Source organism: Tistrella mobilis, assembly GCF_039634785.1.
In the GTDB taxonomy this organism is placed as follows: domain Bacteria; phylum Pseudomonadota; class Alphaproteobacteria; order Tistrellales; family Tistrellaceae; genus Tistrella; species Tistrella mobilis.
Genome location: NZ_JBBIAB010000009.1, coordinates 1 through 56,018, shown reverse-complemented (window position 1 = coordinate 56,018; position 56,018 = coordinate 1). Strand labels below are relative to the sequence as shown.

Below are 56,018 nucleotides of genomic sequence, written 5' to 3'. Positions count from 1 at the left end.
CCATCACATCCGGGCGGGCCTTGTGGATGCGGGAATGGATGGCGAAGGCGGCGGCATTGCAGATCGCATCGCCGTCGACCACCTGCCCCTCTTCATCGACCCGGATCAGGTTGGAGACCTTGATCTGGCTGAAATGCACGCCGAAGGGGTTGGTCCAGAAAGTGGTCGGATGTTCGGGATCGCGCACGGTGATATGTCCGGCGACGCCTTCATCCAGGCCGAAGCGCGAGAAGATGCGGAAACCCGCGGCAAGGCGCTGCTTGGCGTGGAGCCGGGCCTCTTCCACCCGCTCGAAGCGGGGCGGGCGGGGCAGGTTGCCGTAGCGGGCCGCGGCGGCGCTCATCGGCCCCGGATCGGTCGCGGGGCGCCTGGCGGCGGGATCGGCGGCCGGGGTGGGATGCTGGGCGGTCATGGCGTCAGTCCTCCATCGCCTTCTTGTAGACCGACTGCTTCGGGGCGGCGAACACCCGTCGCAGCATCGGCTCGAAGGCCTCGAGCGGCATGCATGCGGCATCGGCATCGAAGGCCGGCGCATCGTATTTCTCGCAGAAGGCCGCCGTGCGGTCGAAATTCGGATGCCCCCGGAACTGTTCCCGGATGTCGCGGTCCAGCCCGATATGGTGGAAGAAATAATAGCCCTGGAACAGGCCGTGCTTCTCCACCATCCAGTGATGCTCCGGCTCGACGAAGGGCTTCACGATCGCGGCCGCGATATCCGGATGATTATAGCTGCCGAGCGTGTCGCCGATGTCGTGGAGCAGGGCGCAGACCACGTATTCCTCGCTCTCGCCGGCCTGGTGGGCCAGCGTCGCGGTCAGCAGCGAATGATGCAGCCGGTCGATCGGGAATCCGCCGAAATCACCGTCGAGCAGTTTCAGGTGATCCAGAATCCGGTCGGGCAGCGCCCGGGCATAGCCGCGGAAACTGCCGGCGATCTTCGCCCAATCCTCGGCGGTGCCCTCCTGCATGCGGCGAAAGCCGGCGCGGGCTTCGGCATCGGGCGGCGTGATGGCGTTCATGTGACGGCTCGTCCTCCCTTGGATCCTTCGACGGAGCGGTTGTCGCCCCTTGCCCGGACGGTGGTTCCGGGACAAACATGCTAGGATCATGTATTGCCTGTCGTCTGTCGGCCCTGCGACAGTCCACGCAACCATCCCGCCGCGTCTTTGCGCCCCCTCATCCCCGAGACCCCGCGCCGCCCGATGACCATCCCCTTCGCCGACCAGAGCGGCTTTCTTTCCTCGTCCCTGCCCGAGGACACGGTGCGGCGCCTGACCGAGGCAGGCAGCCGGCGCCGGGTGCCGGATGGCGGGCTGATCCATGCCAAGGGCGACGAGGCCGATGCCCTGTTCGGCGTGATTTCGGGCGCGGTCCGTATCGCCTCGGCCGGCGATGACGGTCGTGAACTGGTGCTGGCCGTGCTGGAGCCCGGCGCCTGGTTCGGCGAAATCGCCCTCATCGACGGCGGCCGGCGCACCCATGACGCCGTGGCGCTGGGCGAGAGCGAGCTGATCGTGGTGCCCAAGGCCGCCTTCGTGCGCCTGCTGACAGAGCATCCGCCGCTGTCGGCTCATCTTCTGGTCCTGCTCTGCCGCCGGCTGCGCATGACCTTCTCGGCCCTTGAAGACGAAGCCTTCCTGCCGCTCGATCGCCGGCTCGCCAAGCGCCTGCTGGCGCTGGCCGATGCCTATGGAGAGGTCGAAGGCACCGCCACACGGATCGCCCTGCATCTGCCGCAGGAGGAACTGGGTCACATGCTCGGCACGTCGCGCCAGACCGTCAATCGCCTGCTCGGCGCCTGGGCCCGCGACGGGCTGATCGCCCGCGCCTATGGCCGGGTGACGATCACCGACCGCGCCGCCCTCGACCGGATCGCCCGCGGATGACGGCGGGCGGCGAGGAGCGTCTGCCCCTGCGGATCTGCGTCATCGGCGACAGCTTCGTCGCGGGCGCGGGCGACAGCACCTGCCTGGGCTGGGCAGGCCGGGTGGCGGCAAAGGCCATCGCCCGCGGTGCCGATCTCACCCTCTACAATCTGGGCATCCGCCGCGACACCAGCCGCGACATCGCCGAACGCTGGCTGAGCGAAAGCCGCGCCCGGCTGCCGGAGGGCGTCGACGGCCGGCTGATCTTCGCCTTTGGGGTCAATGACCGCATGGAGGCGCCCACACCCTTCGGCACCAGGCTGCCGATGGCCGAAAGCCTCGCCAATGCCGAGGGCATTCTGCGGGTTGCCGGCGCCCGTCGGCCGGTGCTGATGATCGGCCCGCCGCCGATCGCGGAAGACGAGGCCAATCTGCGCATTCAGGCATTGAGCGACGCCCTCGGCCCGATCTGCCGGCGCCTGGGCGTGCCCTGGCTGCCGGTTTTCGATGCCCTGGCCGCAGATCCGGTGTGGATGGCAGAGGTCCGGGCGGGGGATGGCGCCCATCCGGATGCTGCGGGCTATGAACGCTTCGCCGCACTGATCGAAGGCTGGCCGGCCTGGCAGGGCTGGACCGGCAGCGCCTGATGGAGCGTTGACCGGTTCAACGCGGCATCTTCGCAATTTCCGCCATCAGCCAGTCGCGAAAAGCCGCCACCGCCGGCCGGCGCAGCCCCACCTCGGTCGCAACCAGGTAATAGCCCCAGCCGTCATCGGCACGGATGTCGGGGAAAAGCTGCACCAGCCTGCCGGCTGCGATCGCATCGGCGGTCAGCGACGGCCGGCCGATGGCGATGCCCTGGCCGGCCTCCGCCGCCTCGATCACCGCGGTCGATTCGCTGAAGACCGGTCCACCCGGCCCGGCGGCGATCACCTCCGGCATCGCCACCCCCGCCACCCGGAACCAGCAGCCCCAATCATCGAGTTCGGCGAAGTGCAGCCGCACCTGATCCAGCAGGCAGGCGGGCGCAAAATCGGTGCGGGTGCGCAGCGCAGCGGCCAAAGCAGGCGCCGCCACCGGGGTGAGGGGTTCGGGACCGAGCGGCAGCACCACCAGACCGCGCCAGTCCCCACGCCCCCAGCGCAGGGCGATATCGGCCTCGCCGCGGGCGAGGTCGACATGATGACGCTGGCTGTCGAGGCGCACGGCCAGATCGGGCTGCGCCTTCAGGAACCCGCCGATGCGGGGGGCCAGCCAGAGGCTTGCAAAACTCGGTGCCACGCCGACGGTCAGGATGCCGGGCGCCGTGCGGGCCAGCGCCCGTTCATAGGCATGGGCCATCCCGTCCAGCGCCTGATGGGCGGCATCGGCAAGGTCGGCACCGACGGCGGTCAGGCGGACCCCGCGGGCTTCGCGTTCGAACAGCTTCAGCCCCAGCCGGTCTTCCAGCGTCTTCACCTGCTGGCTGACCGCCCCGGGGGTGAGGCCAAGCTCTCCTGCCGCCGCCGCCATGCCACCCAGCCGCGCCGCGGCGGTAAAGGCCCGGATCGCGTTCAGCGGCAGGCGCGCAATGGTGCGCGCCCGCGCGATCTCGGGCCGAAGCGCCGGATCGGCATGGGCGCCCCCCGGTTCGGGATTGGGATCGCGGAGCGGAGCATCAGCCATGCCCCGATCATGCCGTGGCGGCAAGCACCGGTCCAGCAGCGGCGAACCGGGCTGCGGGTGCTGCACCGGCGGGCAGGCTGCGCAGACGCAACCGGCCAACCCCCAGCAGGGGGCCAAGCTCGGCCTCACGGAATGGCGGCCGCCGGTCGGCGGGCAGATCCAGCTCGACGGTGGCATCCGCCGTGATCTCGCGCCCGCCCGCCACATCGCGCACCAGGGCCCGCAGCCGGTCCAGGCGCCGGTTGGCGAGGATGGTTCCCGGCGTCGCCCAGAGCGGATCCACCGACGGCCACAGACGTTCATGAACACTGCCGGCACCGGCACCCCAGCGCGCCAGCCAGGCCTCTTCGGCCATGAAGGGCAGAAGCGGCGCGATCCAGGCGACCAGATGGTTGAAGCTGCGCGCCGCGACCGCCGCAACCGCCCGCCGCCCGGGGGCATCTGCATCCCCCGCCAGCAGACCGGCCCGCAGACCGGCCCAGCCGGCGGTCAGCTCGTCGGCGCAGAATCGGGCCAGCCGGGCCAGCATCGCCGGCAGATCGGCCGCCTCCAGATCGTCGCGCAACTCGGCATCGATTTCGACCAGCCGGGCGAGCAGCAGGATCTCGGGCATGTCGAGCCGGTCGGCCGGCGGCAGCAGCCCGGCCGGTGCCACCGCCAGATGATCGAGCAAGCGCCCCAGGGCCGCGCGGATGCCGCAGACCGCCCCGGACGCATCGACAGTGTCACCGGCTGCAAATCGTGCACGGAGCAGATCCGCGCCGTCCTGGTCCGCACGCGCGGCCCAGCGCCGCCAGTCGGCACCGGCATCACCCGCCGCGGCATCGGCATCCGCCAGCAGGCCAAGGCGCCGTCCGGCCGCATGCGCCGCCCCGGCCGGCGGCGGGGTGTCGAAGCCGGCCATGCGCCGGGCCCGCGCCAGCATGTCCCGGCAGAGCGCCGCCTCGACCACGCCAGCCCCCGCCGGCAGAAGCTCGGACATCTCGGGAAGGGCCGCACGCGGGCGCCCGGCGCAGGCGCTGCGGGCCCGGCGGTCCAGACGCATCTCCGCCCAGGCATCGACGAGCCGGGCTTCGCGTGCGGGATCAGCTTCGGGAGAAAAAATCGGATCGCCGGCCGTGAGGTCGGCAGAGAAGGGCGCGGCGGTGGCCTGAAGAAGCAGCTCGGTCATGATCGGGTCCCGTCGGTCGTACCGCCCCGCCGGGCGGTCCCTCCGGTTTGAAACCGGGACCTCGTCTCCGAACGGTCAGGCGGTGCCTGTATCGTCGCTCCGGCGCCCTATGACGACGCCGGTCCCGGCCTCCGCAGAGACCGGGCGGGAAATTCGCGCAATCGATACCGATACCAGGCAGCGGCCACGGGCGGCCGGGGAGCGGCGGGCATGCGTGCAGATGCCGACGATCATGACTGCCCTCCTCTCCTGCGCGTGATGAACCGATGCGGGGAAGCCTGCGCGATGGCGCACCTTCCCGTCAAGAACGATCTGCCGGGGGTTGCCGATCAGCCGGCGCGGATCCGCGCCAGGATCTCGCGCACCACCTGGTCGAGCCGGGTGATGGTGGCCGTCAGCTCCTCGGTGCCGGCCAGCACCGCATCGGCGGCCTCTCCGGTCCGGTCCGAGGCCTGCCCCACCTCGGCCGCGCGCACCGACACCCGATCGGTGGCGGTGGCCGCTTCCTGAACATTGCGGGCGATTTCCGCAGTGGCGGCCCCCTGCTCGTCGATCGCCGAGGCGATCGTCAGCGCGATCTCGTGCATCTCGCGGATGCTGACCGTCACCCGGTCGATCGCGGTGCCCATATCGGCGGCAGCGCCCTGGATCTCTCCCAGGCGACCCGAGATGTCGGCGGTCGCCCGCGCGGTCTGGTCGGCCAGCGCCTTCACCTCGGCCGCCACCACCGCGAAGCCCTTGCCGGCCTCGCCGGCCCGCGCCGCCTCGATGGTGGCGTTCAGGGCCAGAAGATTGGTCTGGCCGGCGATGTCGCCGATCAGCGACACCACCTGGCCGATCACCCGCCCGGTTTCGGCCAGCCGCTTCGCCTGGCTGTCGGCGCTGCCCGCCTCTTCGACCGCCCGATCCGCGGCACCGCGGGCACGGCCGACCTGAGAGCCGATCTCGCCGATCGAGGCCGACAATTCTTCCGCCGCGGCAGAGACGGTCTGGACATTGGCGGCGGCGGCCCGGGATTCGGTATCCACCGCCCGCGCGCCATCGATCGAGGTCGCCGACATCTGGCCCATCTCGGCCGAGGTGTCGCGCATCCGTGCCGCCGCCGCGATCAGCTCCTGCAGCATCCGCCCGGCCTCCTGCTCGAAGGCATCGGCGATGCGCCGTCGCTCGGCTGCAAGCTCCGCCTCATGGGCCTCGCGCCGGCGTTCGGCTTCGTGGGCCAGTTGGTCGGCCCGGGCCAGACCGTCGCGGAACACGACCACGGTGCGGGCCATAGCGCCGATCTCGTCGGCCCGGGCGGTTGCCGGTACCTCGACCGCACGATCGCCCTCGGCCAGCTGATGCATGGTGCCGGTCAGCCGGCGGATCGGTGCGGCGATGGCATGGCCCATCCAGAACAGGGCCATGCCGGCGCCGAGGGCGATCACCACCAGCCCGATCGACAGCCGCCGCTCGACGGCGCGGGCTTCGGCGAACACGGCCGCTTCGGGCACCGTGACCAGCACCGTCCATTTCGCGGCGCCATGGCCCAGATCCACCGGCAGCGCCCGAACCAGGACCGGCCCGGCGGGGCCGGCCACATCCGCACCGTCGGCCGCCTGCTCCACGGGGCCGCGGGCCGCGGCCTTCAGGATGCCGGCGATCGCCGGGGCCGTCGCCGGCCTGCCGCGCCGCGCGTCATCGGGATGCACCACCCAGAGCCCGTCGGCGGACAACACCGCCACCTGGCCGCTGCCGAAGGGGCGGGCCGATCCGATCCGGTGCTGGAGGTCGTCGAGGCCCAGATCGACGGTGGCGACACCCACCGGCTTGCCCGCCCGCAGGATCGGGGCGGCAGCCGTGGTCATCAGCACGTCCCGGCCGGCGACGGGGTAGAGATAGGGTTCGGTCACCAGGCTGCGGCCGGCGCGCATCGGCGCCCCATACCAGGCATCGGCCGCCGCATCCATGATCAGCGGCTCGGTCACCACGCCGCCATCGGCGGTGCGCGACATGTAGGGCACGAACCGGCCGTCGGCATCGCCGAGCCCGGTGTTGCGGAAATCGGCATCCCGGCCGTCGGGCAGGCCGGGCTGCCAGCCCAGGCCGCCGCCGACCACCCCCGCTTCGGCCGCGATCACCCCGTGCAGTGCCGCCGCCAGGACCGCACGATCGGTGGTGCCGGCCGCGAGCATACCGGTCTGCCCGGCCGCCATGGTCTCGGCCAGCGCAACCGCGCGTCCGATCTCTTCGGCCACCACCGCCGCCTGGCCGGCTGCGGTTTCCGCCAGAATCCGGTCGGCCGCAAGCCTGGCCGCCTCTTCCTGGGTGTGCAGCACATAGGCGGTCGCCAGCCCGAAGCCGACGATCAGGATACCGCCGCCCAGCACCAGGATGCGCAGGCGCAGGGATCTGAAGATGCCGCGTCCGGCCATGTCGCCCTCCGTCGATGTCGTGTGCCCGATCTATCACACCAACCATGACGCGCGGATGACGGTCCGGCTGTGGTTCAGCGGCACTGCCCCTCACCCCCAGAAATCCTGGATGGACCCGCGACCGCAGATGGGCGAGGCTTCAGACGTCCCCCGCCATCGCCGGATACGCGCCCCCATGCCCGACGCCGCCCCCGCTCATACACCGCTCGTCACCCCGCTGCCGGTGCCGGTCATCCGGCCACTCGTCGACGCCGATGGGGAGGGGCTGATCGCGCTGATCGATCTCTGCTGGTCCGCCTATCCGGGCTGCATCCTGGATGTCGACGCCGAACTGCCGGAGCTGCGTCACTATGCCAGCCATGTCGGCGCCCGTGGCGGCGCCGCCTGGGTGGCGGTTGCAGGCGGCGATCCCGCAGCCCCGGCGACGGCGGACACGATCCTGGCCAGTTGTGCGGTGATGGCGGCAGAGGGGGAGCCCGCGGGCCATTTCGAGCTGTTCAAGCTCTATGTCTCGCCACGGGCCCGGCGGTCCGGCCTTGCCCGCCGGATGCTGGTGCGGGCGGTCGAACACGCCCGCGATGCCGGCGGTCGCCATCTGATGCTGTGGACCGACACCCGCTTCACCGAAGGCCATGCCTTCTACGAGGCGCAGGGCTTCACACGCGGCCCCCACACCCGCGCGCTTCACGATCTGAGCCGTTCGGTCGAATACCGCTACGATCTGCCGCTCGGATCCAGCGCATGAGCGCGTCTGACCGGACGGAAACCGCCGGGGCCCGGCCGGTCGGCGCGATGCTGCTGGCGGTCTGCCTGCTCTCGACCATGGATGTCGTGGTGAAGCTGCTGGGCGGCGACCATGGCATCGGCCAGATCGTGCTGCTCAAATCCGCGGCCTCTCTGCCCTGGGTCGGGCTCTGGTGGCTGCTCAGGCCCGAGCGGAGCACCTGGCGGCTGGCCCGGCCCGGGGCCCATCTGCTGCGCGGAGTGCTGCTCGCGATCGCAGGCTTCGGCTTCTTCACCGCCTTCACCCTGCTGCCGCTGGCAGAGGCCTATGCCATCCTGTTCACTGCCCCGATCGTCACCGTGCTGCTCGCCTGGGCGCTGATGGGCGAACGGCCGGGCAAGGGGGCGGGCATCGCCCTCTCGGCCGGCTTTCTGGGCGTGCTGGTGGTGGCGTCGCCGGGGTTGATGGTCCAGGACGGTCAGGGCCATGGCCCGCTGACGGGCTATGTGGCGGCCCTGATCGGGACGGTGGGCTATGCCGGCGTCATCGTGACCACCCGCAAGCTGGCGCCGTCGGAGGGGATCGGGGCGCTGGCGCTGAGCGCCAACCTGGTGGCAGGCACGGTTGCGATCCCGGTGGCGCTGATCGACTGGACGCCGGTCTCGACCACCCAGCTTGCCGGCTATCTGGTCGTGGCCGGGTTGAGCGTCAGCGGAATCGCGCTGATTTCCTGGGCCCTGGCCCGGGTCGAAGTGCAGCGGGTGGCCCCGCTGGAATACACCGCCTTCGCCTGGGCCGTGCTCTATGACTGGGCGATCTGGCGGACGACGCCGGGCCTGGCATCGATCCTGGGGGCGGCGATCATCGTCAGCGCCTGCCTGTGGCTGGAAACCCGCCGCGCCGCCGGACAAAGGCGGGCGGCGGGGTGATGCCGGGCGCAGAGGCGGGGTTGATGATGGGGGTTGATCCCCGCCATCAACCCGACCATCAACCCTGTGCGGCCATATCCTTCAGCTGCGCCTTCAGCACCTTGCCGGTGGCGGTCGCGGGGAAGGCATCCATGATCACGAATTCGGCCGGGCGCTTATAGGGCGCCAGCCGTTCGGCCACCCAGCCGGCAAGCGCCTCGCGGGTCAGCACCCGCCCGGGCACCGGCTGGACGAAGGCCACCACCTCTTCATTACCCGGAACCGTCCGGCCGACCACGGCCGACTGCGCCACGTCGGGATGGGCGTTCAGCACCCCCTCCACCTCGGGCGGGTAGACGTTGAAGCCCGAACGGATGATCAGCTCCTTGGCCCGGCCGGCGATGAAGATCCGGCCACCGTCCAGGCGGGCCAGATCGCCGGTATCGAACCAGCCGCCCGGCTTCATCACCTCGGCCGTCAACTCCGGCGCCTTGTAATAGCCCTTCATCACCCCGGGGCTGTGGATCCAGAGCCGGCCGACCTGGCCGTCGGGCAGGTCGCGGTCGTCGGCATCGACCACCTTGACCGCCATATTCGGTAGCGGCCGGCCGACGCTGTCGTCGATGGCCGGTTCGGCGGGGGTGGTCTGCGATACGGCAGAGGTCGTCTCGGTCAGGCCATAGCCGTTGTGGAGCGACGTCCCCACCAGCGCCTCGGCCGCTGCCTTCACCGCCGGATCCAGCGGCGAGCCGCCCGCCGAGCAATAGCGCAGATGCGGCCTGGCGATCGTCGTCTGGCCGCGCGATTTCAGCACCGCCAGCAGGCGCTGATACATCGCAGGCACACCCTGGAACATGGTGACGCCCTCGTCCGCCAGGGCGCGGAAGACGGCATCAGGGTCGAAGCGCGGCGCCAGGCGCAGCGTCGCCCCGCGCATCATCGATCCGGTCAGCACTGACGACAGGCCGAAGATGTGCGACATCGGCAGCACGGCATAGACCACGTCGCGATGGGTGATCTGGCGGCCACGGCCGGATTCATCCGCCACCAGGATCAGGTTGGCATGGGTGATCATCACACCCTTGGGATTGCCGGTGGTGCCGGTGGTATAGACCAGCGCCGCCACCTGCCCCGGGCCCTCTTCCACCGGCTCGGGCATCGCCTCAGGGTTTTCGGGCGACAGCATCACCCGGCCGAGCGCGCCCAGATCGATCTCATCAGCCCCGGCCCTCGCACCATGGGCGGCAGCCTCAGGCGATACGCCGCTGGTATAAAGGATGCGCCGGGCCCCCGAATGGGCCGCGATCCGGTCCACCTCGGCACCGGTCAGCCGGGCATTGAGCGGGATGACCCAGACATCGCGGCGGCTGGCGGCCAGGATTGCGCCGACCAGGGCGGGCGCATTCTCCGACACCACCAGCAGCCGGTCCCCCGGCCGCACGCCCCAGCCGTCGAGCCGGCGGGCCAGGGCCTCGCTCTCAGCCATCAGTTCGGTGAAGCTGATCCGGCCGTCGTCATGGATGATCGCAGGCTTGTCCGGATGGGCGCGGGCGGCCGCCTCCATCACCTCGTGCAGACGGCGATAGCGATGCGGATCGCCGACATGATCCTCGAAACGCGGTGCCGCGGCAGGAACTTCGGCAGGGCCAGCGGCGGTCATGAACGGGCCTCGCGGATCATGTTGCGGGCGATCACGATCTGCTGGATCTGGCTGGTGCCTTCATACAGGCGGAACAGGCGGACATCGCGGTAGAAGCGCTCGACGCCGTAATCGGCGATATAGCCGGCCCCGCCCAGGATCTGCACCGCCCGATCCGCCACCCGACCGACCATTTCCGAGGCGAAGAGCTTGCAGCACGAGGCCAGCATGTTGACGTCCTCGCCGGCATCGCGGCGGCGGGCGGCATCTTCGACCATGCAGCGCCCGGCATAGGCCTCGGTACGGCTGTCGGCGAGCATGGCCTGGATCAGCTGGAACTCGGCGATCGGCTGGCCGAACTGGCGGCGGTCCATCGCATAGCTGAGCGCGTCGTGGATCAGGCGCTCGGCCACGCCGACACAGACCGAGGCGATGTGCAGCCGGCCGCGATCCAGCACCTTCATCGCCGTCTTGAAGCCCACGCCTTCGACGCCGCCGATCACCGCCGAGGCCGGCACGCGGCAATCCTCGAAGATCACATCGGCGGTATGGGCGCCGCGCTGGCCCATCTTGCGGTCGGGTTTCGCCACCGTCAGACCCGGCGTGCCGCGCTCGACGATGAAGGCCGAGATGCCCGAGGCCCCGCGCTTCTCGGGGTCGGTCCGCGCCATCACCGTATAGATGCCGGCCTCGGGCGCATTGGTGATGTAGCGCTTGGTGCCGTTCAGCACATAGCCGTCACCGTCGCGCCGGGCACTGGTCCTGAGGCTCGCCGCATCCGAGCCGCTTTCCGGTTCGGTGAGGCAGAAGGATCCGATCACCTCGCCCGAGGCGAGTTTCGGCAGCCACTGCGCCTTCTGTTCGGCGGTACCGTCCATCACAATGCCCTGGGCGCCGATGCCGTTATTGGTGCCGAGCAGCGACCGGAAGGCGGGCGAGGTCCAGCCCAGTTCGAAGGCGACCTTCACCTCTTCGGTCATCGACAGCCCGAGCCCGCCGAACTCTTCCGGAATCGACAGACCGAACAGGCCGAGCTCACGCATCTCGGCGACCACCTCATGCGGGATCTCGTCGGTCTCGGCGACCTGATGCTCCAGCGGCACCAGCCGCTCACGCACAAAGCGCCGGACGGTGCCGACCAGCTGTTCCAGGGTTTCGGGATCGAGGGCCATGATTCGGGGAATTCCTCAACGCGGGCGAAGCGGATGCGGCGGGGATCGCAGCACGGCTGCAGACGAGAACGGCGGCCGTCACGTCGCCGGATGGCGGAGGGGTATCGCAACAGGCCACCGTCCTCATCACCCGAAACGATAGAGGTGCGCGCGGGCATGGGTCAAATCAGCGGAATGTGTGGCCGCATCGTGGAATTTGATGGATGCAGACCCCTCCCATCAGGTCCCGGAGAGCTGCATCAGCTTTGGACCGCTCCCCCGCCCCTGTCAGGTCGTCAGATGCGGTGACGACAGCCACCGCATCTGCCCCGGCAGGGTCAGGAGACGGTGACCCCGTCGGGGTTGGCACCGGCCTGCGCCCGGGTGACCACGTCGAGCTCCACGCACTGCAATTGTGGTGCGGACCACACCCCCTTCACGGCATCCCTCGTCACGTCGGCAGTCGCCTCGCCCTGCATGCCGATCTGGTCAATGCTCGTGCTCATGTCCTGTTTCCTCTCAACGATACTGAAAGACGCCTCTTACGCCTTCGTTCTGTAAAGCATAGCCTATGGATGAGTATCGAGGGACCCCGGAGGGCGCATATTTCCCGACAGGGCGGGCATCAGATTGCAATCTGTGCCGTTATTGTTCGACGCCCCGATGAGAATCACCTCAAAGGAGAATTATCCCGAGCGATGTTGGAAAAGTGGATCAATCCCATCTACCTGGACGACAGGCGGACATCGCAGCTGCGCGCCGATTTCGAAGCGGATCCGGTCCGCATGCTGATACTGGACGATGTCCTGCTGCCAGAGCGCTATGCACGGATCTCCCAGGGCCTGCGGACGGATTGCGACTGGACGACCCATTATGGGGTCGACGCCAGCGGCGAACTGACATCAGCCGAACGGTTCAATGCCACCCCGGCGGATCAGCGCCTGTTCCGCCACGGAAACTATCGGGCACCGAAGACGGGGCGGGAGCTGGCACCCGGCATGCTCGCCATCGTGGGTTTCAAACTTCTGGCCGGCCGCGCCGACTTCAGGCACTGGCTTGGCACACTGACCGGCATCGACACCGGGGCGATCGCCGATCTGTTGGTCCGGCGCATGGGCCGGGATGATTTTTCGACCCGGCATGACGACCGCGCCGCGGAACGCAGGCTCTGCCTGCTGCTTTATTTCAACGATGACTGGCACCCCGGCATGGGGGGCACCTTTCGCGTCTTCACCGCCCGGGGTGAACGGGTCATCGACCCTTTGCCCAATCGAGCGATCCTTTTCGACGTCGATGCCGATCAGTCGCATGGCGTCGATCCGCTGCACGATGTTCCGGCAGACTGGTATCGCTACAACTTCACCCTCTGGCTTGGGTGACGATGGTGGCGCAGAACATTTCGCCCTGGATGTCCTTGCCATTTTTAATGATGATCATCATATATAATCCGAACCCGCACCGACCGGGACGGCTTGGAGGGACAAGGACGATGGCGACGAGCATGGGCACGGCACTGGTTACCGGTGCCTCTTCGGGGATCGGGGCGGTCTACGCTCGAAGGCTGGCACGGCGCGGGCATGACCTGATCCTGGTCGCGCGCGACCGGTTGCGGCTGGAGGCGGCAGCCGAACAGATCGCGGCCGAATACAGCGTGGCTGTGGAGGTTCTGGTCGCCGATCTGGCAGCCACGGACGGGTTGGAGGCGGTCGCGGCGCGGATCGAGGCGGATCCGGCCCTGTCGCTGCTGGTCAATGCGGCGGGGCTGGGGCCCGCCGGGCCGGCGCTGGCGACCCCGCCGCAGGGCTATGACGCGATGCTCACCCTGAACGTGGGCGCGCTGCAGCGGCTGACGCTGACCGCGGCGCAGGTCTTCGCCGGGCGTGGACGGGGTACCATCATCAACCTCGCCTCGGTGGTCGCCCTGATCCCCGAGCGGATGAACGCCCCCTATGTCGCCGGCAAGGCTTTCGTTCTGGAGCTGACCCGGGCACTTGCGGCCGAACTCGCCGGCAGCGGCGTCCGCTTCCAGGCGGTTCTGCCCGGGCTCACCCGCACCGAGATCTTCGATCGCGCCGGCGGCAGCCTGGACCACTTCCCCGCCCATATGGTGATGGAGGCCGGCGACATGGTCGACGCCGCCCTTGCCGGGCTGGATGCGGGTGAGCTGGTCACCATTCCGTCCCTGCCCGATGCGGCCGACTGGGCGGCCTATGACGCCGCCCGGGCGAGGCTTGCCCCCAACCTGTCGCATGACCGGCCGGCGGCCCGCTATCTGGCCCCGCCCCCGGCCTGAGCCAGGAGCTTAATCATGATAATCAGCATATAAACGCCGTCTGATCTTCAGGAGGCCCGGCCATGTCGGCTGCCGAAACCGCCACGCCCGCCGCAGCCACGGCGGCGCCCCGCCGCCTCAGCGGGGGCATGCTGGCCCTGCTCGCCGGGCTGGCCGCGTTGGGCACGCTCTCGACCAACATCATCCTGCCGGCCTTCCCCTCGATGGCGGCAGCGCTCGATGTGCCGGCGCGGGATCTGGGCCTCACCCTCACCAGTTTCTTCCTGGCCTTTGCGGTCGGACAGCTGGTGGTCGGGCCGGCCTCGGACCGGTTCGGCCGCCGGCCGCTGGTGCTCGGCGGTCTGATGCTGTTCGTGATCGGCTCGGCGATCTGCTGGGCGGCGCCCGATTTCGGCACGCTGATCACCGGCCGCGTGGTGCAGGCGGCTGGTGTCTGCGCCGCTTCGGTGCTCTCCCGCGCCATCGCCCGTGACCTCTATGACGGCGAGGCCCTGGCCCGGGCGCTGGCCTTGACCATGGTCGCCATGGCGGCGGCGCCGGGCTTCTCGCCGCTGCTGGGCAGCGCCCTCGACACGGCGTTCGGCTGGCGGGCGGCCTTCGTGCTTGTGGGTGTGGCGGGCATCCTGCTTGCCATCGCCCATCTGACCGTGGTGGGGGAGACCCACCCGGCCGACCGCCGCCGTCCTGCCGGCATCGGCGGCATCGCCCGGGCCTATGTTGAACTTGCCCGCGATCGCCGCTTCATCCTGCCGGCCAGCGCCGTCTCGCTGGTGCTCGGCGGGCTTTATGCCTTCTTCGGCGCCACCCCGGCCATCCTGATGACCGGCATGGGTTTCACCTCGCTGGAGCTGGGGCTGTTCTTCGCCGCCACCGTCTTCGTCGTGTTCGGCGCCGGCTTCGCCGCACCGCGCCTGGCCCATGCCTTCGGCGCCGGCCGTGTCGCCCGTGCCGGCACCCTGCTCGCGCTCGCCGGCGGCCTGGCGCTGGCCGCAGGCGGCAGCACGCCCGGGATCGCCATCTTTACGGCGGCGCTTTCGGTGTTCCTGTTCGGGATGGGGCTGGTCAACCCGCTCGGCACCGCCATCACCCTGCAGCCCTTCGGCAGCCGGGCCGGCCTCGCCTCGGCCCTGCTCGGCTTCCTGCAGATGGCCATGGCGGCGCTCGCCACATTGCTGGTGACGGCCCTGCCCCTGCCGCAGACGCTGGCGATGGCCGTGGTGCTCACCGGCGCCTCGGGGCTGGCGGCACTCGCATTCACAATCCAAGGAAATAAGTGACCGCTCGCTCAGTCACAAGATCCGGTAGGGGAACGCAGCGTTGCAGCGATGAAGGCTTGACCGGACGGGTGATCCTGCCGTCTCGTCTTCTGCCGCGTCCACCTCCGTTGCAAGGCGCCCGATGCAGTTCCTTACCGCTACCAGCCTGCGCGTCAGGCAGATCCTGGGCTTCGCCGTCCTGCTCATGATGCTGGCGGCGCTTACGGCCGTGGGTATCTCTCAGGTCGATACGATCGACGATACCCTCACCCGAATCAACACCGTCAATTCGGTCAAGCAGCGCCACGCCATCAATTTTCGGGGCAGCGTCCATGACCGCGCAATCGCCCTGCGCGATCTGGTCCTGATCCAGGATGCCGCCGAACGGCGCAAGGTCGTGGCCGACATCCGCCGGCTGGAAGGCTTCTATGCCGATGCGGCCCGCGCCCTGGACGGCATGATCGCCGCCGGCGCGGAGATGACGGCGGAAGACCGCACCCGGCTCGACCGGATCAAGGCAATAGAGGCACGGACGATGCCCATGGCGGCACAGATCATCCGGCTGAGCGACGCCGGCGACAGCGCCGGGGCGACGCAGCTGCTGATCAGCGGTGCGCGCCCTGCCTTCACCGAATGGCTGGCGGCGATCAACGCCTTCATCGACCTGCAGGAGGTCAAGAACCAGGAAGCTGGCGCCATTGCGGCGGCCAAGGCGAGCGGCTTCCGCGAGCTGATGATCATCGCCTGTGCGGTGGCGCTGGCGGTGGGCCTGCTCTTCGGCCTCTGGTCGGTGGCGGCGCTCAGGCCGTTGCGCCGGCTGACCGGGGTGATGCTCACCCTCGCCCGCGGCGACCTGACGGTCGAGGTGCCGAAGGTCGCCAGCCGCGACGAGATCGGCGACATCGCCGGCGCGGTCGCGGTCTTCAAGGCCAATGCGATCGAGGCGGCCGACTTCCGGGCCCGGCAGGAATCCGCCGAGCGCGACGCCCAGGCGCGCAAGAAGGCCGAGATGGCAAGCCTCGCCCAGAGCTTCGAAAGCCAGGTGCAGGGCGTGGTGACGGGGCTCTCGGGCTCGGCGGACCAGCTCCGCAGCTCGGCCCGCGCCCTTTCGGGCACCGCCGAAGACACCGAACGCCGGGCACATCAGGTGCTGCGTTCGGCCGAATCCGCCTCGACCAATGTTCAGACCGTCGCCGCCGCCACCGGCCAGCTTTCGGCATCGAGCAACGAGATCGGCCGGCGAATCGAGGAAAGTGCCGCCAAGGCCCGCACGGCCGCGGACCAGGCCGAGGGCACCAATGCCGTGGTCCAGGGCCTGCGGGAGAAAGCCGAGCGGATCGGCAATGTGGTGAAGCTGATCTCCGACATCGCGGAACAGACCAATCTGCTGGCGCTGAACGCCACCATCGAGGCGGCCCGCGCCGGCGATGCCGGCCGCGGCTTCGCCGTGGTCGCGAACGAGGTGAAATCGCTCGCCACCCAGACGGCGACCGCCACCGGCGACATCGCCGCCCAGATCACCGACATCCAGGCGGTCACCCGCGACGCCGTCGGCGCCATTCAGGGGATCGCCGCGGCGATCCGCGAGGTCGACGGCATCGCCGCCACCATCGCCGCCGCGGTCGAGGAACAGAATGCGGCCATCGGCGAAATCGGCCGCAATGTCGATCAGGCCTCGCGCGGGACCGGCGAGGTCAGCGAGGCGATCGCGGGCGTCGGCGAAGCGGCCTCGCGCACCGGCAGCGCCGCCGCCCAGCTGCTCGGCGCATCGGAAGAGCTGTCGCGTCAGGCAGGCGCCCTGCAGACCCAGCTCGACCGCTTCCTGGCCGGCATCAGGGCCTGAGAATCCGGGTCTGAGGATCCGGGGAGCGGATCAGGCGAGCAGATCGCGGGTGGCGGGATCGGGCATCCCGCCACACCAGCGGTCCAGGGCGGCCTGGAAGACCGGTACCCCTGAGACGGCCCCGAACAGGGTGACGCAGGACCGGAATTTCAGGTCGTCCGGGCTGCCGAAAAGCGCGTGCAGCGATGCGGCCGGGGCGGCGGTCGCCGTCTCCACCGCACCGACCAGTCGCGGGCCCAGCACCGGATGGGCAAGATAGGCCCGGGCCTCGTCGGCATCGCCGATGCCATAGCGCTGCGCCGTGGGGCTGCGGCCAAGGGCGCGCAGCTGCGGGAAGATGAACCACATCCAGTGGCTGCGTTTGGCGCCTGCCCGCAGCTCCGCCAGCGCCTGATCGAAGACCGGCGCCTGGGCGGTCACGAAGCGCGCAAGATCATAAGGGTCGTCAGCCGGCGTCATTGAACCTGTCCTTCGTGATGGCCCCGGTCGCCTTCTCCGGAAAGAGTCGCCTTCTGCGGAAAGAGTCGCCTTCTCCGGAAAGAGTCGCCTTCTCCGGAAAGAATGGCGATGACGGCAAGCGCGATCAAACCGACCCTGGCCGATCATGCCATCATCATGTGGTCGAGAACGTCGAGGAGAGGCAAAGCATGGCCGATACGCCGGTGGACAGGGTGCTCTGGTTCATCGACGGCCATTATCGCGAGGCGCTGGACCTGGACCGGATGGCCGAGGTTGCCGGCGTGTCGCGTTTTCACCTCTGCCGGGCCTTTGCCGCCGCCAACGGCGGCACGGTGACCGGCCGGCTGCGCGAGGTGCGCCTGCTCGCCGCGGCCCGTCAGCTGGCGGCCGGCGCACCGGACATCCTGACCGTGGCGCTGGCCTGCGGCTACGGCTCTCACGCCGCCTTTACCCGTGCCTTCCGCAGCCGCTTCGGGCTTCCGCCCGACCGGTTTCGCACGGCAGCCCTCGCCGACCCATCCCGCTTCCCGCTTCCGGAGACCGCGATCATGCAACCGACCATCCTTCAGAACCTGCCGCCCCCGCGCACCGAACGCCTCGGCCCCTTGCGCGTCGCCGGCCTCAGCGGCCATTACGACCTCAGCACCATCGGCACCATCCCCGCCCTGTGGCAACGGCTGGTGATGGAATACGAGCCCCTGCCCGGGCGGCTGGACGGCGTGTCGCTGGGTGTGTGCTATGGCGGGGATCCCGAGGGCGGGCTCGACTATCTGGCCGGCGCCGAGGTTGCCGGCTTCGACGGCCTGCCGGCAGAGCTGACCCGCCTGGAACTGCCGGCGCGCAGCTATCTGGTCTTCGCCTGGCCGGGGCACATCTCCGAGATCCGCAACCTGGTCCACACCATCTGGAACCACTGGCTGCCGACCCATTGCGTGACCCCGGCCCGGGCGCCGGACTTCGAGCGCTATCCCGAAAGCTTCGACGGTGCCACCGGCGATGGCGGCTACGAAATCTGGATCCCGCTGGACGACTGATCTCAGCGCACCGCCGAGACCCCGCCATCGACCACCAGCGCGGTGCCGGTGGTGAAGCTCGACATGTCGCCGGCCAGATAGAGCGCCGAGCGGGCGATCTCAGCGGGCTCGGCCAGACGCTTCAGCGCGTGCAGCCCTTCGACATGGGCGCGGATCGCGGGGTCGGGCATGGCGGCACGCCCCATCGGCGTATCGGTGCCGCCGGGCAGCAGCGCATTCGCCCGAATGCCCTGCGGCCCGTATTCCGCCGCGATCGCCCGGGCAAGGCCGACCACACCGGCCTTGGCCGCCGCATAGGCGCCCATCATCGGAAAACCGACCACGGGGCCCACGAAGCTGGCGGTGAAGATCAGCGAACCGCCGCCGCGGGCGATCATCGCCGGAATCTGGTGCCGTGCGCCCAGAAAGGCGGCGGTCAGGTTCACGTCCAGCACCATCCGCCAGTCCGCTTCGTCGAGCCCGGTCACCGGCACCGCCGGTCCGGTCGCCCCGGCATTGTTGAACGCAATGTCGAGCCCGCCGAATTGCCCCTCGGCGGCCTCGACCGCCGCCCGGGCCACGGCGTCGTCGCGCACATCCCCTGCGACCGCCACCGCTTCCCCATCCCGGGCGGCGATCTCTTCCACCAGCCGGTCGAGTTCTGCCTGCCGGCGTGCCACCACCACCAGCCGCGCGCCTTCGGCCGCAAACAGTTTCGCGGCCTCATAACCGATCCCGGAACTCGCCCCGGTCACGATCGCCACCTTTCCCTCAAGCTGCGACATCGGTCGCTCCTCCTGCGTTGTCGATGGCAGGAGCATCGCCATGGGATCGACGGCCGGCCATCCGGCTGCGGTCACGGCATCCGAGGTTCCGCGTCACACCGGCTGCCGGTTGCGGATCACCGTCCGGATCGCAAAGCTCGACTGGATGCGCGCCACGCCCGGCATGCGTGAGAGCACCTCCTTGTGGACGCGCTCATAGGCGGCCGCATCCTCGGTTTCCACGCGGAGCAGATAGTCCGACAGGCCGGTCATCAGATAGCACTCCCGCACCTCGGGGCAGCGGCGGACCGCCATCTCGAACCGGTTCAGCACCTCCTCGGTCTGGCGCTCCAGGGTGATCTGGACGATGACCACCGTCGGTTCCTCGTCGGCGGGCAGGTCGATGAGCGCGGTATAGCCGCGGATCACCCCGGATTTCTCCAGCAGTCTCAGGCGCCTGAGGCAGGCCGATTGCGACAGCCCGACGGCCTCGGCGAGGCGCGCATTGCTCATGCGCCCGTCCTTCCTGAGCAGGCGGACGATGCGGTCGTCGACCGGGTCGAGATGCAACGGCATGATCTGCGGTTTCCTTCGCAGAAAATTGTGTATAGCCCGATATCTTCGATGATTCTGCGGCAGATCGGCAAGACAATCGACGATCTTTGTTCATACGCTGTGTGGAGCGCCATCCCCGCCCGAGCCGACCGCCGATCGAAAGCCGCATGCCATGAATGTGAGCGTCAGCGCCGCCCTGTCCGACCGGGAGACGACACGCCCCCGCACCGCGGAAGATGCCGCAGCAGCCCGCGCCGGGGCCTTCCTCACCATCGATCTTGCCGCCCTCCGCGAGAATTACCTGGCGCTGCGCAGCCGCCTTGGCGGGCGGGCCTGCGCGGCGGTGGTCAAGGCCGATGCCTATGGTCTGGGGGCCACACGGATCGCGCCGGTCTTCCATGAGGCCGGCTGCCGGCATTTCTTCGTCGCCCATCTGGATGAAGGCCTGGCCCTGCGGCAGGCCCTGCCCGACGACTGCGCGATCATGGTGCTGCACGGGCCGATGCCGGGTGCGGAAGCCGATTGCGCCCATGCCGGGCTTGTACCGGTGCTGAATTCCATGGAGCAGATCGAGGCCTGGGGTGGTCTTGCCCGGGCGCTGGGCCGGCGGCTGCCGGCCTTCGTGCAGATCGACAGCGGCATGTCGCGCATGGGCCTGCCCGAGGCCGACATCACCCGCATCGCCGCCGCGCCGGCGCTGCTGGACGGGATCATCGTCGAGGCGGTGATGAGCCATCTGGCCTGTGCCGACGAGCCCGACCATCCCGCCAATGCCGAGCAGCTGGCGAATTTCCGCCGCCGCAAGGCGCTGCTGCCCGACGCCCCCGCCTCTTTCGCCAATTCGAGCGGCATCTTCCTGGGCCCGGATTATCAGTTCGATCTGGCCCGGCCGGGTGCGGCGCTCTACGGCCTGAACCCGCAGCCCCATCTGCCCAACCCGATGAAGAACGTGGTCCGGCTGATGGCCAAGGTGGTGCAGACCCGCGAGATCCCGGCGGGTGCCCATGTCGGCTATTCCTGGCGCTTCCGTGCCGACCGGCCGACCCGCATCGCCACCGTTTCGGTCGGCTATGCCGATGGCTGGCTGCGCAGCCTGAGCGGCCGCGGCGCCGTCCTGGTCGACGGCCGGGCGGCCCCGATCGCCGGCCGGGTGTCGATGGACAGCATCACCGTCGACGTGACCGACCTGCCCCCCGAGGCCGTGAAGCCCGGCAGCCTGGTCGAGCTGATCGGCCCCGATCAGACCCCGGATGCCGTGGCGGCCCTGGCCGGCACCATCGGCTACGAGGTGCTGACCAGCCTGGGCAACCGCTATCACCGCCGCTACCTGAACGGCTGAGCACCGCCGAGCCGTCCCGCCACCCACACCCCACGCACCCCGGCGGCCCCGCCGCCACCTTCGAAGACTGGGCAGAGCCTGTGAAGATCATCATCCTCGGTAGCGGCGTCCTTGGTGTCGCGTCGGCCTATTATCTGGCCCGCAAGGGGCATGAGGTCACCGTCGTCGACCGCCAGCCGGCGGCGGCGATGGAGACGAGCTTCGGCAATGCGGGCGAGGTGTCTCCCGGCTATTCGGCCCCCTGGGCCGGGCCGGGCGTGCCGCTGAAGGCGATCAAGTGGCTGACCATGGAGCATGGGCCGCTGAAGATCCGGCCCAAGCTGTCGATGCATCAGTGGTCGTGGCTGGCGCAGATGCTGGCCAACTGCACCAGCGAGCGCTATGCGGTCAACAAGGCCCGCATGGTGCGCATCGCCGAATACAGCCGCGACTGCCTGAAGGAGCTGCGCGCCGAGATCGGCATCACCTATGACGAGCGCACCATGGGCACGCTGCAGCTGTTCCGCAAGCAGGAGCAGCTGGACGGCATCGATGGCGACGTGAAGGTGCTGAAGGACAGCGGCGTCGCCTTCGAGGTGCTGGATCGCGACGGCTGCATCAGGGCCGAGCCGGGCCTCGCCCGCGTGCGCGACAAATTCGTGGGCGGGCTGCGCCTGCCGGGCGACGAGACCGGCGACTGCCACATCTTCACCCAGAACCTGGCCGCCGAGGCCGAACGGCTGGGCGTCACCTTCCTCTACGACACCAGCATCCAGGCGCTTGCCGCCGATGGCGATCGGATCACCGGCGTCTCGACCAGCCGCGGCGTGCTGACCGCCGATCGCTATGTGGTGGCGCTGGGCAGCTATTCGCCGCTGCTGCTGAAGCAGATCGGCATCAAGGCGCCGATCTATCCGGTGAAGGGCTATTCGATCACGGTGCCGATCACCAACAGCCAGCTGGCGCCGGTCTCGACCGTGATGGACGAGACCTACAAGATCGCCATCACCCGGCTGGGCGACCGGATCCGGGTCGGCGGCACCGCCGAACTCGCCGGCTTCGACCTGGCGCTGCGCGACGGTCGCCGCAAGGCGCTGGAACATTCGGTCTCGGATCTTTTCCCCGAGGGCGGCGACGTGGCGGCGGCCAGCTTCTGGTGCGGTCTGCGCCCGATGACGCCGGACGGCACGCCGATCATCGGCGGCACGAAATATCGCAACCTCTGGCTCAACACCGGCCATGGCACGCTGGGCTGGACGATGTCCTGCGGCTCGGGCCGGGTGCTGGCCGATCTGATCTCGGGCGACCGGCCCGATATCGACACCCACGATCTGGCCATCGACCGCTACGCCGCCTGATCGGCCCGTCTCGCTTTCCTTCGCCGGTCCTGTTCCGATCCAAGCTCCGGTCCGGCGCGAAGACGCCCCCGCCACCTTCGGGTGACGGGGGCGTTCTTCGTTGCAGGCGGCGGGTGGCCCTCCTCAGGCCACCTTCACCTCTTCGATGAAGCGGGTAACGTCGCCGCGCAGCACGTCGGCACGCTGGGCCAGGCTGCCACCGGCGGTGAGCACCTGGCGGCCGGCGGCACCGGTGCGGCTGGCTTCGGCCGAGACCTTGACCACGGTTTCCGCCACATCGCGGGTGCCGTTGGCCGCCTCGGAAATGCTGCGGGCGATCTCGGTCGCGGCGGCTGCCTGCTGCTCCACCGCCGAGGCGATGGTGGTCGCAATGGCATCGACTTCCGACACCCGACGGCCGATACCGCCGATGGCATCCACCGCCGCATCGGTCTCGGCCTGAACGGCGCGGATCTGGGCGGCGATTTCTTCGGTCGCCTGGCTGGTCTGGCGGGCGAGGTTCTTGACCTCGGCCGCAACCACGGCGAAGCCCTTGCCGGCATCGCCGGCACGTGCCGCCTCGATCGTCGCATTCAGTGCCAGCATGTTGGTCTGGGCGGCGATGCCGTTGATCAGATCCACCACCCGGCCGATCCGGTCCGCCGCATCAGCCAGGCCGTGGACGGTAGAGGCGGTGGCATCGGCCTCGCGCACCGCCAGGGCGGTGATGCGCGCACTTTCGGTCACCTGCCGGCCGATCTCGCGGATCGAGCTGGTGAGTTCGTCGGTCGCGGCCGCCACAGTCTGGACATTGGTCGAGGTCTGTTCGGTCGCAGCCGAGGCCGAACCGGCATGGGCATTGGTCTGTTCGGCGATGCGGGTCATTTCGACCGCGGTCGATTCAAGCTCGTTGGCGGCCCCGGCGACCTGATCGACCAGTTCGGCGATCTCCAGATCGAAATCGCGCACCAGCGCCTCGATCCGGGCGGCACGGGCATTGCGGGCGGCCTGATCGGCATCATGTTCCGCCTGCAGGCGCTGGCGCTCACGAGCATTGTCGCGGAAAACCTCCAGCGCGCGCGCCATCTCGCCCAGTTCATTCCTGCGGTCGGTACCGCTGATCCTGACCGTCACATCGCCGTCGGCGAGCCGGCGCATACCGTCGGTCAGGCTACGCAGTTCACGCGACAGACCACGGGCGTTGAGAGTGGCAAGCCCGATCAGAACCAGGGCCAGCCCGCCGGCCCAGAGGGCATTGCGCAGCATCGCCGCTTCAAGTTCGGCATTCAGGTCGTCGATATAGACGCCCGAGCCGATGACCCAGCCCCATTCCGGCACCAGCTTCACATAGGACAGCTTCTCCACCGGCTCGGTCCCGCCCGGGCGCGGCCAGTGATAGGTCAAAAGTCCCGACTTCGCCGGCCCGGTGGCCGCATCGACCATCTTGTGAAAGATCAGATCGCCGGTGGGGTCCTTGAAATCGCTCATATCCTGGCCGTTCAGCCGCGGCTGGATCGGATGCATCACCATCCGGTAATCCAGGTCGTTGACCCAGACATATTCACCGTCATTAAAGCGCATCGCCGCGAGCGCCCGCAGCGCCGCGGCCTTGGCCTGATCGACGGTGGCGGGGGTGGCGCGCTTCACTTCGGCCACCACGATGGCCGCCGCCGCATCGACCGACGAGCGGACAAGCCGCTCGCGATCTTCCAGCATCTGGGCGCGCTGGTCGAAGGCGCCGATCATCGCAAGCGCCAGAAGGCCGATGGCGGACAGCCCGACCATCACGGCAAGCCTGAGGGCGATGGTCGCGTTCCTGACGCGCGGCAACGAGAGCGACATGATATGTGCCTTCCCGATCTTGACGACCGGCTGCGGAGGCAGGCCGGCCCTTTTTTTGTGAAGACGACCGGTCGATACCCACCCCCTGCGGACAGGGCTCTGCGGACCAGAGTGCGGCATCCCGGCTGCCGGACCCCGTCCGGCGGTTGCAAGACTAGGTCTTGCACCGTGAACCCGCCTTGATCTGTGCCAAAGCGCGGACCTGGGCGCCTGATCCGCGACGGAATGCCGCAGGCTGCCGCACAAGATCGATCTTGTGGTCTTCCGCACGGGAAAATTCACAGCAACAGGCTAGACTGTGTGCGTTCCGTGATCCGTCGCGGGATTACGACCGTAGTTCACGGCATGGCCACCCGACAGTCGGCCGGCCCACGAAGGCGATCACGCCTCCACGAGGACGAGACAGATGACCTTGTTGACCAGGATCGGCGCGGCCTGCGCCCTGACCGTCACCATCGCGGCCGGCGTTGCCTACGCCCAGTCCGATGTGATCAAGGAACGCCAGGACGGCTTCCAGGCCATCCGCAAGCAGCTGGGCGCCGTGAAGGCGACGGTGGAGGGCGGCGGCCCGGCCGATGCCGTGGTCGCCCCGGCCGAGGCGATGATCGCCTATGCCGAGCGCATCCCGTCGCTGTTCCCCGCCGGATCGGACAGCGGCGACACCAAGGCGCTGGCCACCGTCTGGACCGACCGCGCGGGCTTCGAAGCGGCCGCCCGCAATTTCCGCCAGGCCGCGCAGGAACTGGCCGATACCGGCCGGTCGGGCGACATGGACGCCGTCGCCGCGGCCTTCGGCGATGTCGGCAAGGCCTGCGGCGCCTGCCACAACGACTATCGCGGGAAGTAAACCGCATCTCCCCGACAGAGAAACGGCGACACCCGGAAGGGATGTCGCCGTTTCCGTATTCGCAGGACCAGCTGCCCTACCCGCCCCAGACCATAATCGCCACCACGACGGCGATCCCGACCGCAAGGGCCAGGACGGCCCGCGGCAGAGAGCCCGCCCGCGGTGGCAGCGGCTTCACCTCGACCGGCGACACCCAGGGCTTGTAGCCGGTGATCATCGGCCGGATCAGGTTCTGGCGGCGGGCGATCCAGTAAAGCAGTACCGCCGCGACATGGACGCCGATCACCCAGGGCAGGATATTGCCCAGCACCTCGTGGATCGCGGTGATCTGCAGGCGGGTGTCATACGACACCAGTTCCCCCAGCGGGCCCACGAACAGGATGTCGTCGTCGGTGAACAGGCCCAGCGTCACCTGCAGGCCGATCAACCCCAGCAGCAGCAGCACCATCCAGCCGCCGGCGGCATTGTGCCCGGCCTCGGGCGGCGCCGCCTTCGCATCGCGCAGCTCGCGCAGATGCCGGGCCACCGCCGTCGGCCCGCGCACGAAATCGGTGAACCGGGCGTGGCGACCGCCGATCACCCCCCAGATCAGGCGGAAGACGATCAGCACGATGATCGCATAGCCACACCAGACATGAACCTGGCGCGGGCCTTCACCCGTCGCCCAGGCCCCGATCACGGCTGCGGCCAGCAGCCAGTGGAACAGGCGGGTCGGCAGGTCCCAGACCAGCGCCCCCTTCGGCTTCGCGCCGCCGGGGCCGGATCGGGAGGTGGCGTCGGACATGATCTCGCCCTCTTTGTCGTCATTCGGTCACGCCGGAGGTGCGGCCACCGGGGCCGCAGCCTCTTCAACATGTCGCGGGACGACATCGCGCTGCAAGACCGCAGATCCACAGGGCCCGACGGGCGTGGCCATTGTCACGGCCGCAACGCATCAGGGGCCGGAGACGGCCTGCCGCCCCCGGCCCCTGAGGATGTTGAAAGCGTCCCCGGTCAGGACGGCCGGACCGGGAAGTACCCGTCATACACACAGATGCAGAAATTCAGCGTCAGCGCCGGCTGCCGGTTCTCATGTGCCTGATTGTTGCCGATCTGGGTCAGGCTGCGCACATCCATCATCACCACCGGCGACGGCGACGGCAGCGGGTTCGGATAAAGGGCGTAGGCAGCTGCACCCACTGCCCGACCAAGCATGGTAGTACTCGACGGCGTCAACGTCGCATCCGTAAGAACCGCTTCATTGAGCGCCTGCGCCGTGTGGGTATGCGGCGGGATCTGCGAGATCGCCAGTGTCACGGTCTCGGTCCCGATCTGCTGCGCGACGGTGCGCGGCGTCAACCCCACACCGGTTCCGGACCCGACCGCCACCTGGCCCTGCAGATTGGGCAGGTTGAACTTGTTCTGGCTGAGATTGCCGCCATACATCGTGCCGATCACCGCCGCCAGGGCCTGATACTGCTGGATCTGGACCTCCTGCCCGGCACAGTAGGCCCAGTTGGCCGGCGAGAAGGCGAACGTGAATGCGCGGATTTCACCGTAGAACGGATCTGCCATGATCGCCTTCTCCTCACGGACGGGTCGGGTAATTGCCCTTGAGGGCGATGATGAAGCTGATGACCAGCCCCGGCATGATATTGGCATGCGCGCCGCCGAGGCCGGTCGATCCGATCATTTGAGACGCCATTGGCCCGACATTGGTCGAAGTCGGAAGCGTGCTCCGATAGAGACCGTCGAATGTCGGTCTTGTCGCGCTCTTGACGATGGTGCCCAGCACCTGCGCCTGGGGCGCCTCGGTGGTCGAGGGCTGCGGATAGGTCTGCCAGCTATGGCTGTGCGCCGGCATCATCGCCTCGGTCAGCGTCACCGTCTCGCTGCCGAATTGCTGCGCCAGCGGATGCGGAAACGGCATACCCGGCCCCTGCCCGGCATGTACCGCCATCCGGCCGCGCAGATCCGGCAGCGCAAAATTGGTCACCGCATCGCCGCCGTATTTGACACCGAGCAGCGAGTACAGTGCCTCATTGCCCACGATGGGCAGCAGCGCGCCGTTGCAGATTGCCCAGTCTTCCGGCGCGTAATTGCCGGCGAACATCCTGATTTCGCCCAGAAATCCGTCCATGATGTCTCATCCTGTCGATGAAGATCTATCAACCGGTTGTGCACACCGATCCGGTGATTGCATGACCGGCCGCAGAGATGATGGTCGGGTTCAGGACCGCGGCGGCCACAGCCCGGTTGTCGCGATGCAGTAATACACCGCAAGACTGGGCTGCTCGTTCGGATGGGCCTGACCGCCCCCAGTCGACGTCACCGTCTCCGGACGAAGTGGCGTCAGAGTCGCGGTCGGCGGCGGAGTAATATAAACCTCCGGACCGTTCGGCTGAGAGCTATTATCTCCAGTATTTGCAAGCATTGCTGTAATACCGCTGGACGCCGTCGGCACCGCCAGGTTTCCCTCGGTACTAAGGGCGGACATTGTGTGCGTGTGCTGCGGCAGCTGTCCGACCGTAAGGGTCACCGTCTGGCTGCCAATCGCATTGCCCATGCTATAGCTAAAGCCATTGTGCTGGCCCTGGCCCAAGGGCGCCCGGCCACGCAGATCGGGGAGCTTAAAAGTGGTCGGCCAGTTTCCGCCATAGGTATTTCCGAGCAGGGCAGCAAGAGCCTGATTCTGGCTCACCTGCAGTTCCTGGCCTTCGCAAGGCATCCATCCGCTCGGCGCAAAACCGAACGGAAAGATGCGAATCTCTCCAATGAAGGGGTCCATCGTGCGTCGTCCTCACGGGGATTATTGTGGGCTACGGGTCAAGCACAGCCGTGCGCGGAACGGATAAAAAGCAGAGCGACAACTTCCCACGTCACGGCTGGCCACGCCGCTAAATTAGAAAACACTCAACCAAAAGAGGCAAACGAAAAACACACATACTCACATATCATAAAAAATAAATAGCTCTGATATTATCATTTTCGGGCCAATTAATCTTGGATTGAAAAATAATCCGAAAAACAAATTGCATTCATTTATGTCACATCGTCCCGATTGTGGTCCCATCACCTCTTCAAAAACACACAGAACAAGGCCAACTTACATGCCTACAAAGTAGCACTAGGCACGGCGCTCACGAAATACATCCGCATTGCGTACCATGAGGCCCACTTACTCGACCACATTGACGACATACCGTGCCTATGCACTCAAAATGCACAATCTTGATTAGGACACAACACCATCAACGCCGTCGCTTAGATAGGTATCTGCGCCCAAGGTGAGAGCATTTGCTGTCCGAACAGTCAAAATTGGTGCCTGCCAATGCCTCCGAAGGCCCTTCCCCTTGGAAACTTTCTCTGCGGAGCGACGCATTTCTGCAGTTTTGTTGCTCATACTACACCCTGTTTGATAGTGTTCATTTTCCGCGCAACGCTGTGCACAACAACCATTCAGTAGCATTCACACCAGCGTCAACATCCCAACGATCATAGCATGTTCTCTGGGTAGAATATCACTGATGCTGCGAGCAATACAATGCCCAAACCCACACATGAAGGGTCGATTATGCGCTCCCCGCTGGATCTCACCGCCGACGAATTCGAAGCCGCCGCCGCCCACCCCTTCGATATCCCCTCGGGCGAAGCGGGGGTCCTGATCGAACGGCTCACGCTCAGAAGCGTGACCCGCAAGCCTCCATTGCCGACCTTCGATCGGGAACGGTTCAGCCTGTTTCTGGACGGTAGCCGGACGGATATCGCCATCGACGGCCAGGAGGTTCTGCTGTCGCACGAAACCATGGGCCAGATGCGCCTGTTCATGGTGCCGATCGGCCGCAATCCCGACGGGACGGTGCGGTATCAGATCGTGTTCAGCTGAGCCCCATCTCCGGCGACCGTGCCGGCATCGGCAGGAAAATCTCCCCAGCTCATATAGAAATAGGGGCCTTCAAGTCGGCGATCGACGAAGCCGAGCCGCTGATACAGCCGCCGGGCCGGGTTGTAGCTTTCCACATGCAGCCCGACATAGCGGCCGGTGCGCGCGGCTTCGTCGAGCAGGACCCGGATGATGGCCGAGCCGATGCCCCGGCCGGTGAGCATCGGCACCAGGATGATATCCACCAGCCGGATTTCGTGCACGCCGCCCCGGTCGATATACAGCCGCCCCACCGGCGCGCCGTTCTGCGTGATGATCAGGAAGGCGGTGGTGGTGTAATGGGTGGTGTAGTGGTTGTCCTGCAGCCGGAACTGGTCGGCCAGGAAACTGCGCCGCGTGGCCTCGGGCCAGCCGGCGGCCTCGAGTTCCGCCCAACGGAACGAGATGTACAGCTCACGCAGGAAGTCGGTGTCCTGGGGCGTGCGCGGCCGGACGGCGAAGCCTTGGGTTGCAAGCTCCGACGGCATCTCGAAACTGAGATCGGGGGCGGGCGTGGTTTCGGACATGAGGCACTGCCTGGCGACGGGGTGAGGGGGAAGCCACAGATCATGGCTACACCCCCAAACCATCCCACGCAGCGGTCGTCCGCGTCCAGGCGAAGTTGCGCCGGCGGCGGGCCGGGCGATGGCGGATCAGGCGGCGACGCGCACCAGGTCGTGCTCGGCCATCCGTTCCAGAAGCTCCATCAGATCGGCGCGGATCTCTTCGGCATCGCCCTCGTAATCGGCGACCAGCGCGGCATGAAGATCGGCCACCGAAACCGGAGCGGCCATCCGCTCCCAGATGTCGGAGCCGATCTGGTCCAGACCGTAATAATTGCCCTTGTCGACATGCATCAGCACCACCTCGCCATCGATCTCGGCGATCATCAGATCGTCATTGCGGGTGACGGTGGTCTCGGGCGTGATCGGCATCGGACAGGTCCTCTGGTGCGTCTGCTGCGGCGGGCCGGCCGGTGAACGATCGGCGACCTCTGTCGGTGAAATATATCGAGCACTGCGCCGGAAAGCGCCATGATCAACTGCATCGGCCGCCGGAAAAATGCCGGATGCACCCCGGCCGCACTCTGCCTTCCGTCTCATGCAACCAGGACCAGGCACAGGAGCGACGCTGATGCCGCAGCCATCATCCCCCTACACATCGCTGCCGACCGGGGACACCCCCCAGCACTGCACGCGTCCGCTGCACCACGATATCGGGCGGCGCAGTTTTCTGGGACTATTGGGCGCCGGCGCAACCAGCCTTGCCATAAGCCCGGCCTGGGCAGCCGATCCGCTGCCCCGCCCCGTGGTCACCGGCGATGCCGCCCTGGCCCGGCTGATGGCCGGCAATGCCCGCTGGGCCGCCGGCAAACCCGAAGCCCGGGATCCGATGGCGGGCCGTGACGCCCGCGCCCGGGCGCAATATCCGATTGCGGCGATCATCTCCTGCGCCGACAGCCGGATCGCCCCGGAGCTTGCCTTCGATCAGGGGCCGGGAGAGGTGTTCGTCGTGCGCCTGGCCGGCAATTTCGCCAATGACGACGGCATCGCCAGTCTGGAATACGCCGTCGCCGTGCTGGGCGTTCCGCTGGTGATGGTGCTGGGCCATTCCGGCTGCGGCGCGGTTTCCGCCACCATCGACGTCATCCGCAACGGCACCATCCTGCCCGGCCATCTGCCCGGCCTGATCGATGCCATGCGCCCGGGGATCGAGCCGGTGGTCCTGTCCTCCGGCGTCGACCGCACAGCCGCAGATCTGCTGGCCGATGCAACCATCGGCAATGTCCGCCACACCCTCAGCACACTGGCAGATGCAACCCCGGTCCTGTCCCAGGCCATCGCCGACACCCGCGTCAAGGCGGTGGGCGGCATCTACGACATCGCAACCGGCAAGGTGACGCTGGTCTGATCGCCCTCGCCGGACGGCCCCCGCCGGTGCCGGCTTCCGCCGACGCGGCGCCCGATGCCTGATGTCAATCCACGATCTCGGGCAGCGGGCGCGGCGTGGCCACTTTCCGCAGCCGGTCGTACAGCCTCCGCGCCTCGTCGATCCGCCCCTCTCCGGCCTTCTCGGGCTTTCGCCGGGCCGTCTCGGCCCAGGGAGTGGCGTGATTTTCTTCAGCCGCCAGATAGGCGGCAGTCGCAGCAAGCTCCAGCACCACGGCATTCGCATCGGCCGCTATGACGGCAAGCGCACGCCGCGAAGCCTCCGTTGCGGCATCGGTCGGCAGCAACGCCTCCTCGCCGGCAGGCGCCAGCTCGTAGGTCGAATAAAATCCACCCCACGATGCCTTGCCCTCGCTTTCCGTCACCAGATTGAACAGGCCGGCCACACGCGCGCCCTCTGCCACCGCTTCGCTATAGGGGCCGTAATGCTTGTAGCTGAACGACAACCCGTCCTCGAGCCCGGCGAGGGTAAGAAGATAGGCCGTCTTCTGCAGCCGGGTCCGTCCGACGATCCGCCCACCGGCATCGCGCACGATGCCAGCCACTTTCAGGGCCTCACTGTTCTGCATGTCCGGTCTCCTCCGCCACGATGCGCCAGACCTCGTCTGCGGCTGCATTATCGGCGACATACACTCTGAACACCTCGAACGTACGCAGCGCCGCCACCATCCGGGATCGCTCCTGAAGATCGACGATCAGCCCCGCGTCGTCGCGAACGCTGATCCGATCCAGTACCCCCTTCGCCCGATCGCCAGACTTATATGGGGTGCGAACCGTCTGGTCGACCAGAATGGGCGGCAGGCGATCTTCCGACTGTTCCGTAAGGCGCCCTGCCAGACTCTCTTTCACCCGAACACAGCATTTGCTGATCTCGTCATCACGTGCGCCACTACCGGACGGGTCAAGGTCGTGCTCGATTTTACGGCGGATATCCAGACATTTGAACAGCCGCCGCTCCCGAAGCCGTGTCGCCACCTCACGAATGATGGGGTCCGTTGCACCGGATAGTTCCGGCAAAGCGCCCCAGATAACGGTGTCGTCAAGTTGCAGCAAACGCTCCGGGTCGTCGGGAGCAGACGCGAATCTGATGATCGGATGCCGCTTCCCCAGGCCGGTCGCGTCTGCCTCGCAAGATCGGCCTCGTTCGATCACCCTGACCAGCAGTTCTGTAAAAAGTCTCTCAGCACCACGCGTCGCCTTGTGAAAGTAGACGGTGGGGTAAAGTTGGAACAGGCCGGCAATGAAGGCTTCTGCCGCCATCACGGCCTTGGGCCCCAGGACGAATGTCTCGATCTTACCGATCGCGGTATCATCGACACCGCTTACCACCTGCCCGACTTCGAGATTGGCGATGAGCCACTCAAAATCGATGCCGCCGTGATGCGTCCCGGTCATCAATCTGTCCCGCTGCAGGTAATCGAGCCGGTCTGCGTCGAACTGGCTTGAAACAATCGCGTTGTGGATTGTCTGAGTGCCCTGCCCTTTGACCATATCCGCCACATCATCAGCAAATCCGCTGCCCAGCCCGCGCAAAAGCTCGCCGATTTCGCCCCTCCGGATGAGGATATCGCTCATCTCCTCGTGGTTTGCGAACCGCAGGCCAAGGCGCTTCCCGACCGCTTCGAAGGCATGACTGAACGGGCCGTGCCCGACGTCGTGCAACAACGCAGCCGCCAACGCAATCGAGATCCGATGCACGTCACGGCCGCTTCCCTTTTGCTTGACCACCTCCGCCAGACGCCGCGCCGTATGGAAAACGCCGATACTGTGGGCAAAACGCGAATGCGTCGCCCCGGGATAGACCAGATCCGAGAAGCCCAGCTGCTTCACACGCCTCAGGCGCTGAAACGGGGGCGTCTGGATGATGTCCCACATCTTCTGTTCGAAGTCTTCCCCGGAGAATTCGATAAGGTTGTGCAACGGATCCCGAATACGTTGAACCTTCATCTCGCCTCCGCGACGTGGCTTTGTTCCGATTATGTTCCCAACCCTATGCGGGATCAATGGCCGAAATCGATCGCAAGACGCGAGAACATCCCCATCGCGCACCCGGCGTGCCGCCAGAGGCCCTGAAGGCAAACGATCACAGCCATCCGAAACGGATCGCTGTGCTGGCGTCCGTCACACTCAGGGAAGAAGGGAGAGGGGGCAAAACGGCGGCCATCCGACAGGATGGCGTGCCCGAGGCGCAGAGGACGCGCCCTGCCAGCCGCGCCTGGCATGCAGAGCGGCGACTGAGATGGCGGAGGGAGTGGGATTCGAACCCACGATACGTGTTACCGTATACACACTTTCCAGGCGTGCGCCTTCGACCGCTCGGCCATCCCTCCGGCCTTGTGCCCGGTCGACTGTCTTGCTTGGGATGCTGTGCGGTGCGTGCATCCCGGTCGACCGGCGGCGCGCATTATAGCCGGACGACGGCGGGGCGCAACCGTCGATCTGGGGTCCGGGCCGGGATAATGGCAAGGGCATGCCGGAGCCTGGACATGCCGGGGCATATGCCGGAACCGCATGGCGGACGAAGTGCGGCGGCGGTTGCCAAGACGGGTTGATGGTCTAAGCTTGTCGTCGCTGGTCCTTGCACCCGCAGAACGGAGATTGTCTGCCGCATGTCGGTTCGCCGAAGCCTCGCCTTCCTGCTGCTCATCGCCGCCCTGGTTCTCGTCGGTCTCGAAGCCGTCGGGGCCTGGTATCAGGGGACATGGGAAATCATCCCCCTGTCCAGCCTGTGGGCAGCCATCGACCGCAACAGCCTGATCGGCCTGCAGGCCGGCATCGAGAACGCCCTGTGGCCCGGTCTGTGGCCGCCGGTGCGGACGGTTCTGGAACTGCCGATCTGGGCAGTGGCGGGCGTGCTGGGCGTGCTGCTGCTGGCAACCGGCGGCAGAAGCGGCGAGGGTGACCGGCGTCGGCGGTTCAGTCGGCGGCGCTGACGAAAAATGCCCGGGGTGCATCAACCCCGGGCATCAACTTTATCCGGACGATTGCCGATCGGTCGATCAGCCGTCGATCTTGAGCGCAGCGATGAAGGCCGACTGCGGGATCTCGACATTGCCGTAGGTCCGCATGCGCTTCTTGCCTTCCTTCTGCTTCTCCAGCAGCTTGCGCTTGCGGCTGACGTCGCCGCCATAGCACTTGGCCAGCACGTCCTTGCGCAGTGCCTTCACGGTCTCACGTGCCACAACCCGGCCGCCGATCGCCGCCTGAACCGCGATCTGGAACATCTGGCGGGGGATCAGGTCCTTCAGCCGTTCGCAGATCACCCGGCCACGCCCCTCCGACATGGCGCGGTGGACGATGATCGACAGCGCGTCGACCGGCTCCTTGTTGACCAGGATGGTCAGCTTGACGAGATCGCTCTCCTCATAGCCCTGAAGCTGATAGTCGAAGCTGGCATAGCCGCGGCTGACCGACTTCAGCCGGTCGTAGAAATCGAACACCACCTCGGCCAGCGGCAGTTCATACACCACCATCGCCCGGCCGCCGACATAGGTCAGCTCCTTCTGCCGGCCGCGCTTCTCTTCACAAAGCTTCAGCACGGCGCCCAGATGGTCATCCGGCACCATGATGGTGGCATTGATCATCGGCTCTTCGATATGGTCGATCTGCACCGGGTCGGGCATGTCCGCCGGGTTGTGCAGCTCCATGATCGAGCCGTCGATCTTATAGACCTTATAGACCACGCTCGGCGCGGTGGTGATGAGGTCGAGATTGAACTCGCGCTCCAGCCGCTCCTGGATAATCTCCAGATGCAGCAGCCCCAGGAAGCCGCAACGGAAGCCGAGGCCGAGCGCCGTCGAGGTCTCGGGCTCGAAATGCAGCGCCGCATCGTTGAGCCGGAGCTTGCCCAGGCTGTCGCGCAGATGCTCGTAATCGCTGGCATCGACCGGGAAGAGCGAGCAGAACACCACCGGCACCGTCGGCTTGAAGCCCGGCAGGGGGGCCGCCGCCGGCCGGTCCTCTTCGGTGATGGTGTCGCCGACCTGGGCATCGGCGATGTCCTTGATACCGGCGGTGATGAAGCCGATCGAGCCGCAGTCCAGCGCGTCGACCATCAGCGGCTTGGGCGTGAACACGCCCACCCGGTCCACCGGATGCGCGCGCTTCGTCGCCATGAAGCGGATCTTGGCGCCCTTCTTAAGCGTCCCGTCCTTGACGCGCACCAGGATGACCACGCCCAGATAGGGGTCGTACCAGCTGTCGACGACCAGCGCCTTCAGTGGCGCCGCCGGATCGCCGGCAGGGGCCGGCAGACGGGTAATCAGGGCTTCAAGCACGTCGTCGATGCCGACACCGGTCTTGGCCGAAATCGGGATCGCCTGCGAGGCATCGAGCCCGATCACGTCCTCGATCTGCTGCTTGATGCGCTCGGGCTCCGCCGCCGGCAGATCGACCTTGTTCAGCACCGGCACGATCTCGTGATCATTGTCGATCGCGAGATAGGCATTGGCGAGCGTCTGCGCCTCGACGCCCTGGCTGGCATCGACCAGCAGCAGAGAACCTTCGCAGGCCGACAGCGAGCGGCTGACCTCGTAGGAGAAGTCGACATGGCCGGGCGTGTCGATCAGGTTCAGCTCGTAGGTCTTGCCGTCCTTGGCGTCATAGGTCAGCCGGACGGTCTGCGCCTTGATCGTGATGCCCCGCTCGCGCTCGATATCCATCGAGTCGAGGATCTGCTCCTTCATCTCGCGGCCCTGAAGACCGCCCAGCCGCTCGATCAGGCGGTCGGCGAGGGTCGACTTGCCATGGTCGATATGGGCGATGATCGAGAAGTTGCGGATGTTCGCGAGGTCGGTCATGGACATCCCCGAAGGGCCGGGCCCCGTCAGCCGGATGGGCACAAGGGGCCGGGCAGGCACAAGCGTTTGAGTTGCCGGGGAACATAAGGCCCGCAAGGGGCGCTGGCAACCGGGATCGGCGTCGGTGGGCCGGCGCAGGCAGACCGGGGTCAGGCGGCGCCGCGCACCAGCCCGTTGGCCGCGGCCGGCGCGTCGTCTTCGGCCTTGTCCATCTCCACCACCCAGGGTGTGGCGTGGAGCCCCGGCAGGATCACGTCGTCATCCTGATCTGCCGCGGTATGCCCCAGCACCGCATAGAGCTGGATCGGGTCGGTCTTGCCGGCGAGCACGGTCGGCGCCAGCCGTTCGAGCAGGAAGCCCCCGCCGGCCTTGGCGACGACCGCCTCCGAGATCAGCAGGTCACGGCCATGCTGTTTGCACGCCGCCTCGATCCGGCTGGCGGTGTTGACCGTATCGCCGATCACCGTGTGCTCCAGCCGCTCGGGCGTGCCGACATTGCCGACGAGCGCCGGGCCGACATGGACACCCACATCCTGGGCGAGCGGCGGTTCCCCCGCGGCGATCCGCCGCCGGTTCAACCGCTCCAGCGCCTCGCGCATGGCAAGTGCCGTCTCCAGCGCCCGGCGGGCCGGGTTGGGGTCGGGTTCGGCCGAGCCGAAGGTCACCATGATCGCATCGCCGATGAACTTGTCGAGCGTGCCGCCATGGGCGAAGACGGTGGCGACCATCTCGGCATGGTAGCTGCGCAGCAGGTCCAGCACATGGGCGGGCGGCATCTGGGCGGAGAGGTGGGTGAAACCGCGAATATCGGCAAACAGAACCGCCACCTCGCGCACCACGCCGCCGGGGCGGAAGAAATCGTCACCGCCTTCCGCGATCCGGGCGGCCACGGCCGGCGAGAAATAGCGGCGAAGCTGGTCCGAGGCATGCTGCTGTCGCACCGCCTGAACCGCCATGCGGCGGGCGACCCGGGTCATGACGGCGAGCAGCAGCCCCACCACCATCACGATCACCATATCGGCGACCACCAGCCTGGGCGCCACCCCCATGCCGGTCATGGCGGCCAGCGGGTCGGTGGTGATCGCCGTGCGCGGATCATTCAGGATCATGCCCGAGAAACCGCCATAGATCGCCACGAAGCCGATGGCGATCACCAGCGGATAGGCCGGACGGAAGGCGAGCGCGTTCACCACCATCACCATCAGCACGCCGACGGTCATGCGGGTCTGCAGGAAAAACTGCGGCCCGACCACCTGCTCGGCGCCCGAGCCGATATACCAGATCACGGGCAGTCCGCTCAGCACCATCACGTCCAGCAGGGTCGCCAGATAGCCGGTCAGCTTGGGACAGCCCTGGCGATCCAGATGCATCAGCAGGGCCGCGGTCCCGATCGCAGCACCGCCGCAGAGCAGACCGACCAGCGCCAGTTCGCCGATGGTCTGATACAGGAAGACATGCAACCCGAAGACGATGCCGAGCATGCCGAGCCGGGCGACCAGCGCGAAGCGCACGCCCTTCTTTTCCCGGGCAAGCAACAGTTGATCGACTTCGGACATGCGCCGGCAGCCTCTGACGGACAGGTATGGCACGAGATGTGGCGATCTGGCGGAAGGCACGGCCGTCCCACCGCATGCAGGCCGACCGCATATGGGCGTGTTTCCGGGCGCCATCAATGCCGCAACCGATCCGAATGACACCCGGATGACAATCATACGGCAGCGCAGCAAAAATGGATCGTGTCAAAAACGCAGGGGCGGCACGGTCTGCGACGCATGTCACACCCCGTGCCGCCCCCGGCTCTTTTCGTCGTGGCTGTTTCGTCCGGGGCCGCCGGCCCCCCGTCAGCCCCGCAGCACGGCCCCCGTCGCCTTGGTGACCGCGGCGACGATCCGGTCCGACACCGCCTGGATTTCGGCATCGGTCAGGGTGCGCTCCACCGGCTGCAGGGTCACCGACACCGCAAGCGAGACCTTGCCGGCGCCCAGCCGCTCACCCTCGTAGCGGTCGAAGACCGAGACGTCGGTGATCAGCTTCTTTTCGGCGCCGCGCACCGCCTTGATCAGCGCCTCGGCCGCAACCCCGGCATCGACCACGAAGGCGAAATCGCGCTCGACCGGCTGCAGGTCGTGCAGCACCAGCGCCGGACGGGTCCGGTCGGCCTTGCGCTTGGGCTCCGGCAGGGCGTCGAGATCCAGCTCGAAGCCGACGGCCGGCCCCTTCACGTCATGGGCCTCGACCACCAGCGGATGCAGCTCGCCGAAGAAGCCGAGCGTCAGCTTCGGCCCCAGCTTCACCGCGGCCGACCGGCCGGGATGGTAATGGCCGGGCGCCTCGCCGGCGACGATCTGCACCTTGTCGGCATCCATGCCCGCGGCCGCAAGCGCCGCCAGGATGTCGGCCTTGGCATCGAAGACGTCGACCGTCCGCGGCTGCCCGGTCCAGCTGCGCGGCCCGGTGCGGCCGGTGCGCAGACCGGTCGCCAGGTTGCGCTGGTCGGAAGGCGCGATGCCGCGCCAGCCGGGGCCGACCTCGAACCACCGGCCGTCCAGCTCGCCACGGGCGGCAGCCCGACCGGCCACCATGACCAGAGAGGCGAGCGGGGTGGGCCGCATCACTTCCAGATCCGCCGAGATCGGGTTCAGCAGATGCAGCTCGTCCGCCCCGCCGCCGAAGCGCCGGGCGGCGGCCGCGGTCAGGAAGGAGTAGTTCACCGTCTCGACCAGGCCGCGGGCGGCCAGATCGCGGCGGACCCAGCCGGCCCGGCGACGGCGGTCATTGGCTGCGGTGCGGGTCACCACATCCACCCGCGGCAGCGGCACCGGCGGCACGGCGTCATAGCCGTTGATGCGCAGCACCTCCTCGACCAGATCCGCCTCGCCCTCGACATCCTGGCGCCAGCTCGGTACCCGGACCTGCCAGAGGGCGTCGCTCTCCTGCACCACGTCGAAGCCGAGGCGGGTGAGGATGGTGGCCTGCGCCGCCGGATCGACGACGATGCCGCCCAGGCTTTCCACCCGCGCCGGGCGGAAGCCGATGACCCGGTCGAAGCCCGGCACTTCGCCCGCGACCGTAACCTCGGATGCCTCGCCACCGGCAAGCTTCAGGATCAGCGCGGTCGCAATCTCGGTGCCCGGCAGCACCGTCTCGGGGTCGACGGTGCGCTCGAACCGATAGCGGGCATCGCTCAGGATCGAGAGGGCCCGGCCGCTTTCGGCGATCCGCTTCGGATCGAACCAGGCGCATTCCAGCACCACCTCGGTGGTGGTCTCGTCGACGCCGGTCGCCTCGCCACCCATGATGCCGCCCAGGCTCTGCACCCCGGCATCGTCGGCGATCACCACGTCGCGGCCGGCACCCAGCGCATAGGTCCGCTCGTCCAGCGCCTTCAGGCTTTCGCCCTCGGCGGCGGTGCGGATGGTCAGATCGCCGGTCAGCTTCTTTGCGTCGAAGACATGCAGCGGCCGCCCCAGATCCAGCGACACATAGTTGGTGATGTCGACCAGTACCGAAATCGGCCTGAGCCCGACCGCGGTCAGCCGGCGCAGCATCCAGTCGGGTGCTGCACCATTGGTCACGCCGCGGATGGTGCGCCCGGCAAAGACCGGGCAGCCGGACCTGGCATCATCGGTGATCCGGATGGCGACCGGGTTCGGGAAACGGCCGGCAACCGGGGTCGCCTCCAGCGGCTTCAGCGTGCCGAGACCAGCGGCGGCCAGGTCCCGGGCAATGCCGCGCACGCCCAGGCAGTCACCCCGGTTGGGGGTGATCGCAATCTCGATGACCGGGTCGTCGACGCCCAGCACCGGCGCGAAGGGCTGGCCGAGCGGCGCATCCCCGGGCATCTCGATGATGCCGTCATGCTCGTCCGACAGGCCCATCTCGCGCATCGAGACCAGCATGCCGTTGCTTTCGACGCCGCGGATCTTCGAGGGCTTGAGCGTCAGCCCGGTGCCGGGCACGGTCAGGCCCGAACGGGCGAAAACCGCCTTCATGCCGGTGCGGGCATTGGGGGCGCCGCAGACGACCTGGACCTCGCCATCGCCGGTATCGACCCGGCAGACCCGGAGCTTGTCGGCATCCGGATGCTTCTCGGCCGAGATGACATGGGCGACGGTGAACGGGGCGAGGGCCGCGCGCCGGTCGGTGATCTCTTCGACCTCGAGCCCGACGGCGGTCAGCGCCAGCGCGATCCGGTCCAGATCGGCATCGGTGTCGAGATGGTCCTTCAGCCAGGACAGGGTGAACTTCATCGCGAGTGATCTCCGTTCAGCGCGTCAGACCGCCGGCAAGCGTCGGCAGATCTGCCGCCGCGAAGCCGTAATGCTTCAGCCAGCGCGGATCGCCCTCGAAGAAGGTGCGCAGATCCGGCACGCCGTACTTCAGCATGGCGATGCGTTCGATGCCCATGCCGAAGGCGAAGCCCTGATACTCGTTGGGATCGATGCCGGCCATGGCCAGCACCTTGGGGTGGACCATGCCGCAGCCCAGGATCTCCAGCCAGTCGCCGTAATTGCCGATCTTGAGTTCGCCGCCGCCGCGCTGGCAGCCGATATCCATCTCGGCCGAGGGCTCGGTGAAGGGGAAATAGCTCGGCCGGAAACGCACCGGCAGATCGTCGACCTCGAAGAAGGCCTTGGCGAACTCGATCAGGCAGCCCTTCAGATGCGCCATGGTGATGTCGCGATCGATCACCAGCCCCTCCACCTGATGGAACATCGGGGTGTGGGTCATGTCGCTGTCGCTGCGATAGGTCCGCCCCGGCGCGATGATCCGGTAAGGCGGCTTGCCCGCCTCCATGGTACGGATCTGCACCGGCGAGGTGTGGGTGCGCAGCACCAGGTTGGCACCGTCTTCGGCCTTGCCGCGGACATAGAAGGTGTCGTGCATCTGCCGGGCGGGATGCTCCGGCGGGATGTTGAGCGCGGTGAAGTTGTAGTAGTCGGTCTCGATCTGCGGACCTTCGGCCACCTGGAAGCCCATATCGGCGAAGATGGCCGTCAGCTCGTCGATCACCTGCGAGATCGGGTGAATACGGCCCTGGGGCTCGGGGCGCACCGGCAGGGTGACGTCGATCCGCTCGGCCGCGAGACGGGCATCCAGGGCCGCCGCCTTCAGCACCTCGCGGCGGGCCTCCAGGGCCGTCTGCAGCTGGTCGCGCACCTGGTTCAGCGCCTGGCCGGTCGCCTTGCGCGCCTCGGGGTCCAGGGCGCCCAGGCCCTTCAGCATCTCGGTGATGCGGCCCTTGCGGCCAAAGGCCTGAACGCGCACCTCTTCGAGCGCGTCGAGATCGGCGGCAGCGGCGATGCGCCCCTCGATCTCCTCCTTCAGGCTGTCGATGTCGGTCATGGAGGCCTCGGGATCAGTTTGGCTCGACGGTCTTATGCGGATCGGACGTCTGAGATCCGACGGAGTCTTGAAATCCGACGGAGGGGCAGAATGCGCGTTCACCGGTGACGATTCGATGACACCGCGCTCTTCCGGGGAAACCTGGCTCAGAACGCAAAACGAGGGGTCCCGCAGGCGCGGGCCCCCTCGCTTCGATCGGCGTCCTTCTGTGCCGGATCCGGGTTACCGGGCGTCACCGCCCGGTATCCGCGTCTCTCAGGCACCGGCCTTGGCGAGAGCGCTCTGCGCCTGCTCGACAAGGCTCTTAAAGGCTGCGGGCTCGTGCACGGCCAGATCCGACAGGACCTTGCGGTCCATCTCGATGGCCGCGGCCTTCAGGCCGGCCATGAACTGGCTGTAGGTCATGCCCAGCTCACGCGTACCGGCGTTGATGCGCTGGATCCACAGCGCGCGGAACTGGCGCTTGCGGACGCGGCGGTCGCGGTAGGCGTACTGCAGGTTCTTGTCAACGCGCTGCTTCGCGGCGCGAATCGTCTTGGACGAGCGGCCACGGGCGCCCTCGGCCAGCTTCAGAACCTTCTTGTGGCGCGCATGGGACGTCACGCCGCGCTTCACACGGGCCATCGTCTGTACTCCCGATGGAAATCATTCGGAGCCGGCCGGGCATCGGCCGGACACTGCATCTTCTGTCGTCGTCCGCCGGGAGCCGGTCAGGCGTAGGGCAGGAACTGCTTGACGATCTTCGCGTCGGCAGCCGTCAGGATCTGGGTCTTGCGGCTGTTGCGCTTCTGCTTCTGCGTCTTGGACGACATGCAGTGACGATGGAAGGCGCTGGCGCGGCGGACCTTGCCGCTCGCAGTCAGGCGGAACCGCTTCTTGGCGCCGCTCTTGCTCTTCAGCTTTGGCATTTTGCTCTCCGTCTGTTCAGGTCGCATCCCCCTGAGCCGTCAGGTAACGGCACGGGACGATGCGGAGCATCCATGGCGGACGGGCATGCCAGAAGCCACGGCCACCATGTCGCGCGGAACGGTCGCCCGTCCCGGCGTTTCGAAGCCGGCTTTATAGCGACGCCACCGGCACTTGGCAAGTGCAGGACGCACGCCGCTGCCGAAAAGGCAGCCGGGATCCCACGGGTCCCGGCGCCCATCGCAAGCCAGCAGGCACGAGACCGGTCAGCTCATGCCTTTTCGGCGGCCTTGTCCGCACCTTCGGCCTTCTCGCCCGGCTGGACGAGCGGTGCAAGCACCATGGTCATCTGACGACCTTCAAGGGTCGGGCGCTGCTCGACCTTGCCCAGTTCGGCAAGATCACCCGAAACCCGCATCAGGACGCGCATGCCCAGATCCTGGTGCGTCACTTCACGACCGCGGAAGCGCATGGTGATCTTCACCTTGTCGCCTTCGGTCAGGAACTTGACGGCATGCTTCATCTTGACGTTGTAGTCGTTGTCGTCGATGTTCGGCCGGAACTTGAGTTCCTTGATCTCGATCGTCTTGTGCTTCTTCCGGGCCTCCTGGGCCTTCTTCTGCGACTCGTATTTGAACTTGCCGTAGTCGAGAAGCTTGCACACCGGCGGCTCGGCCTGAGCCGCAACCTCAACCAGGTCGAGCCCGGCATCGGCAGCGCGGTTCAGGGCGTCGTCGCGGGAGACGATACCGATCATGTTGCCGTCGGCGTCGATCAGACGCACCTGCGGCACGCGGATGGCTTCATTGATGCGATGGGCGTCGCGATTCGCGTTCGGCGCCACCGGCATTGGTCTTCTAGCGATGGTCAGTCCCCTTTCGATTGCCGACCGGAAACCCGCACCCTGCAGGCCGGGCCAGAGAACCCATGCCCGGCCACGGCACCGGTCGGTGAAAACCGGATATGGTGACGACGGGATGGTTCTTGAACCGGGCGACAGGACATGAGGCGGGGTCGACGCGCACATGCGCGTCGCCGATATGACAGAAGGATAGTCACGGTCCGGTGTCGTGCAAGTCTTTCTTGAACGGCAACTTAGCCCCGGTCACGTCTCGAGCAGCCGACGGATGGCGGTGGCGACCTCTCCGACCGACAGATCGGCAAGCCGATCGGACCGTACCCACGAGGCGCGCGGCCCCCGGGGGCGGGTCAGCTGCGGGTCGCTTTCTTTCGAGAACAGGCTGAGCGACGGGCAGCCGACCGCCGCGATCAGATGCATCGGCCCGGTGTCGTTGCCCACCGCGATCGCCGCACGTCGGGCGAGACTTGCGATCTCGGCAAAACTGGTGCGCCCCTGCAGCGATACGGCCCGCGGCTCGGCAGCCACCACCGCATCGATCGCTCCGGCCTCGGCATTCGTGCCGATCAGCATCGGTACGATCCCCTGATCGGCAAGCAGCCCCGCGGTCTCGGCATACTTCACGGCCGGCCAGCGCTTGCCCGGACGATGGGCGGCGCCACCCGGCACCAGAAGACCGAACCGCCCCGGCAGATCGAAGCCCGACAGATCCGCCTTCAGGAAGCAGAGATCCGGCGCCGGCACCCGGGTGATCCCGGCCATGGCCAGCTGTTCGGCCTGACGCTCCAGCGTGTGCATGTGGTCGCGTTGCGGGTTGGCATGGGGCAGCGTGCATCCGGGCGCAATGCCGGACCAGAGCGGCCGTGGCCGGTCGAACAGGCGGAAATAGCTGCTGCTGCGATCGCTGGTCTGCAGGTCGTAGACCCGCTCGAAGCCTTCGGCATTCAGCCGGCGGCGCATGTCGCGGACCTTGCCGAACTGCCAGGCCTTGGGGCGCTCGTCGATCCAGATTTCGTCGAACAGCCCGCTTTGTTCCAGCAGCCCGGCATAGGGCTTCGTAGTCAGCAGGGTGATGCGGCCCTCCGGATGGGCCAGGCGGATCGCCTTCATCGGCCCCAGCGCCATGATCACATCACCGAAGGCGGAATGCTTGATCACCAGCACCCGGGCCTTCGGATCCGGCATTGGCGGCACGACGATCTTCTGTGCCCTCTTCATGCCGGTCGCCCCCGGGCCAGCGCCTCCTCGTAGACCGCCAGCGTGGATGCCTGCATCCGGGCAAGGGTGAAGCGGCCGTCGACATGGGCGATCATCGCGCGCGCCGCGGCGGCCCGCGCCTTCGGATCCATGGTCAGGGCCAGCCCCAGCGCCCGGGCCAGCGCCCCGGCATCCCCCGGCGGCACAAGCATGCCGCCGATATTCGTGTTCACGGTCTCGCGCGCGCCGCCATGATCCGTGGCGATGATCCAGCGGCCCATCGCCTGGGCCTCCACCGGCACCCGACCGAAAGCCTCGGGCTCCGTCGCCGGCGACACCACCACATCGGCGAGCATATAGGCCGCCGGCATGTCGCGCTCGGCCTCCGCAATGCCCACCACATCCTCCAGCCCGCGATCCCGGATCGCCTGCTCGACCTCGGCGCGGTAGCTCTCGGTGCCGGGGGCCGCGCCCACCATCACGCATTGCACATCGCGCCGCCCAAGCTCGGCCAGCGCGTCGAGCAGAACCATATGCCCCTTCCACCGGCTGAGGCGGCCCGGCATCAGGATCAGTGCCCGGCTTTCGTCCAGCCGCCAGCGGCGGGCGAGTGCGATGATCCGGTCGGCCGAGACCGCTGCCGGATGGAATTTCGAAACATCCACCCCGCGCGGGATGGTCCGGATCACGGCCGGATCGACGCCATAGACCGTCTGCAGATGGTCGGCGATGAAGTCCGAGATCGCGATCAGCGGCCGGCCGCGGGTCATCACCGCGTTGTAGCGGCGCTTCAGCCAGCTGCCGTGACCATAGGTGCCGTGAAAGGTGGTCACGAAGGGGGTGCCGGTGCGCTCCGCCGCCATAAAGGCGCTCCAGGCCGGTGCGCGAGAGCGGGCATGGACCAGGTCCACCCCCTCTTCCCGGATCAGATCGGCAAGCCGCCCGGCATTGGCGCGGATCGACCAGGGGCGCTTGGTCGCCAGCGGCAGGGTGACATGCCGGCCGCCCAGCCGCTCCAGTTCCACGGCCAGCGGTCCGCCCGCCGAGGCGACGACGGCACGCCAGCCGGCGGCGATCAGGCCGGCAGCGATATCGACGGTGCCGCGCTCCACACCGCCCGGTCCCAGCGCCGGAAGCACCTGAAGAACGGTGCGCGGCCGGGGGGCCGACGCGGGGGGTTTCACAGGACCGTCGTTTGGGTCATGGGCGGGCTTGCTGCTAATATCGTCCGATTGCACCGGGTTCAGGGCTCCATGCGGGCGCGGGCACGGCTGGCCCGGCCACCCGGCCGGATCCGCCCACAGACTACACGAGCGACCTTTCGGGCAGAAGTCCGGGCTGCCCACGCCCCGAAATGGTCACCGGTCCACCTGTCATGCATCCGGCCCGTCACGCCCGCCCTCGTCCACATCCAACCCCATCCCCCAAATGGAGGATCGCGTGTCCACCCCCACCTCTTCCGCCGACCCCGCCCATCCCGCCGGTTCCGATACCGGCCGCATCGACCGCGGCGACGGCGTGCATCTGGCCTATCATCGCCATCTGCCCAAGCTCTGGGCGCCCGGGCCGGGCGTCGTGTTCCTGGGCGGGTTCCGCTCGGACATGACCGGCACCAAGGCCATGGCGCTCGACGGATTCTGCGCGCGCACCGGTCGGCCCTATCTGCGCTTCGACTATTCCGGTCACGGCATCTCGGACGGCGCCTTCGAAGACGGCTGCATCGGCCGCTGGGTCGAGGATGCGCTGGTGATGATCGATCGCCTGACCGACGGCCCGCTGGTCCTGGTGGGCTCCAGCATGGGCGGCTGGATCATGCTGCGCGTCGCCCTGGCCCGCCCTGATCGGGTGAAGGGCATGATCGGCATCGCCGCGGCGCCCGATTTCACCGAAAAGCTGATGTGGCCCGACATGACCGCCGACCAGCAGGCGGCGCTGCTTCGCGACGGCCGCCTGGAGATCCCGTCGGAATACGACCCGGAGCCCACGGTGATCACCCGCCGGCTGATCGAAGAGGGGCGCGACAATCTGGTGCTCGACGGCCCCATCCCCTTCGAAGGGCCGGTGCGCCTGCTCCACGGCCTGGAAGATCCCGACGTGCCCTGGCGGCTGTCGCTGGAAACCGCCGCGGCCCTGACCACCACCGATCTCCGGATCGAACTGGTCAAGGGCGGCGATCACCGGCTTTCGACGCCGTCCGACATCGCCATGCTGACCCGCACCCTCGACGAGGTGTGCCGGCTGGTGGTCGAAGCGGATTGATCCGGGGCCACGGCTCCCCACATATCGGGAACCTTCAGCCGCCGCAGCCTTCAGGAGTGCCCTGCCGATGATCGGAACGACGACCGACCGCCCCACCCCGTGTCGTCGTTCCGTTCCGAAGGCTCTCCATGTCATCCACCACCGTGCGCCTCAGCCTCCGCGGCATTGCCGCGATCGATCCCCGGGGGCGTGAGCTTTTTTCAGGGCTCGATCTCGATCTGGGCCAGGAGTCCCTTGGTCTCGTCGGTCGCAACGGCAGTGGCAAATCGACCCTGCTCCGGATCATCAGCGGCGATGCCTCTCCCGCCGCCGGTCGGATCGTCCGGCCGGCCGACTGCCTGCTGCTCGACCAGACGGCAGCCACGCCGACGGATCTGACCGTTGCCGATCTGATCGGCCAGAGGGCCGCGCTCGACCTCATCGACTGCGCGCTGGCGGGGCGCATCGACGCCCGTGACGCAGCCCGCATCGACTGGGGCCTTGAAGCCCGGATCGCCGCGGCACTGACCCGGATGGGCCTTTCGGACCTGGATGTCCGCCGCCCCGTCGCGACCCTCAGTGGCGGCGAACGCGCCCGGTTGCGGCTTGCAGGCGCGATCCTGGCCGAACCGGATCTGCTACTGCTGGACGAGCCGACCAACCATCTGGACGAGAGCGGGCGGCAGGCGGTCGCCTCTCTCATCGCAGACTGGACGGGCGGGCTGATCATCGCGTCTCATGACCGGGACCTGTTGCGTGGACTGTCGCGCATTCTGGAACTGGCGCCGGGCCGGGTCTTCCACCACACGGGCGGCGGCGAGGCCTGGCTTGCCGCGCGCACGGCCCGGGAAGCCGCGGCCCATGCCGCCATGGCTGCCGCCCGGGATCAGATGAGCCGGACAAAGCGCGAGGCCTCTGCGGCGGCCGCGCGTCAGGATCGCCGCGACGCCGCCGGCCGCCGGCATCGCGCCCGCGGCGACATGCCGAAAATCCTGCTCGATGCCCGACAGGATCGGGCGGAACGCAGCCGGGGCCGCGGGAACCGGCTGGCAGCAAGGCGTCTGGAGACGGCAGCAGGCGACCTGACGGCCGCCCGCGCCGCGCTCGACCTCACCGGCCGGCCGGTTTTTTCACTGCCCGCAACAGACCTCGCCCGCGGGCGGGAGCTGCTCGACCTGCGCGATGTCGTGACGGCAGCCGGCATCTCCCTGCCCGATCTCAGCGTCACGGGGCCGGAGCGGATCGCGATCACGGGCCCGAACGGCGCCGGCAAGACGTCGCTGCTCAGGATCGCCGCCGGGCTGGACCGGCCCCGCAGCGGTTCGGTCCGACGCCCCGGCCGGATCGCCCTGCTCGACCAGCATGCGGATCTGCTCGATCCGGCGCTCAGCCTGCTCGACAATCTGCGGCGCCATGCGCCCGATGCCGGAGAGGAAGCCCTGCGCGCAATCCTTGCACGCTTCCTGTTCCGCGGTGACGCCGCATTGCGGCAGACGGCCATGCTGAGCGGCGGCGAGCGGATGCGGGTCGCTCTCGCCTGCCTGCTCGGCCAGGCGGAACCGCCGGAGCTGCTGCTGCTCGACGAGCCCACCAATCACCTGGACCTGGAGGCGACCGAGACGGTGGAGACCGCACTTGCCGCCTGGGATGGCGCGCTGGTCCTGGTCAGCCATGATCCGGACCTGCTCGCCCGGGTGGGCATCGGGCGGCATCTGCGGCTTCCCGCCTGACCGCGGCTACCGGCGCGCCGCTTCCGCCGCAAGCTGGGCGGCCAGCCCGTCCCGGTAGGTGCGGTATTTCAGCCGCACGCCCAGCTCCTCGCGGATCCGGTTGTTGCGCACCCGCTTGTTGTCGGCATAGAAGCTGCGCGCCATGGGGCTGAGATCGGCCTCTTCGAACGGCACTTCCGGCGGCGGCGTCACCCCCAGCAACTCGCAGGCATGCAGGATCACGTCCTGGGGCGGGGCGGCCTCGTCGTCGCAGAGATTGTAGGCACGCCCCGGCGCAGGGTGGGCGATCGAGGCGGCCAGCACGGCGGCGATGTCGTCGACATGGATGCGCGAGAAGACCTGGCCCGGCTTCACCACCCGATGCGCCCGCCCGGCGCGGACCGTATCGAGCGCCGAACGGCCGGGGCCATAGATGCCGGCCAGCCGGAAGAGATGGGCCGGGGCCTCGGGCGCCAGCGCCGACCAGGCCTGTTCCGCCGCCACCCGGCGGCCACCCCGGCCGCCGGCGTCGATGGTCGGCGTGGTCTCGTCGACCCAGCCGCCGCCATGATCGCCATAGACCCCGGTGGTCGACAGATAGCCGATCCAGGGCGCGGCACCGCGTGCCGCACCGGCTGCCGCCGCGGCGGCAATATCCGCACCGTGGACCCGGATCACCGCATCGCCCCCGGCGTCGGGGCCGACCGAAGACAGGATCGCCACGGCCTGTCCCAGATCCGCGAGACCTGCGGCGTCCATCGCTTCGCTGCCGTCGAACAGATGCGCGGTGATCCCCTCGGCCGCCAGCTGATCGCGCTTGCCGGCGCTCCGGCAGGTACCGGCCACCCGGCCGCCCGCCGCCATCCAGGCCCGGGCCAAAGCCCGGGCGGAAAAGCCCAGGCCGAAGCAGAACAGCAGGCCGCCATCGCCCGCCACAGGGCGAAGCAGGGCCACGGGATCGGTCGCCTCGTGATCGGCGGGGTGGTCGGTCATGGCCCCTCCTCGGACAGGACACCGGCAGCCCGCCATTCGCTCAGCACCACCGGATCGGTTTCGCCCGGCAACCGCCCGGCCGCCGCGCCTGCAAATTCAGCCGGCGACATCAGCCGCGATGCCGCCCAGACCGCCATCGCCCGCACCTGCGCCGCCCCATCCGCCAGCAGCGGCCGGAGTGCCGGCACCAGATCAGGGCGCCCCGAATTGCCGATCGCGATCGCGACATTGCGGACGAAGCGGTCGCGGCCGATCCGCTTGACGGCGGTCTTGGCGAACATGGTGCGGAATGCGCCATCGTCCAGTCCGGCCAGATCGGCAAGCGCCGGCGCCGTCAGCGCCTCGCGGCCCGCCAGCTTCATCTCGGCGGCCCCTCTCGCGAACTTGTTCCAGGGGCAGACCGCCAGGCAGTCGTCGCAGCCATAGATCCGGTTGCCCATGGCGGCCCGGAACTCCGCCGGCACCGGCCCGTCGAGTTCGATGGTGAGATAGGAAATGCAGCGCCGGGCATCCAGTTCATAAGGCGCCGGGAAGGCATCGGTCGGACAGGCATCCAGACAGGCATGGCAGCTGCCGCAGCGATCGCCATGGGGGCGGTCATGGACAAGATCCAGCCCGGTCAGCATCACCGCCAGGAAGGTCCAGGATCCGAAATCACGCGAAACCAGATTGGTGTGCCGCCCCTGCCAGCCCAGCCCGGCCAGCGCCGCCAGGGGCTTTTCCATCACCGGCGCGGTATCGACGAAGAATTTCAGCTCGACCGCGCTTTCGTCCCAGAGCCAGCGGGCCAGACGGCGCAGCTTTGCCTTGATCACCTCGTGATAATCGTCGCCCCGGGCATAGACCGACAGGCTGCCGGTTTCAGGGCAGGAGAGATTGGCCAGAGGGTCGGTGGCCGGTCCGTAATTCTGGGCAAGGACAATCGCGCTCCGTGCCTCGGGCCAGAGTGCATCGGGGCTGCGGCGCCAGTCGATCCGGTCCTCGATCCAGCGCATGTCGCCATGGCGGCCGAGTTCGACGAACCGGTCGAGCGCCTCGCCTGTCGCAGGGGGAAGGCGGGCCGGGGCAAAGCCCACGGCATCGAAGCCGATCTCCCTGGCCCTGGCGCGGATCGCCGCTGTCCAGCCGGCGGGATCAAGGTCGAGCGGCGGCCCCTTGCGCCTGGGCGGTGGTGGCGCGGGCGGGCGCCGGTCAGAAATCGAGGTCGCCATAATGCGCCGCGGGCGCAATGCCGATGATCCGGTCCTTGAGCATGGGCCGGAAGCTCGGCCGGGACTTGATCCGGACATACCATTCCTTGGCGACCGGATGGCGGACCCAGGGCACATCGCCCAGATAGTCGATCGCCGAAAGATGGGCGGCAGCGGCCAGATCGGCCAGCGAGAGCTGGTCGCCGGCCAGCCATTTGCGCCGCTCGGTCAGGAAGGCCACGTATTCCAGGTGATAGTTGATATTGGCAAGGCCCGCGCGGATCGCGGCCGAAGTCGGCTGTCCCAAGCCTGCCAGGCGCTTGTCGACCTTCTCCCCCACGAGATTGCGGGTGACCTCGTCGGAGAATTTATGGTCGAACCAGTCGATCAGCCGGCGCACCTCGGCCCGGTCTCCCGGCCGGCGCGGCAGCAGGGGATGTTCCGGATAGGCCTCTTCCAGATATTCGAGCACGGTGCGATGGCCGGCGACCACGGTGTCGTCGGCTTCAACCAGAACCGGAAGCACGGCTGCCGGATTGAGCCTCAGGAACTCGGTGCGGCGTTCCCACGCCTTTTCGAGCTGCAGATCGTGATCGAGCTGCTTCTCGCCGAGGGCCAGTCGGACCACGCGGCAACCAGGGTTCAGCCAGTGATGATAAAGCGTGCGCATGGCCAAGGACTTTAGCGCAGAGAACGGCGTCGGGCCACTACCGCATCACCGGTATAAAGCGCGAGCGCGATCCAGATGAGAACGAAGGCCACACCTTGCGCCTCGGAGACGGTTTCGCCCAGCAGAAACACAGCCACGGCGAGCTGACAGGTCGGATTGACGTATTGCAGAAAGCCCAGCAGGCCGAGGGGCAGGCGCGGCGCCGCAAAGCCGAACATCAGCAGCGGCACCACCGTTACGGCACCGGCGGCCAGCAGCAGCAGCACCTGCAGCGGCCCGGCCGAGGGGATGGCCAGAACACCGCCGGCTGCCGCGAAGATCGTCCAGCCGAGAGCCACCGGCGCCAGCACCGCGGTTTCGATCGCAAGCCCGGCGACGGCACCGACCGCAGCCAGCTTGCGCAACAGGCCATAGGTGCCGAAGCTCATGGCCAGCGCGATCGCGATCCAGGGCAGGCCGCCGCCTTCCCCCGCAATCCAGGCGACCCCGCCGATCGCCAGGAAGAAGGCCAGGATCTGCATCGCCCGCGGCCTTTCGCGCAGGAACACCACGCCCAGCACCACCGAGACCAGCGGATTGACGTAATAGCCGAGGCTGGCATCGACCGCGCGGCCGGTCTGGACCGCGTAGATATAGACCCCCCAATTGGCCGCGATGGCGACGGCGCTGAGGCAGAGCAGGCCCAGCACCCGGGGCCGGGCGATCACGGCGCGGATTTCGGCCCGGTGACGATGGCCCGCGGCAATGAAGATCAGCACGACCAGCGAGCCCAGGATCCGGTCGGCCAGAACCTCCAGCGACGGTACCGCGGCCAGGGCCGAGAAATAGAGCGGGAACAGGCCCCAGATGACATAGGCGCCGAACGCCGCGGCGGCCGGCCGGCCAAGCCCCGGGGGCGCGCCGGCAGGCAGCGCCGGCGAGGGGCTCTGCGGGGTGGAAGACATCAGCGGTGCGGATCCGGAAGCGGGGGAGACGGGAACGCCTGGGCGATCCTATCCCCCCGCCCGTCTTCCCGCCAGGGGGCGCGGGCCGAAAGCTCCGCACCCCCTGCACGAGCGGGGCTCGGCCTCGGCCCGGCATCAGTCCCCGGAAGTCGGCCGATCGTCAGCCGCGGAAGTCGGTCTGGGTGCCGTGGGCGGCAATCGCATCCGCCAGCCGCGCCAGACCATGGACATAGGCCGCGGTCCGCCAGTCGATACCGAGGGTTACAACGCGATCGCCGATCGCGTCGCCTTCCCGCTCCATCGCCGCTTTCAGCCGCTCATGCACCTCGGCCTCGCCCCAGTACCAGCCCTGCCGGTTCTGGACCCATTCGAAATACGAGACCGTGACACCGCCGGCATTGGCCAGGATGTCGGGCAGCACGGTGATGCCGCGGGCGGCCAGCACCTCGTCGGCCTCGGGCGTCACCGGGCCATTAGCCAGCTCCAGCACCACCGGTGCCGTGATCAGATGGACATTGCCGGCATGGATCATCTCTTCCAGGGCCGCCGGCACCAGCAGCTCGGCATCCAGGGCCAGGATCTCGTCCGGATCGACCCGGCGCACGCCCGGCCCCTCCAGAAGACCGACCCCGCCCCGGGCCTTGGCGGCATCCAGCGCATCGAGGTCGATACCGCCGGGTGCCGCCACCGCACCCCGGCTGTCGGAAACGCCAACGATCGTCCAGCCGTCGGACGCCAGCAGCCGTGCCATATGCCGGCCGGCATTGCCATAGCCCTGAACGATCGCCCGCCGCACGCGGCCGGGCTGGTCCTCGACGCCGAGACGGGCAGCCAGATGGCGCAGCAGATACCAGCCGCCGCGGGCCGTGGCGTCACCGCGGCCGAGCGATCCGCCCAGCGCCACCGGCTTGCCGGTGACCACCGCCGGCGCCGGCGCACCGGTCAGCGAGCCGTATTCATCGGCCATCCAGCCCATGACCATGGCGTCGGTATAGACATCGGGTGCCGGAATGTCGCGGTCCGGCCCGATCACACCGGCGAAGGCCTGGACATAGGCGCGCGACAGCCGCTCCAGCTCCGCCCGTGACAGGCCGTGCGGATCCACCCGGATCGCACCCTTGCCGCCGCCATAGGGCAGGTTCATCACCGCGCATTTGAAGGTCATCCAGAAGGCCAGCGCCTCCACCTCGTCCATGGTCGAGGCGGGGTGATAACGGATGCCGCCCTTGGTGGGGCCGCGGGTGTCGTCATAGCGGCAGCGCCAGGCGGTGAAGGCCCGCCGGCTACCATCATCCATCCGGATCAGCAACCGCGCCTTCAGGGTCTCGCGGGGGGCACCCAGCTTCTCCGCCACGTCCGGATCGAGGTCGAGATACGCGGCCGCCGCGTCGAGACGAGAGAGGGCCTGCCGAAGCAGCGGACCGCGTTCATCATCCAACATGTCATGTCACCAGTCTTTTGCGGGGGTTACGAGAGACAACCGGCCCCGCCCGTCGCAGGACCGATCCTTGCGCGGTTTAACCGCCCCGCGATCGGACTGAAAGGAAATGTCGTTCCGGAACTCTGCGGCCTATGCCGGCTTCACCGCCCCGAGCCGCGCCTTGAGGCGCATTACGACGGCGTCTGAAACGGCATGCTCGTTCCGTTCGGCTGCCACCTGAACGAGTGCATCCCAAACCACCATGGCCTTCTCCGGCGGCCAGGTTTCCGCAATCCGAAGGTAGACCCCCCTGAAACGTGGATCTCCGAGATGCGCCTCCACCAGATCGGCATCCGCCTCGAACGCCGCCGCCATGAAGAAATCCCAGATCCGGTCGTGCCGGAAGATCACCCGCTCCGGCGCTTCGCCCTCCCGGCCCCGCCACGCCATCACCGAGCGTTGTACGAGCATTCTCTGGTGGATCAGACAGGGCTGCTCCGCTTCGAATTCACCAGGCTGGAACCAGTTGCGATCCTCCAGGCGCATCTGTACGGCGTGCCGGCCGAACGCAACCAGCGGGAAGGGAACCCCTGCCTTCGCACGATACCCCGGTTCACCCGGCCCGCCTTCATCGGCAAGGCGGAATGCGGCATCGATCAATCCCGTGGCGGCAGGCATGTGCCCCCGGGCCAGCAGGTCGGCTGCAAGGGTAAGATCAAAGGGATTGGACAGGATGATTTTCGCCGCTTCCCGCTCGCCCTCACCCGGCGCCTGATCCAGCGCACCGGTGATAAAGCAGTCGACGGCGGCCTCGAAGGCCGGACCATGGACCAGATGAGTCGGATCTGCCGCCACTGGTCGCGACACAAGAAAGCGGCGTGTCGCCTCACGATCAAGCGGCAGGAGATCGTAGACGCGCACTCCAGCCGGGGGCTCCCATTCAATCGGCTGGGTGGCGACAACGATATCGCCTCGAATACGTCTCTTCAGCAGGTCGCTGATCTTCATTCGGATCTCTACGGAAACCTCGTTCAGCCCATCGATCAGGACGAGCAGTCCGCCGGTATGGATCGCCCCGCGCACGAAGCCCTCTTCCTGGATCCGGCCGATGTGGTCCAGAACGGCTGCCTCCACACCATCCGCGCAGTCCCGCGCCTGCAGGAAAACCACCGGCCGACGCTGCTGTGAGGCCAGCTGGCGCAGGATCGACGTCTTGCCGAGCCCGGCATCGCCACGCAGCACCACCGCCCCGGACAGGCCGGGGAGGACATCCGTGATCGGCCGCGCCGGCCCATCGCCATGCCGTACCCGAACGTCTCCGAAGAAGCCGAGGTCCGGTAATGCCTCGAGTCTGGCTTCCTCGAGAAGCTTCTCCCGGAAGGGGCGCAGCAGATGGCGACGCAGCGGCGGCAGATGAAGCATCAGGGGGACTGCACCCAGGCTCACCATGCCCCGGACCCGCGGATTCCAGAAAAAGATCGCCTGGACCGTGCGCGACCATGGGAAGACGAAGAGGAAGGTTACCCAGAACAGGACCCAGCCGGGTATCAGCCACGGTAGCGCAGATTCAAGGCCATCGGACGGCGACTGTTCCTGGATGTGCTGCGCCAGGGCGACACGATGAGCCGATCCGACATCGAAAGCGGCGTATAGTTTCCTCAGCGTTTCCAATTGATCGGGCGTCCAGCACCGAGGGCGGGGAATGGCACGGCCGACAAGGGCCTCGAGGGTGAAGGATATCCGTCCCCATAATCCGAGGTCAGACAAGGCCGCCCGCACACCGCAGGCCGCATAGACAACGTCCATCACCCGCGCTTCCGCCTCTTCCCTGAGGCTTCGCGATGCCGAAACATCATCCCAATGCTTTAAAAAGATGGACAGAACACTATGTGCTTGCGCTGGATCGCGACGGACGGATGCCAACGGTAACCGATCAGGCTCCACCCGTCCCAACCAGGCCAGCAGGACTTCAGCCTCAGGGTCTCCGCCAGCCGCGAGATGGGCGGCCATACGGATCGAGGCAATATTCCAGGGGGCCGTCGCATGACTGGCACGCAAAGCGGCAAGACTGCTGACCGCGCGTCCCGGACCATGAACGAGCAGCACCTTAAGCGCAATTTCGGGCTCTAAGCCACTCTCGTATACCAACCCAAGCCCGTCATCCATCAGATCTTTGACGATCTGCTGGCTCCACTCACCTGGCGGCACTTCTGAAAGAAAAAGCCAGGCATTTTCGTGTAATATATTTTCTTCTTCGATAGATCTTTGAATCTCATCAGCATCTTCGCCATATTTATACACACCAGACCGATGCATTCTGTTTGTAGAATTCAAAATATCGCGCGTCCTTTTAACTATTAAATTTGCATTCTCGATATCCAGGACTTTTCTATATATTTCAAAAACCGACAATCTGAAGAAGCTTGATTCTTTCTCGGTTGCAGAATCCAATAAATCAAGAACCTCAGTAAGAGCCCGTCCGGAATGTTATTGAATCCGGTGAATCTGTTGTGATTCGATGCCGCCCCAAAGGAAATGGGAGCGGACAGAATGTGGACGACGGAAACCCGCCGTGTTTATGAGCGGCCGGGGTTGAGATATCCGAGCGACCTGACGGATGAAGAATGGGCGCTTGTCGAGCCGCTGATCCCGCCCGCGAAGCGCGGCGGTCGGCAGCGCACGGTCGATGTCCGCGAGGTTCTGAACGGCGTATTCTATGTGCTGATGACCGGCTGCCAATGGCGGGCTCTGCCCAAGGATCTGCCGCCCCGGAGTACGGTGCATGAATATCTGGGTCTGTGGGAATGGGATGGCACGCTGGCGCGGATCCACC

At 67.6% G+C, this 56,018-nt stretch carries 53 protein-coding genes and 1 tRNA gene (1 of these 54 running past the window's edge); 18 read left to right on the top strand and 36 right to left on the bottom strand.

Annotation, left to right across the window (positions count from 1 at the left end; all coding sequences use genetic code 11):
• On the bottom strand, nt 1-343 hold the 5' end (the start) of the coding sequence (locus WI697_RS14685) for a class II aldolase/adducin family protein (protein ID WP_041605220.1). The gene continues 434 nt to the left of window position 1, outside the view; 343 of the gene's 777 nt are visible here — the first part of the coding sequence; its start codon is at nt 341-343; the stop codon falls past the left edge of the window.
• 73 nt (nt 344-416) lie between these two features.
• The gene (locus WI697_RS14680) at nt 417-1,019 is read right to left on the bottom strand and encodes an HD domain-containing protein (protein WP_014743753.1); all 603 of its coding nucleotides are present in this window, start codon (nt 1,017-1,019) and stop codon (nt 417-419) included.
• 183 nt (nt 1,020-1,202) lie between these two features.
• On the opposite strand from WI697_RS14680, the gene WI697_RS14675 reads away from it, so the two are divergent.
• Nucleotides 1,203-1,886 carry a Crp/Fnr family transcriptional regulator gene (locus tag WI697_RS14675; RefSeq protein ID WP_345958977.1) on the top strand — a complete coding sequence of 228 codons (684 nt, stop codon included), beginning with the start codon at nt 1,203-1,205 and terminating at the stop codon, nt 1,884-1,886.
• A complete protein-coding gene (locus WI697_RS14670; protein ID WP_345958976.1) occupies nt 1,883-2,512 on the top strand; it encodes a GDSL-type esterase/lipase family protein in 630 nt (209 codons plus the stop codon). The genes WI697_RS14675 and WI697_RS14670 overlap by 4 nt, the downstream gene beginning before the upstream one ends.
• Before the next feature lie 16 nt (nt 2,513-2,528).
• Here the strand turns inward: WI697_RS14670 and WI697_RS14665 are convergent, their stop codons facing one another.
• The 3 genes from WI697_RS14665 to WI697_RS14655 form a co-directional block, all read right to left on the bottom strand.
• Nucleotides 2,529-3,530 carry a LysR substrate-binding domain-containing protein gene (locus tag WI697_RS14665; protein WP_345958975.1) on the bottom strand — a complete coding sequence of 334 codons (1,002 nt, stop codon included), beginning with the start codon at nt 3,528-3,530 and terminating at the stop codon, nt 2,529-2,531.
• Nucleotides 3,531-3,537: 7 nt separating this feature from the next.
• Nucleotides 3,538-4,701: a class I tRNA ligase family protein gene (locus WI697_RS14660; RefSeq protein WP_345958974.1), complete on the bottom strand. Its 1,164-nt coding sequence runs from the start codon at nt 4,699-4,701 to the stop codon at nt 3,538-3,540.
• A gap of 329 nt (nt 4,702-5,030) precedes the next feature.
• The gene (locus WI697_RS14655; protein WP_345958973.1) at nt 5,031-7,115 is read right to left on the bottom strand and encodes a methyl-accepting chemotaxis protein; all 2,085 of its coding nucleotides are present in this window, start codon (nt 7,113-7,115) and stop codon (nt 5,031-5,033) included.
• 175 nt (nt 7,116-7,290) lie between these two features.
• Here WI697_RS14655 and WI697_RS14650 point away from each other — a divergent pair, with 175 nt between their 5' ends.
• Together WI697_RS14650 and WI697_RS14645 are read left to right on the top strand one after the other, a co-directional pair.
• A complete protein-coding gene (locus tag WI697_RS14650) occupies nt 7,291-7,860 on the top strand; it encodes a GNAT family N-acetyltransferase (protein WP_345958972.1) in 570 nt (189 codons plus the stop codon).
• Complete coding sequence (locus tag WI697_RS14645; protein WP_296717048.1) at nt 7,857-8,768, top strand: DMT family transporter; 912 nt, start codon at nt 7,857-7,859, stop codon at nt 8,766-8,768. Before WI697_RS14650 ends, WI697_RS14645 begins: the two co-directional genes overlap by 4 nt.
• Before the next feature lie 58 nt (nt 8,769-8,826).
• On the opposite strand, the gene WI697_RS14640 is transcribed toward WI697_RS14645, so the two are convergent.
• The 3 genes from WI697_RS14640 to WI697_RS14630 form a co-directional block, all read right to left on the bottom strand.
• On the bottom strand, nt 8,827-10,407 hold the full coding sequence (locus WI697_RS14640) for a class I adenylate-forming enzyme family protein (protein WP_345958971.1): 1,581 nt from the start codon (nt 10,405-10,407) through the stop codon (nt 8,827-8,829).
• Complete coding sequence (locus WI697_RS14635) at nt 10,404-11,558, bottom strand: acyl-CoA dehydrogenase family protein (protein ID WP_345958970.1); 1,155 nt, start codon at nt 11,556-11,558, stop codon at nt 10,404-10,406. The genes WI697_RS14640 and WI697_RS14635 overlap by 4 nt, the downstream gene beginning before the upstream one ends.
• 317 nt (nt 11,559-11,875) lie before the next feature.
• Nucleotides 11,876-12,043: a hypothetical protein gene (locus WI697_RS14630; protein WP_345958969.1), complete on the bottom strand. Its 168-nt coding sequence runs from the start codon at nt 12,041-12,043 to the stop codon at nt 11,876-11,878.
• Nucleotides 12,044-12,112: 69 nt separating this feature from the next.
• Between WI697_RS14630 and WI697_RS14625 the strand changes: the two genes are divergently transcribed.
• From WI697_RS14625 to WI697_RS14610, 4 genes are all read left to right on the top strand, one after another.
• The gene (locus WI697_RS14625) at nt 12,113-12,916 is read left to right on the top strand and encodes a 2OG-Fe(II) oxygenase family protein (RefSeq protein WP_345958968.1); all 804 of its coding nucleotides are present in this window, start codon (nt 12,113-12,115) and stop codon (nt 12,914-12,916) included.
• Between the two features lie 110 nt (nt 12,917-13,026).
• The gene (locus WI697_RS14620; RefSeq protein WP_345958967.1) at nt 13,027-13,830 is read left to right on the top strand and encodes an SDR family NAD(P)-dependent oxidoreductase; all 804 of its coding nucleotides are present in this window, start codon (nt 13,027-13,029) and stop codon (nt 13,828-13,830) included.
• Nucleotides 13,831-13,892: 62 nt separating this feature from the next.
• Entirely contained in the window at nt 13,893-15,107 is a 1,215-nt protein-coding gene (locus WI697_RS14615; RefSeq protein WP_345958966.1) for a multidrug effflux MFS transporter, read from the top strand.
• A 121-nt stretch (nt 15,108-15,228) separates the two neighbouring features.
• Nucleotides 15,229-16,929 (top strand): methyl-accepting chemotaxis protein, encoded by a 1,701-nt coding sequence (locus WI697_RS14610; RefSeq protein ID WP_345958965.1) that lies wholly within the window; start codon nt 15,229-15,231, stop codon nt 16,927-16,929.
• Nucleotides 16,930-16,959: 30 nt separating this feature from the next.
• Here WI697_RS14610 and WI697_RS14605 read toward each other — a convergent pair whose 3' ends face one another.
• Nucleotides 16,960-17,388, bottom strand: a complete 429-nt coding sequence (locus WI697_RS14605) for a DUF1810 domain-containing protein (protein WP_062761737.1) — start codon at nt 17,386-17,388, stop codon at nt 16,960-16,962.
• Nucleotides 17,389-17,576: 188 nt separating this feature from the next.
• On the opposite strand from WI697_RS14605, the gene WI697_RS14600 reads away from it, so the two are divergent.
• Nucleotides 17,577-18,422 carry an AraC family transcriptional regulator gene (locus WI697_RS14600; RefSeq protein ID WP_345958964.1) on the top strand — a complete coding sequence of 282 codons (846 nt, stop codon included), beginning with the start codon at nt 17,577-17,579 and terminating at the stop codon, nt 18,420-18,422.
• A gap of 2 nt (nt 18,423-18,424) precedes the next feature.
• Here the strand turns inward: WI697_RS14600 and WI697_RS14595 are convergent, their stop codons facing one another.
• The gene (locus WI697_RS14595; protein WP_345958963.1) at nt 18,425-19,186 is read right to left on the bottom strand and encodes an SDR family oxidoreductase; all 762 of its coding nucleotides are present in this window, start codon (nt 19,184-19,186) and stop codon (nt 18,425-18,427) included.
• A 93-nt stretch (nt 19,187-19,279) separates the two neighbouring features.
• Nucleotides 19,280-19,741, bottom strand: coding sequence for an Lrp/AsnC family transcriptional regulator (locus tag WI697_RS14590; RefSeq protein WP_014743736.1), 462 nt, complete (start codon nt 19,739-19,741; stop codon nt 19,280-19,282).
• 151 nt (nt 19,742-19,892) lie between these two features.
• Here WI697_RS14590 and alr point away from each other — a divergent pair, with 151 nt between their 5' ends.
• Nucleotides 19,893-21,059 (top strand): alanine racemase, encoded by a 1,167-nt coding sequence (gene alr / locus WI697_RS14585; RefSeq protein ID WP_345958962.1) that lies wholly within the window; start codon nt 19,893-19,895, stop codon nt 21,057-21,059.
• Nucleotides 21,060-21,139: 80 nt separating this feature from the next.
• Nucleotides 21,140-22,396, top strand: a complete 1,257-nt coding sequence (locus WI697_RS14580) for a D-amino acid dehydrogenase (protein WP_062761740.1) — start codon at nt 21,140-21,142, stop codon at nt 22,394-22,396.
• Nucleotides 22,397-22,519: 123 nt separating this feature from the next.
• On the opposite strand, the gene WI697_RS14575 is transcribed toward WI697_RS14580, so the two are convergent.
• Nucleotides 22,520-24,217, bottom strand: coding sequence for a cache domain-containing protein (locus WI697_RS14575; protein ID WP_345958961.1), 1,698 nt, complete (start codon nt 24,215-24,217; stop codon nt 22,520-22,522).
• A gap of 406 nt (nt 24,218-24,623) precedes the next feature.
• Between WI697_RS14575 and WI697_RS14570 the strand changes: the two genes are divergently transcribed.
• The gene (locus WI697_RS14570) at nt 24,624-25,064 is read left to right on the top strand and encodes a c-type cytochrome (RefSeq protein ID WP_062761742.1); all 441 of its coding nucleotides are present in this window, start codon (nt 24,624-24,626) and stop codon (nt 25,062-25,064) included.
• 76 nt (nt 25,065-25,140) lie between these two features.
• Here the strand turns inward: WI697_RS14570 and WI697_RS14565 are convergent, their stop codons facing one another.
• The 4 genes from WI697_RS14565 to WI697_RS14550 all read right to left on the bottom strand — a co-directional run bounded on the left by WI697_RS14565 (nt 25,141) and on the right by WI697_RS14550 (nt 27,831).
• Entirely contained in the window at nt 25,141-25,848 is a 708-nt protein-coding gene (locus WI697_RS14565; RefSeq protein WP_345958960.1) for a cytochrome b/b6 domain-containing protein, read from the bottom strand.
• Nucleotides 25,849-26,057: 209 nt separating this feature from the next.
• The gene (locus tag WI697_RS14560) at nt 26,058-26,618 is read right to left on the bottom strand and encodes a phage tail protein (RefSeq protein WP_345958959.1); all 561 of its coding nucleotides are present in this window, start codon (nt 26,616-26,618) and stop codon (nt 26,058-26,060) included.
• A 13-nt stretch (nt 26,619-26,631) separates the two neighbouring features.
• Nucleotides 26,632-27,183 carry a phage tail protein gene (locus WI697_RS14555; RefSeq protein WP_062761745.1) on the bottom strand — a complete coding sequence of 184 codons (552 nt, stop codon included), beginning with the start codon at nt 27,181-27,183 and terminating at the stop codon, nt 26,632-26,634.
• 90 nt (nt 27,184-27,273) lie between these two features.
• A complete protein-coding gene (locus WI697_RS14550) occupies nt 27,274-27,831 on the bottom strand; it encodes a phage tail protein (RefSeq protein WP_082828238.1) in 558 nt (185 codons plus the stop codon).
• A gap of 786 nt (nt 27,832-28,617) precedes the next feature.
• Between WI697_RS14550 and WI697_RS14545 the strand changes: the two genes are divergently transcribed.
• Nucleotides 28,618-28,929, top strand: a complete 312-nt coding sequence (locus WI697_RS14545) for a DUF6916 family protein (protein ID WP_062761746.1) — start codon at nt 28,618-28,620, stop codon at nt 28,927-28,929.
• Here the strand turns inward: WI697_RS14545 and WI697_RS14540 are convergent.
• Nucleotides 28,911-29,492 carry a GNAT family N-acetyltransferase gene (locus WI697_RS14540; protein ID WP_345958958.1) on the bottom strand — a complete coding sequence of 194 codons (582 nt, stop codon included), beginning with the start codon at nt 29,490-29,492 and terminating at the stop codon, nt 28,911-28,913. The genes WI697_RS14545 and WI697_RS14540 overlap by 19 nt on opposite strands.
• A 126-nt stretch (nt 29,493-29,618) precedes the next feature.
• Nucleotides 29,619-29,900, bottom strand: a complete 282-nt coding sequence (locus tag WI697_RS14535) for a PqqD family peptide modification chaperone (RefSeq protein WP_062761748.1) — start codon at nt 29,898-29,900, stop codon at nt 29,619-29,621.
• A 199-nt stretch (nt 29,901-30,099) separates the two neighbouring features.
• Between WI697_RS14535 and WI697_RS14530 the strand changes: the two genes are divergently transcribed.
• Nucleotides 30,100-30,876, top strand: a complete 777-nt coding sequence (locus tag WI697_RS14530; protein ID WP_345958957.1) for a carbonic anhydrase — start codon at nt 30,100-30,102, stop codon at nt 30,874-30,876.
• A 64-nt stretch (nt 30,877-30,940) separates the two neighbouring features.
• Here the strand turns inward: WI697_RS14530 and WI697_RS14525 are convergent, their stop codons facing one another.
• From WI697_RS14525 to WI697_RS14515, 3 genes are all read right to left on the bottom strand, one after another.
• Nucleotides 30,941-31,483, bottom strand: coding sequence for a hypothetical protein (locus WI697_RS14525; RefSeq protein WP_062761749.1), 543 nt, complete (start codon nt 31,481-31,483; stop codon nt 30,941-30,943).
• Nucleotides 31,470-32,861 (bottom strand): HD domain-containing protein, encoded by a 1,392-nt coding sequence (locus WI697_RS14520; protein WP_345958956.1) that lies wholly within the window; start codon nt 32,859-32,861, stop codon nt 31,470-31,472. The genes WI697_RS14525 and WI697_RS14520 overlap by 14 nt, the downstream gene beginning before the upstream one ends.
• 293 nt (nt 32,862-33,154) lie before the next feature.
• A tRNA-Ser gene (locus tag WI697_RS14515) sits at nt 33,155-33,244 on the bottom strand.
• A 279-nt stretch (nt 33,245-33,523) separates the two neighbouring features.
• On the opposite strand from WI697_RS14515, the gene WI697_RS14510 reads away from it, so the two are divergent.
• Nucleotides 33,524-33,847, top strand: a complete 324-nt coding sequence (locus WI697_RS14510; RefSeq protein WP_014743721.1) for a hypothetical protein — start codon at nt 33,524-33,526, stop codon at nt 33,845-33,847.
• Nucleotides 33,848-33,913: 66 nt separating this feature from the next.
• Here WI697_RS14510 and lepA read toward each other — a convergent pair whose 3' ends face one another.
• From lepA to WI697_RS14465, 9 genes are all read right to left on the bottom strand, one after another.
• Complete coding sequence (gene lepA, locus WI697_RS14505) at nt 33,914-35,713, bottom strand: translation elongation factor 4 (protein ID WP_345958955.1); 1,800 nt, start codon at nt 35,711-35,713, stop codon at nt 33,914-33,916.
• 149 nt (nt 35,714-35,862) lie between these two features.
• Nucleotides 35,863-37,269 carry an adenylate/guanylate cyclase domain-containing protein gene (locus WI697_RS14500; protein WP_345958954.1) on the bottom strand — a complete coding sequence of 469 codons (1,407 nt, stop codon included), beginning with the start codon at nt 37,267-37,269 and terminating at the stop codon, nt 35,863-35,865.
• A 285-nt stretch (nt 37,270-37,554) separates the two neighbouring features.
• The gene (gene pheT, locus WI697_RS14495; protein ID WP_345958953.1) at nt 37,555-39,963 is read right to left on the bottom strand and encodes a phenylalanine--tRNA ligase subunit beta; all 2,409 of its coding nucleotides are present in this window, start codon (nt 39,961-39,963) and stop codon (nt 37,555-37,557) included.
• A 16-nt stretch (nt 39,964-39,979) separates the two neighbouring features.
• Entirely contained in the window at nt 39,980-41,059 is a 1,080-nt protein-coding gene (pheS, locus tag WI697_RS14490; RefSeq protein ID WP_014743717.1) for a phenylalanine--tRNA ligase subunit alpha, read from the bottom strand.
• A 255-nt stretch (nt 41,060-41,314) separates the two neighbouring features.
• Complete coding sequence (gene rplT, locus WI697_RS14485; RefSeq protein ID WP_014743716.1) at nt 41,315-41,683, bottom strand: 50S ribosomal protein L20; 369 nt, start codon at nt 41,681-41,683, stop codon at nt 41,315-41,317.
• A gap of 86 nt (nt 41,684-41,769) precedes the next feature.
• Nucleotides 41,770-41,967, bottom strand: a complete 198-nt coding sequence (rpmI, locus tag WI697_RS14480) for a 50S ribosomal protein L35 (protein WP_014743715.1) — start codon at nt 41,965-41,967, stop codon at nt 41,770-41,772.
• A gap of 269 nt (nt 41,968-42,236) precedes the next feature.
• The gene (infC, locus tag WI697_RS14475; RefSeq protein WP_062761755.1) at nt 42,237-42,815 is read right to left on the bottom strand and encodes a translation initiation factor IF-3; all 579 of its coding nucleotides are present in this window, start codon (nt 42,813-42,815) and stop codon (nt 42,237-42,239) included.
• Nucleotides 42,816-43,070: 255 nt separating this feature from the next.
• The gene (locus WI697_RS14470; RefSeq protein ID WP_345958952.1) at nt 43,071-44,042 is read right to left on the bottom strand and encodes a glycosyltransferase family 9 protein; all 972 of its coding nucleotides are present in this window, start codon (nt 44,040-44,042) and stop codon (nt 43,071-43,073) included.
• Nucleotides 44,039-45,133 carry a glycosyltransferase family 4 protein gene (locus WI697_RS14465; RefSeq protein WP_082828241.1) on the bottom strand — a complete coding sequence of 365 codons (1,095 nt, stop codon included), beginning with the start codon at nt 45,131-45,133 and terminating at the stop codon, nt 44,039-44,041. The genes WI697_RS14470 and WI697_RS14465 overlap by 4 nt, the downstream gene beginning before the upstream one ends.
• A 328-nt stretch (nt 45,134-45,461) precedes the next feature.
• On the opposite strand from WI697_RS14465, the gene WI697_RS14460 reads away from it, so the two are divergent.
• Together WI697_RS14460 and WI697_RS14455 are read left to right on the top strand one after the other, a co-directional pair.
• Nucleotides 45,462-46,280 (top strand): alpha/beta fold hydrolase, encoded by an 819-nt coding sequence (locus tag WI697_RS14460; protein WP_062761790.1) that lies wholly within the window; start codon nt 45,462-45,464, stop codon nt 46,278-46,280.
• 128 nt (nt 46,281-46,408) lie between these two features.
• Entirely contained in the window at nt 46,409-47,989 is a 1,581-nt protein-coding gene (locus WI697_RS14455) for an ABC-F family ATP-binding cassette domain-containing protein (RefSeq protein ID WP_345958951.1), read from the top strand.
• A gap of 6 nt (nt 47,990-47,995) precedes the next feature.
• On the opposite strand, the gene WI697_RS14450 is transcribed toward WI697_RS14455, so the two are convergent.
• The 6 genes from WI697_RS14450 to WI697_RS14425 form a co-directional block, all read right to left on the bottom strand.
• On the bottom strand, nt 47,996-48,961 hold the full coding sequence (locus tag WI697_RS14450; RefSeq protein WP_345958950.1) for an SDR family oxidoreductase: 966 nt from the start codon (nt 48,959-48,961) through the stop codon (nt 47,996-47,998).
• Nucleotides 48,958-50,172 (bottom strand): tRNA epoxyqueuosine(34) reductase QueG, encoded by a 1,215-nt coding sequence (queG, locus tag WI697_RS14445; RefSeq protein WP_345958949.1) that lies wholly within the window; start codon nt 50,170-50,172, stop codon nt 48,958-48,960. Before queG ends, WI697_RS14450 begins: the two co-directional genes overlap by 4 nt.
• On the bottom strand, nt 50,153-50,821 hold the full coding sequence (gene fzlA, locus WI697_RS14440) for an FtsZ-binding protein FzlA (protein WP_014743707.1): 669 nt from the start codon (nt 50,819-50,821) through the stop codon (nt 50,153-50,155). The genes queG and fzlA overlap by 20 nt, the downstream gene beginning before the upstream one ends.
• An 11-nt stretch (nt 50,822-50,832) precedes the next feature.
• Nucleotides 50,833-51,765: an EamA family transporter RarD gene (gene rarD, locus WI697_RS14435; RefSeq protein ID WP_345958948.1), complete on the bottom strand. Its 933-nt coding sequence runs from the start codon at nt 51,763-51,765 to the stop codon at nt 50,833-50,835.
• Nucleotides 51,766-51,925: 160 nt separating this feature from the next.
• Nucleotides 51,926-53,206: a Glu/Leu/Phe/Val family dehydrogenase gene (locus tag WI697_RS14430; protein WP_345958947.1), complete on the bottom strand. Its 1,281-nt coding sequence runs from the start codon at nt 53,204-53,206 to the stop codon at nt 51,926-51,928.
• A 129-nt stretch (nt 53,207-53,335) separates the two neighbouring features.
• Nucleotides 53,336-55,636 (bottom strand): NACHT domain-containing protein, encoded by a 2,301-nt coding sequence (locus WI697_RS14425; RefSeq protein ID WP_345958946.1) that lies wholly within the window; start codon nt 55,634-55,636, stop codon nt 53,336-53,338.
• A 99-nt stretch (nt 55,637-55,735) separates the two neighbouring features.
• Here WI697_RS14425 and WI697_RS14420 point away from each other — a divergent pair.
• The coding region (locus WI697_RS14420; protein ID WP_345958945.1) for a transposase at nt 55,736-56,018 on the top strand (283 nt) is incomplete at its 3' end.

Excerpts from the sequence above, each read along its gene's own strand:
- WI697_RS14680 (WP_014743753.1), bottom strand. The coding sequence starts at position 1,019 with ATGAACGCCATCACGCCGCCCGATGCCGAAGCCCGCGCCGGCTTTCGC.
- WI697_RS14675 (WP_345958977.1), top strand. The coding sequence starts at position 1,203 with ATGACCATCCCCTTCGCCGACCAGAGCGGCTTTCTTTCCTCGTCCCTG.
- WI697_RS14670 (WP_345958976.1), top strand. The coding sequence starts at position 1,883 with ATGACGGCGGGCGGCGAGGAGCGTCTGCCCCTGCGGATCTGCGTCATC.
- WI697_RS14665 (WP_345958975.1), bottom strand. The coding sequence starts at position 3,530 with ATGGCTGATGCTCCGCTCCGCGATCCCAATCCCGAACCGGGGGGCGCC.
- WI697_RS14660 (WP_345958974.1), bottom strand. The coding sequence starts at position 4,701 with ATGACCGAGCTGCTTCTTCAGGCCACCGCCGCGCCCTTCTCTGCCGAC.
- WI697_RS14655 (WP_345958973.1), bottom strand. The coding sequence starts at position 7,115 with ATGGCCGGACGCGGCATCTTCAGATCCCTGCGCCTGCGCATCCTGGTG.
- WI697_RS14650 (WP_345958972.1), top strand. The coding sequence starts at position 7,291 with ATGCCCGACGCCGCCCCCGCTCATACACCGCTCGTCACCCCGCTGCCG.
- WI697_RS14645 (WP_296717048.1), top strand. The coding sequence starts at position 7,857 with ATGAGCGCGTCTGACCGGACGGAAACCGCCGGGGCCCGGCCGGTCGGC.
- WI697_RS14640 (WP_345958971.1), bottom strand. The coding sequence starts at position 10,407 with ATGACCGCCGCTGGCCCTGCCGAAGTTCCTGCCGCGGCACCGCGTTTC.
- WI697_RS14635 (WP_345958970.1), bottom strand. The coding sequence starts at position 11,558 with ATGGCCCTCGATCCCGAAACCCTGGAACAGCTGGTCGGCACCGTCCGG.
- WI697_RS14630 (WP_345958969.1), bottom strand. The coding sequence starts at position 12,043 with ATGAGCACGAGCATTGACCAGATCGGCATGCAGGGCGAGGCGACTGCC.
- WI697_RS14625 (WP_345958968.1), top strand. The coding sequence starts at position 12,113 with ATGAGTATCGAGGGACCCCGGAGGGCGCATATTTCCCGACAGGGCGGG.
- WI697_RS14620 (WP_345958967.1), top strand. The coding sequence starts at position 13,027 with ATGGCGACGAGCATGGGCACGGCACTGGTTACCGGTGCCTCTTCGGGG.
- WI697_RS14615 (WP_345958966.1), top strand. The coding sequence starts at position 13,893 with ATGTCGGCTGCCGAAACCGCCACGCCCGCCGCAGCCACGGCGGCGCCC.
- WI697_RS14610 (WP_345958965.1), top strand. The coding sequence starts at position 15,229 with ATGCAGTTCCTTACCGCTACCAGCCTGCGCGTCAGGCAGATCCTGGGC.
- WI697_RS14605 (WP_062761737.1), bottom strand. The coding sequence starts at position 17,388 with ATGACGCCGGCTGACGACCCTTATGATCTTGCGCGCTTCGTGACCGCC.
- WI697_RS14600 (WP_345958964.1), top strand. The coding sequence starts at position 17,577 with ATGGCCGATACGCCGGTGGACAGGGTGCTCTGGTTCATCGACGGCCAT.
- WI697_RS14595 (WP_345958963.1), bottom strand. The coding sequence starts at position 19,186 with ATGTCGCAGCTTGAGGGAAAGGTGGCGATCGTGACCGGGGCGAGTTCC.
- WI697_RS14590 (WP_014743736.1), bottom strand. The coding sequence starts at position 19,741 with ATGCCGTTGCATCTCGACCCGGTCGACGACCGCATCGTCCGCCTGCTC.
- alr (WP_345958962.1), top strand. The coding sequence starts at position 19,893 with ATGAATGTGAGCGTCAGCGCCGCCCTGTCCGACCGGGAGACGACACGC.
- WI697_RS14575 (WP_345958961.1), bottom strand. The coding sequence starts at position 24,217 with ATGTCGCTCTCGTTGCCGCGCGTCAGGAACGCGACCATCGCCCTCAGG.
- WI697_RS14570 (WP_062761742.1), top strand. The coding sequence starts at position 24,624 with ATGACCTTGTTGACCAGGATCGGCGCGGCCTGCGCCCTGACCGTCACC.
- WI697_RS14565 (WP_345958960.1), bottom strand. The coding sequence starts at position 25,848 with ATGTCCGACGCCACCTCCCGATCCGGCCCCGGCGGCGCGAAGCCGAAG.
- WI697_RS14560 (WP_345958959.1), bottom strand. The coding sequence starts at position 26,618 with ATGGCAGATCCGTTCTACGGTGAAATCCGCGCATTCACGTTCGCCTTC.
- WI697_RS14555 (WP_062761745.1), bottom strand. The coding sequence starts at position 27,183 with ATGGACGGATTTCTGGGCGAAATCAGGATGTTCGCCGGCAATTACGCG.
- WI697_RS14550 (WP_082828238.1), bottom strand. The coding sequence starts at position 27,831 with ATGGACCCCTTCATTGGAGAGATTCGCATCTTTCCGTTCGGTTTTGCG.
- WI697_RS14545 (WP_062761746.1), top strand. The coding sequence starts at position 28,618 with ATGCGCTCCCCGCTGGATCTCACCGCCGACGAATTCGAAGCCGCCGCC.
- WI697_RS14540 (WP_345958958.1), bottom strand. The coding sequence starts at position 29,492 with ATGTCCGAAACCACGCCCGCCCCCGATCTCAGTTTCGAGATGCCGTCG.
- WI697_RS14535 (WP_062761748.1), bottom strand. The coding sequence starts at position 29,900 with ATGCCGATCACGCCCGAGACCACCGTCACCCGCAATGACGATCTGATG.
- WI697_RS14530 (WP_345958957.1), top strand. The coding sequence starts at position 30,100 with ATGCCGCAGCCATCATCCCCCTACACATCGCTGCCGACCGGGGACACC.
- WI697_RS14525 (WP_062761749.1), bottom strand. The coding sequence starts at position 31,483 with ATGCAGAACAGTGAGGCCCTGAAAGTGGCTGGCATCGTGCGCGATGCC.
- WI697_RS14520 (WP_345958956.1), bottom strand. The coding sequence starts at position 32,861 with ATGAAGGTTCAACGTATTCGGGATCCGTTGCACAACCTTATCGAATTC.
- WI697_RS14510 (WP_014743721.1), top strand. The coding sequence starts at position 33,524 with ATGTCGGTTCGCCGAAGCCTCGCCTTCCTGCTGCTCATCGCCGCCCTG.
- lepA (WP_345958955.1), bottom strand. The coding sequence starts at position 35,713 with ATGACCGACCTCGCGAACATCCGCAACTTCTCGATCATCGCCCATATC.
- WI697_RS14500 (WP_345958954.1), bottom strand. The coding sequence starts at position 37,269 with ATGTCCGAAGTCGATCAACTGTTGCTTGCCCGGGAAAAGAAGGGCGTG.
- pheT (WP_345958953.1), bottom strand. The coding sequence starts at position 39,963 with ATGAAGTTCACCCTGTCCTGGCTGAAGGACCATCTCGACACCGATGCC.
- pheS (WP_014743717.1), bottom strand. The coding sequence starts at position 41,059 with ATGACCGACATCGACAGCCTGAAGGAGGAGATCGAGGGGCGCATCGCC.
- rplT (WP_014743716.1), bottom strand. The coding sequence starts at position 41,683 with ATGGCCCGTGTGAAGCGCGGCGTGACGTCCCATGCGCGCCACAAGAAG.
- rpmI (WP_014743715.1), bottom strand. The coding sequence starts at position 41,967 with ATGCCAAAGCTGAAGAGCAAGAGCGGCGCCAAGAAGCGGTTCCGCCTG.
- infC (WP_062761755.1), bottom strand. The coding sequence starts at position 42,815 with ATGCCGGTGGCGCCGAACGCGAATCGCGACGCCCATCGCATCAATGAA.
- WI697_RS14470 (WP_345958952.1), bottom strand. The coding sequence starts at position 44,042 with ATGAAGAGGGCACAGAAGATCGTCGTGCCGCCAATGCCGGATCCGAAG.
- WI697_RS14455 (WP_345958951.1), top strand. The coding sequence starts at position 46,409 with ATGTCATCCACCACCGTGCGCCTCAGCCTCCGCGGCATTGCCGCGATC.
- WI697_RS14450 (WP_345958950.1), bottom strand. The coding sequence starts at position 48,961 with ATGACCGACCACCCCGCCGATCACGAGGCGACCGATCCCGTGGCCCTG.
- queG (WP_345958949.1), bottom strand. The coding sequence starts at position 50,172 with ATGGCGACCTCGATTTCTGACCGGCGCCCGCCCGCGCCACCACCGCCC.
- fzlA (WP_014743707.1), bottom strand. The coding sequence starts at position 50,821 with ATGCGCACGCTTTATCATCACTGGCTGAACCCTGGTTGCCGCGTGGTC.
- rarD (WP_345958948.1), bottom strand. The coding sequence starts at position 51,765 with ATGTCTTCCACCCCGCAGAGCCCCTCGCCGGCGCTGCCTGCCGGCGCG.
- WI697_RS14430 (WP_345958947.1), bottom strand. The coding sequence starts at position 53,206 with ATGTTGGATGATGAACGCGGTCCGCTGCTTCGGCAGGCCCTCTCTCGT.